The sequence below is a fragment of the Caulobacter sp. SSI4214 genome (assembly GCF_012184455.1).
In the GTDB taxonomy this organism is placed as follows: domain Bacteria; phylum Pseudomonadota; class Alphaproteobacteria; order Caulobacterales; family Caulobacteraceae; genus Caulobacter; species Caulobacter vibrioides_E.
Map to the genome: position 1 here is coordinate 1 of NZ_SZWJ01000005.1, position 57,671 is coordinate 57,671.

The 57,671-nt window shown below is 67.5% G+C and carries 46 protein-coding genes and 1 riboswitch (1 of these 47 running past the window's edge); of the genes, 25 read left to right on the top strand and 21 right to left on the bottom strand.

Going from position 1 to position 57,671, the window contains the following annotated elements; genetic code table 11:
• Together FCU40_RS02450 and FCU40_RS02455 are read left to right on the top strand one after the other, a co-directional pair.
• Positions 1-1,926 (top strand): polar localization protein TipN (locus FCU40_RS02450; RefSeq protein ID WP_168072661.1); only part of this gene is annotated, 1,926 nt, incomplete at its 5' end.
• A gap of 15 nt (positions 1,927-1,941) precedes the next feature.
• On the top strand, positions 1,942-2,502 hold the full coding sequence (locus tag FCU40_RS02455; protein ID WP_168072662.1) for a sugar transferase: 561 nt from the start codon (positions 1,942-1,944) through the stop codon (positions 2,500-2,502).
• 16 nt (positions 2,503-2,518) lie between these two features.
• Here FCU40_RS02455 and FCU40_RS02460 read toward each other — a convergent pair whose 3' ends face one another.
• Both FCU40_RS02460 and FCU40_RS02465 read right to left on the bottom strand, forming a co-directional pair.
• Positions 2,519-3,964 (bottom strand): mannitol dehydrogenase family protein, encoded by a 1,446-nt coding sequence (locus FCU40_RS02460; protein ID WP_168072663.1) that lies wholly within the window; start codon positions 3,962-3,964, stop codon positions 2,519-2,521.
• Positions 3,965-4,046: 82 nt separating this feature from the next.
• A complete protein-coding gene (locus FCU40_RS02465; RefSeq protein ID WP_168072664.1) occupies positions 4,047-5,555 on the bottom strand; it encodes an altronate dehydratase family protein in 1,509 nt (502 codons plus the stop codon).
• A 160-nt stretch (positions 5,556-5,715) separates the two neighbouring features.
• On the opposite strand from FCU40_RS02465, the gene FCU40_RS02470 reads away from it, so the two are divergent.
• From FCU40_RS02470 to FCU40_RS02510, 9 genes are all read left to right on the top strand, one after another.
• A complete protein-coding gene (locus tag FCU40_RS02470) occupies positions 5,716-6,792 on the top strand; it encodes a LacI family DNA-binding transcriptional regulator (RefSeq protein WP_168072665.1) in 1,077 nt (358 codons plus the stop codon).
• Positions 6,793-6,909: 117 nt separating this feature from the next.
• Positions 6,910-8,373, top strand: a complete 1,464-nt coding sequence (gene uxaC, locus FCU40_RS02475) for a glucuronate isomerase (protein WP_168072666.1) — start codon at positions 6,910-6,912, stop codon at positions 8,371-8,373.
• Between the two features lie 24 nt (positions 8,374-8,397).
• Positions 8,398-9,237: a 5-dehydro-4-deoxy-D-glucuronate isomerase gene (gene kduI, locus FCU40_RS02480; protein WP_062099878.1), complete on the top strand. Its 840-nt coding sequence runs from the start codon at positions 8,398-8,400 to the stop codon at positions 9,235-9,237.
• 149 nt (positions 9,238-9,386) lie between these two features.
• The gene (gene kduD / locus FCU40_RS02485) at positions 9,387-10,154 is read left to right on the top strand and encodes a 2-dehydro-3-deoxy-D-gluconate 5-dehydrogenase KduD (protein ID WP_168072667.1); all 768 of its coding nucleotides are present in this window, start codon (positions 9,387-9,389) and stop codon (positions 10,152-10,154) included.
• A 174-nt stretch (positions 10,155-10,328) separates the two neighbouring features.
• The gene (gene ppc / locus FCU40_RS02490; RefSeq protein ID WP_168072668.1) at positions 10,329-13,058 is read left to right on the top strand and encodes a phosphoenolpyruvate carboxylase; all 2,730 of its coding nucleotides are present in this window, start codon (positions 10,329-10,331) and stop codon (positions 13,056-13,058) included.
• 662 nt (positions 13,059-13,720) lie between these two features.
• Complete coding sequence (locus FCU40_RS02495) at positions 13,721-14,395, top strand: bifunctional 4-hydroxy-2-oxoglutarate aldolase/2-dehydro-3-deoxy-phosphogluconate aldolase (RefSeq protein WP_168072669.1); 675 nt, start codon at positions 13,721-13,723, stop codon at positions 14,393-14,395.
• Between the two features lie 8 nt (positions 14,396-14,403).
• Positions 14,404-15,510, top strand: a complete 1,107-nt coding sequence (locus FCU40_RS02500) for a sugar kinase (RefSeq protein WP_004616829.1) — start codon at positions 14,404-14,406, stop codon at positions 15,508-15,510.
• Between the two features lie 164 nt (positions 15,511-15,674).
• Positions 15,675-16,400: a hypothetical protein gene (locus FCU40_RS02505; protein WP_168072671.1), complete on the top strand. Its 726-nt coding sequence runs from the start codon at positions 15,675-15,677 to the stop codon at positions 16,398-16,400.
• Between the two features lie 234 nt (positions 16,401-16,634).
• Positions 16,635-17,999: a cation:proton antiporter gene (locus FCU40_RS02510; RefSeq protein WP_168072672.1), complete on the top strand. Its 1,365-nt coding sequence runs from the start codon at positions 16,635-16,637 to the stop codon at positions 17,997-17,999.
• On the opposite strand, the gene FCU40_RS02515 is transcribed toward FCU40_RS02510, so the two are convergent.
• The 3 genes from FCU40_RS02515 to FCU40_RS02525 all read right to left on the bottom strand — a co-directional run bounded on the left by FCU40_RS02515 (position 17,908) and on the right by FCU40_RS02525 (position 20,893).
• The gene (locus FCU40_RS02515) at positions 17,908-18,516 is read right to left on the bottom strand and encodes an RpiB/LacA/LacB family sugar-phosphate isomerase (RefSeq protein WP_206677290.1); all 609 of its coding nucleotides are present in this window, start codon (positions 18,514-18,516) and stop codon (positions 17,908-17,910) included. The genes FCU40_RS02510 and FCU40_RS02515 overlap by 92 nt on opposite strands.
• Before the next feature lie 187 nt (positions 18,517-18,703).
• The gene (locus tag FCU40_RS02520; RefSeq protein ID WP_035016998.1) at positions 18,704-20,008 is read right to left on the bottom strand and encodes an MFS transporter; all 1,305 of its coding nucleotides are present in this window, start codon (positions 20,006-20,008) and stop codon (positions 18,704-18,706) included.
• Positions 20,009-20,071: 63 nt separating this feature from the next.
• On the bottom strand, positions 20,072-20,893 hold the full coding sequence (locus FCU40_RS02525) for a fumarylacetoacetate hydrolase family protein (RefSeq protein WP_168072673.1): 822 nt from the start codon (positions 20,891-20,893) through the stop codon (positions 20,072-20,074).
• A 228-nt stretch (positions 20,894-21,121) separates the two neighbouring features.
• Between FCU40_RS02525 and FCU40_RS02530 the strand changes: the two genes are divergently transcribed.
• A complete protein-coding gene (locus FCU40_RS02530; RefSeq protein ID WP_168072674.1) occupies positions 21,122-21,490 on the top strand; it encodes a BlaI/MecI/CopY family transcriptional regulator in 369 nt (122 codons plus the stop codon).
• 20 nt (positions 21,491-21,510) lie between these two features.
• On the opposite strand, the gene otsA is transcribed toward FCU40_RS02530, so the two are convergent.
• From otsA to FCU40_RS02550, 4 genes are all read right to left on the bottom strand, one after another.
• Entirely contained in the window at positions 21,511-23,004 is a 1,494-nt protein-coding gene (otsA, locus tag FCU40_RS02535) for an alpha,alpha-trehalose-phosphate synthase (UDP-forming) (RefSeq protein ID WP_168072675.1), read from the bottom strand.
• Entirely contained in the window at positions 23,001-23,786 is a 786-nt protein-coding gene (gene otsB, locus FCU40_RS02540) for a trehalose-phosphatase (protein WP_168072676.1), read from the bottom strand. Before otsB ends, otsA begins: the two co-directional genes overlap by 4 nt.
• A 119-nt stretch (positions 23,787-23,905) precedes the next feature.
• Complete coding sequence (locus tag FCU40_RS02545; RefSeq protein ID WP_241693532.1) at positions 23,906-26,794, bottom strand: TonB-dependent receptor; 2,889 nt, start codon at positions 26,792-26,794, stop codon at positions 23,906-23,908.
• A 145-nt stretch (positions 26,795-26,939) separates the two neighbouring features.
• Positions 26,940-28,748 carry a glycoside hydrolase family 15 protein gene (locus FCU40_RS02550; RefSeq protein WP_168072678.1) on the bottom strand — a complete coding sequence of 603 codons (1,809 nt, stop codon included), beginning with the start codon at positions 28,746-28,748 and terminating at the stop codon, positions 26,940-26,942.
• Between the two features lie 206 nt (positions 28,749-28,954).
• Here FCU40_RS02550 and FCU40_RS02555 point away from each other — a divergent pair, with 206 nt between their 5' ends.
• From FCU40_RS02555 to FCU40_RS02565, 3 genes are read left to right on the top strand one after another with little or no spacing between them, the layout of a single operon-like run.
• Entirely contained in the window at positions 28,955-30,499 is a 1,545-nt protein-coding gene (locus tag FCU40_RS02555; RefSeq protein WP_168072679.1) for a L,D-transpeptidase family protein, read from the top strand.
• A 59-nt stretch (positions 30,500-30,558) separates the two neighbouring features.
• A complete protein-coding gene (locus FCU40_RS02560; RefSeq protein ID WP_168072680.1) occupies positions 30,559-31,197 on the top strand; it encodes a DUF882 domain-containing protein in 639 nt (212 codons plus the stop codon).
• A gap of 17 nt (positions 31,198-31,214) precedes the next feature.
• The gene (locus tag FCU40_RS02565; protein ID WP_004616816.1) at positions 31,215-31,556 is read left to right on the top strand and encodes a hypothetical protein; all 342 of its coding nucleotides are present in this window, start codon (positions 31,215-31,217) and stop codon (positions 31,554-31,556) included.
• Here the strand turns inward: FCU40_RS02565 and FCU40_RS02570 are convergent, their stop codons facing one another.
• On the bottom strand, positions 31,557-32,129 hold the full coding sequence (locus FCU40_RS02570) for a DUF4337 domain-containing protein (protein WP_168072682.1): 573 nt from the start codon (positions 32,127-32,129) through the stop codon (positions 31,557-31,559).
• Between the two features lie 126 nt (positions 32,130-32,255).
• Between FCU40_RS02570 and FCU40_RS02575 the strand changes: the two genes are divergently transcribed.
• Positions 32,256-32,624: a GFA family protein gene (locus tag FCU40_RS02575; RefSeq protein WP_168072684.1), complete on the top strand. Its 369-nt coding sequence runs from the start codon at positions 32,256-32,258 to the stop codon at positions 32,622-32,624.
• Between the two features lie 12 nt (positions 32,625-32,636).
• On the opposite strand, the gene FCU40_RS02580 is transcribed toward FCU40_RS02575, so the two are convergent.
• The gene (locus FCU40_RS02580) at positions 32,637-32,984 is read right to left on the bottom strand and encodes an arsenate reductase family protein (RefSeq protein ID WP_241693533.1); all 348 of its coding nucleotides are present in this window, start codon (positions 32,982-32,984) and stop codon (positions 32,637-32,639) included.
• Positions 32,985-33,160: 176 nt separating this feature from the next.
• Here FCU40_RS02580 and FCU40_RS02585 point away from each other — a divergent pair, with 176 nt between their 5' ends.
• The 4 genes from FCU40_RS02585 (at position 33,161) to FCU40_RS02600 (ending at position 37,412) form a co-directional block, all read left to right on the top strand.
• Positions 33,161-34,447 carry an Nramp family divalent metal transporter gene (locus tag FCU40_RS02585; RefSeq protein WP_168072687.1) on the top strand — a complete coding sequence of 429 codons (1,287 nt, stop codon included), beginning with the start codon at positions 33,161-33,163 and terminating at the stop codon, positions 34,445-34,447.
• Between the two features lie 179 nt (positions 34,448-34,626).
• A complete protein-coding gene (locus tag FCU40_RS02590; RefSeq protein ID WP_168072694.1) occupies positions 34,627-36,138 on the top strand; it encodes an esterase-like activity of phytase family protein in 1,512 nt (503 codons plus the stop codon).
• 30 nt (positions 36,139-36,168) lie between these two features.
• A riboswitch (cobalamin riboswitch) is annotated at positions 36,169-36,354 on the top strand.
• A gap of 30 nt (positions 36,355-36,384) precedes the next feature.
• Entirely contained in the window at positions 36,385-37,011 is a 627-nt protein-coding gene (gene cobO / locus FCU40_RS02595) for a cob(I)yrinic acid a,c-diamide adenosyltransferase (RefSeq protein ID WP_168072696.1), read from the top strand.
• Positions 37,008-37,412, top strand: coding sequence for a DUF1636 domain-containing protein (locus FCU40_RS02600; RefSeq protein WP_168072698.1), 405 nt, complete (start codon positions 37,008-37,010; stop codon positions 37,410-37,412). Before cobO ends, FCU40_RS02600 begins: the two co-directional genes overlap by 4 nt.
• On the opposite strand, the gene FCU40_RS02605 is transcribed toward FCU40_RS02600, so the two are convergent.
• On the bottom strand, positions 37,409-37,873 hold the full coding sequence (locus tag FCU40_RS02605) for a PaaI family thioesterase (RefSeq protein ID WP_168072700.1): 465 nt from the start codon (positions 37,871-37,873) through the stop codon (positions 37,409-37,411). The genes FCU40_RS02600 and FCU40_RS02605 overlap by 4 nt on opposite strands.
• 85 nt (positions 37,874-37,958) lie before the next feature.
• On the opposite strand from FCU40_RS02605, the gene FCU40_RS02610 reads away from it, so the two are divergent.
• Positions 37,959-38,546, top strand: a complete 588-nt coding sequence (locus FCU40_RS02610) for a TetR/AcrR family transcriptional regulator (RefSeq protein ID WP_168072701.1) — start codon at positions 37,959-37,961, stop codon at positions 38,544-38,546.
• 72 nt (positions 38,547-38,618) lie between these two features.
• On the opposite strand, the gene FCU40_RS02615 is transcribed toward FCU40_RS02610, so the two are convergent.
• Entirely contained in the window at positions 38,619-40,895 is a 2,277-nt protein-coding gene (locus FCU40_RS02615; protein ID WP_168072703.1) for a transglycosylase domain-containing protein, read from the bottom strand.
• Between the two features lie 697 nt (positions 40,896-41,592).
• Between FCU40_RS02615 and FCU40_RS02620 the strand changes: the two genes are divergently transcribed.
• Positions 41,593-43,659, top strand: a complete 2,067-nt coding sequence (locus FCU40_RS02620; RefSeq protein WP_168072705.1) for a multicopper oxidase domain-containing protein — start codon at positions 41,593-41,595, stop codon at positions 43,657-43,659.
• 124 nt (positions 43,660-43,783) lie between these two features.
• Positions 43,784-45,247, top strand: coding sequence for a lipase family protein (locus tag FCU40_RS02625; RefSeq protein ID WP_168072707.1), 1,464 nt, complete (start codon positions 43,784-43,786; stop codon positions 45,245-45,247).
• On the opposite strand, the gene FCU40_RS02630 is transcribed toward FCU40_RS02625, so the two are convergent.
• The 7 genes from FCU40_RS02630 to FCU40_RS02660 all read right to left on the bottom strand — a co-directional run bounded on the left by FCU40_RS02630 (position 45,244) and on the right by FCU40_RS02660 (position 54,862).
• Entirely contained in the window at positions 45,244-46,665 is a 1,422-nt protein-coding gene (locus tag FCU40_RS02630) for an efflux transporter outer membrane subunit (RefSeq protein WP_168072709.1), read from the bottom strand. The two genes, FCU40_RS02625 and FCU40_RS02630, sit on opposite strands and share 4 nt — an antisense overlap.
• Positions 46,652-47,833, bottom strand: coding sequence for an efflux RND transporter periplasmic adaptor subunit (locus FCU40_RS02635; RefSeq protein ID WP_168072711.1), 1,182 nt, complete (start codon positions 47,831-47,833; stop codon positions 46,652-46,654). Before FCU40_RS02635 ends, FCU40_RS02630 begins: the two co-directional genes overlap by 14 nt.
• Complete coding sequence (locus FCU40_RS02640; RefSeq protein ID WP_168072713.1) at positions 47,826-51,050, bottom strand: efflux RND transporter permease subunit; 3,225 nt, start codon at positions 51,048-51,050, stop codon at positions 47,826-47,828. The genes FCU40_RS02635 and FCU40_RS02640 overlap by 8 nt, the downstream gene beginning before the upstream one ends.
• 166 nt (positions 51,051-51,216) lie before the next feature.
• Positions 51,217-51,885, bottom strand: coding sequence for a response regulator transcription factor (locus FCU40_RS02645; protein ID WP_168072715.1), 669 nt, complete (start codon positions 51,883-51,885; stop codon positions 51,217-51,219).
• A gap of 3 nt (positions 51,886-51,888) precedes the next feature.
• Positions 51,889-53,250, bottom strand: a complete 1,362-nt coding sequence (locus FCU40_RS02650) for a HAMP domain-containing sensor histidine kinase (protein WP_168072717.1) — start codon at positions 53,248-53,250, stop codon at positions 51,889-51,891.
• On the bottom strand, positions 53,241-53,933 hold the full coding sequence (locus FCU40_RS02655; protein ID WP_004616790.1) for a response regulator transcription factor: 693 nt from the start codon (positions 53,931-53,933) through the stop codon (positions 53,241-53,243). Before FCU40_RS02655 ends, FCU40_RS02650 begins: the two co-directional genes overlap by 10 nt.
• Positions 53,934-53,938: 5 nt before the next feature.
• Positions 53,939-54,862: a LysR family transcriptional regulator gene (locus FCU40_RS02660; protein WP_168072719.1), complete on the bottom strand. Its 924-nt coding sequence runs from the start codon at positions 54,860-54,862 to the stop codon at positions 53,939-53,941.
• Between the two features lie 96 nt (positions 54,863-54,958).
• Here FCU40_RS02660 and ilvD point away from each other — a divergent pair, with 96 nt between their 5' ends.
• On the top strand, positions 54,959-56,812 hold the full coding sequence (gene ilvD / locus FCU40_RS02665; RefSeq protein ID WP_168072720.1) for a dihydroxy-acid dehydratase: 1,854 nt from the start codon (positions 54,959-54,961) through the stop codon (positions 56,810-56,812).
• Between the two features lie 7 nt (positions 56,813-56,819).
• On the opposite strand, the gene FCU40_RS02670 is transcribed toward ilvD, so the two are convergent.
• The gene (locus FCU40_RS02670) at positions 56,820-57,125 is read right to left on the bottom strand and encodes a DUF1244 domain-containing protein (protein WP_168072777.1); all 306 of its coding nucleotides are present in this window, start codon (positions 57,123-57,125) and stop codon (positions 56,820-56,822) included.
• Positions 57,126-57,226: 101 nt separating this feature from the next.
• Between FCU40_RS02670 and pip the strand changes: the two genes are divergently transcribed.
• A protein-coding gene (gene pip / locus FCU40_RS02675) for a prolyl aminopeptidase (RefSeq protein WP_168072722.1) crosses the window boundary here: on the top strand, positions 57,227-57,671 show its 5' portion. It continues 644 nt past the right edge of the window; only the first 445 of its 1,089 coding nucleotides appear in the window; its start codon is at positions 57,227-57,229; its stop codon lies beyond the right edge, outside the window.

The following is a 57,671-nucleotide window of genomic DNA, read 5'->3' on the forward strand; positions in this document are numbered from 1 at the left end:
CGGGCCGCCTCGTCGTACGCCGCCGCCGCCCAGCGCGCCCGCGAGCATATCGTCTCGCTGCGCCAGGCCCTCGCCGAGGAAACCGCGCGTCTGGCCGAGGCGGCCAACGAGTCCGTGAAGATGGCCAACCAGTTGGCCCAAGGCCTGGGCCACGAGCGTTCGGCCATGGAAACCTTGTCGCAGTCGCTGGACGCCCGCTCCACAGCGGTGGTCGATGCGATCGGAAGCCAGGCCCGCATGGTGGCCGAGGCCTCCGACCTCGCCGAGACCCAGCTTCGCGAAGCCGAGGCCGCCCTAGCCGCCCGCGCCGCCGATCTCGCCGCCGCCGCCGCCGAGGCGTCCGACGCGGCGCGCGTCGGGGCCGAGGACCTAGCGCGGCAGATCGCTCGGCTGGAGACCGCCGGCCATGGCGTCGGCGACCAGATCGTCTCCGTCGAGAAGAGCCTCGCCGCCCAGCGGGCAGCCCTGGTCGAGGCCAGCCAAGCCCTGCGCTCGGAACAGGAAGACTTCGCCGCCGAGGCCGAGACCCGCACCGCGCAGCTCACCGAGTTCGTCGCCTACACGCGGGTGGGCGCCACCGAGCTGTCCGACACCGCCGCCATGGGCGCCGAGATCCTGCGGGGCCTGATCGGCGCGGCCGCCGACCAGTTCCGCGAGATGGTCGAGGGCGCGCGCGCCCAGCGCGAGGGCCTGGCCGACGAGGTCAAGAAGACGCTCGAAACCATTGGCGACGTGGCCGAGAACCAACGCACGCTGCTCGAGGAAGAGCTGAAGGCCGCCATGGAGGCCATGGCCAAGGCCGCTTTGGAAGCCGGCGCGGGCGTCGAGGCCCGCGTCGAAGCCGCGCGCGGTCGCGTGGACCAGCTGAACGAAATCGCCTTCGCCGCCGGTCAGAAGGCGGACGCGGTGTTCGAAGCTCGCATGGAAGAGGCCCGCGACATTATCGAGCACTCGGCTCAGATGGTCGAGCAGGCCGGGGCGCGCACGTCGCAGAAGCTGCAGGAGTCGGTCAACGCCGCGCGCGGGACGCTGGACGAGCTCGAGGCCATGCTGGCCGAGATCGGCAAGCGCACCGCCGACCTTCCGGCCGAGGCCTTGCGCAAGGCCGCCGAGGTCCGGATCTCGATCGAGCAGGGCGTCGAGCAGCTGATGAACACCGTTCGCCGCACGGCCGAGGAAACCGCGGCGATCGATCAGGCCTTCCAGGAACGCGTGCGCCGCAACTACGAGATGCTCAGCGAAGCCGCCGGCGCGGTCACCGCCGCTGGCGTTTCGACGGTCAGCGCCCGCGCGACCCCGGCGACCGCCCCGCCCGCGCGGTCGCGCCCGACGGCTCCGCCTACGCCGCCGCAGAATCTGCCCCTGGCCCAGTTCGACGATGAGGACGAGCCGCCGCCGACCGACCGTCGCCGCCTGCGCCTGACCCCGACCGCCACCGACGAGGAGTTCCGTTCGGTATTCGAGCAGGCCAGCGGCCAACGCGGTCAGCCCGCGCCCGAGCCGGACGGCCAAGGGGGCTGGAGCTGGCGCAACCTTCTGTCGGGCATCGAAAGCAGCACGCCTGGCGACGCTGGTCTGGGCGAGAAGCTGGCGGCCGAGATCTCGGCCATGGGCATCGACCCGCACGCGCTGCTGCCGCGCGGTCGCATCGACGAGATCGCCGCGGCCTTGCAGACGCGCGACGCCGTTGGCGCTCGCGAGGTCGTCAAGCGCCTTGCGCCCGCCGCCATCCGCCGTCTCGTTCGGCGCCTGTTCTCGGACGCTCCGCTGAAGAGCAACACCGAACGGTTTCTGAAGCGCTACGCGTCGATGATCGAGGAGGCCGCTGGCCAGGACCGCGAGGGTTTCCTCCTGGCGGCGTTGCTGTCTTCGGAAGCGGGCCGGGCCTATCTGTTGCTCGACGCGGCCAGCGGCGATCTGGGCTAGCGCCGAAGAGGCCCCGTGAAGCGCGCTTTCGACTTTATGGCGGCGACCATCGGCTTGGTCGTGCTGGCTGTTCCGCTGGCCGTGCTGTGGCTGCTGGTGCGCCTCACCTCGCCAGGACCTGGCCTTTACTGGTCCCAGAGGGTGGGGCGTGGCTCCGCGCTGTTTCCAATGCCTAAGTTCCGCACCATGCGGATCGACACGCCCGAGGTCGCCACGCATTTGCTGGCAGATCCGGACCGCTGGCTGACGCCTATCGGACCGCTCATGCGCAAGCTCAGCCTCGACGAGCTGCCCCAGCTGTGGAGCGTGCTGATCGGCCATATGAGCCTGGTCGGGCCGCGCCCGGCGCTGTTCAATCAGGACGACCTCATCGCCGCGCGCCAGGCCGCCGGCGTCGATGCGCTGCGGCCGGGCGTCACCGGCTGGGCGCAGATCAATGGCCGCGACGAGCTGGCCATCCCGGATAAAGTCGCTCTGGACGTCGAGTATCTGCGGCGCCGCTCGTTCCTGTTCGACTTGAGGATCCTGGTCAGCACCGTCGTGCCGGTGCTGACCGCGAAGGGGGTCACGCGGTAGCGCGCCCTTGCGCGCTTCAAGCGAGCTCCACGTAGGCTTTTTCGACCGCTTCGACGAATGTCGGATCGCGGGCCAGTGCCGGTGGGAACACGCTGTCCAGCGCCAGGAAGGCGGCGACGTCGGTATGAGCATCCCCCGTCGCGCCGCTGCCGATCTCCGACAGCGCGTCATGCAGAGGATCGGTGATGGCCTCGCCGGTCTTGGCGCGGAGGGCCACGAACCGCATCCAGGCCGCCAGGGGCAGGGCCAGGCGCTCGATGGAGCGGCCGGCTTCCAAGGTCTCGGTCAGGGTGCCCAGGATGCGGAAGGGCAATTTCTGCGAACCGTCCCAGGCGATCTGCGACAGGAGGTGACGGATCTCGGGGTTGCGGAAGCGGGCCAGGATGGCCTCGGCGTACTGGACCAGGTCGAGGCCCCTCGGCGCGGTCAGGGTCGGGATGATGTCCTTGACCATCAGGTCGCGCGCCAGGGCTTCCAGCACCGGATCGCTGATCGCCTCGAACACCGTCTCGTGGCCGCGCAAGATGCCGGCATAGGCCAGGGTCGAGTGAACCCCGTTCAGCAGACGCAGCTTGGCGCGCTCGAAGCCCCGTACATCGTCGGTCAGGATGACGCCGACGCTGGCCAGGTCCGGCGCATCGCCCGGCAGCACGTCCTCCACGACCCACTGGGTAAAGGCCTCGCGCTGGATGGGCCAGGCGTCCTCCAGGCCTGTCGCGGCCTGGACGCGCGCGCGCAGGGCGTCGTCGGTGGCGGGCGTGATGCTGTCGACCATCGTGCGAGGGAAGCGCGCTTCCCGCTCGATCCAGGCGGCGAGCTCGGCGTCGATCTTGGCCGCGAAGGCCACCACGGCGGCCTTGAGGCGCCAGCCGTTGTCGGCGAGGTTGTCGCAGGCCACGACGGCGTAGGGCGCGAGGCCCGCGCTGAAACGGCGGCGCAGGCCCTCGACCACATAGCCGACAGCGCTGCGCGGCTCGCGCGGATTGGCCAGGTCATGGATGATGTCCGGATGGGTCTCGTCCAGCCCACCCTCAGCTGAAAGAGTGTAGCCCTTTTCGGTCACGGTCAGGGTGACGATGCGGGTCGTCGGCGCGGCCAGCCGCGCGAACACCGACGGCGGATCCTCGGGCGCGACCAGCACCTCGCGGATCGATCCGATCACGCGAAAAGTGGTCTCGGCGTCCAGTTGGGCGAGGACATAGAGCCCGTCCTGCGGCTGCAGCGCGTCGCGCACGCCAGGGCTCTTCAGCGAGACGGCGCAGATCCCCCAGCGCGGATCCTTGGCCAGCAACTGGTCGAAATAGAAAGCCTGGTGGGCGCGGTGAAAGGCCCCAGGACCAAAGTGGACGACGCCGATCTCGACCTTGTCGCGGTCGTAGGCGGGAAGGGCGGTCCCCGGGATCGCGGCGGGATAGCTGGTCGCGTTCAGACGCAGGGCGGGGGAGGTCTCTGAAGCGGTCAAGGAAGCACGCCTGGGGTTTCGTAGCGGAAGGTGTGGGCGTCTACATGCTGTAGTCCGTCCAAGGTGGCAATCGGCTTGGCCGTTAAAGGGTGACGCCGGACTTCCAGATGGCGATCTCGCGCTCGCCGTTCAGCTCGGCCTTGGTCAGCGCCCCCGAGGCGGTGTCGATCACCAGATCCATCAGCCGGCCGGCTGCGTCGTCCATCGGAACCCCGTCGAGCACCTGGCCGGCGTCGAAATCGATCCAGCCCGGCTTTCGCTGGGCCAGGCCTGAATTGGAGGCGATCTTCAGCGTCGGGGCCGGGAAGCCCAGCGGCGTGCCGCGGCCGGTGGTGAATAGAATCACCGTCGCCCCGGCGGCGGTCAGGGCTGTCGACGAGACCGCGTCGTTGCCCGGCGCCTCCAACAAGGTCAGCCCGCGCGGGCCTACGCGCTGTCCGTAGCGCAGCACCTCGACCAGCGGCGCGCGACCGCCTTTCTGCACCGCGCCCAGGGACTTTTCCTCAAGCGTGGTGATGCCGCCGGCGATGTTGCCCGGCGAAGGGTTCTCGTAGATGGGCTGGTCGTTGTCGATGAAGTAGCGCTTGAAGTCGTCGATCACCGCGACGGCGCGGTCGAAAACATCGCGGCTGGCCGCTCTCCGCAGCAGAACGTTTTCCGCGCCGAAGACCTCGGGGATCTCCGTCAGCACCGGGGTCCCGCCCGTCTCGGCGACCTTGTCGGCGATGCGGCCGACGAGCGGATTGGCCGTCACGCCCGAGAAACCGTCCGAGCCGCCGCATTTGAGGCCCACGACCAGTTCCGATATCGGGACCGGCTCGCGCCTGTCCTGTTCGGCGATCGCGACTAGGGACTCGATGGCGGCCAGGCCGTCCTCCAGCTCATCCTCGACCATCTGGGTCGTGAAGCTCCGGAGCCGATCGCGATCGATTTCCGGCGCGCTGTCCAGCAAAGCCTTCAGCTGGTTGTTCTCGCAGCCCAGCCCCAGGATCAGCACGCCGCCGGCGTTGGGGTGGGCGGCCAGGGCCGCGATAAGCGCTCGGGTGTGAGCGAGGTCGTCGCCCAGTTGAGAGCAGCCGAACGGATGGGGGAAGGCGTGAACGCCATCCACGCGGCCCGCAAAGCGGGCGCTGGCCTTCTCTGCGATGCGGCGGGCGGTGTTGGCGACACAGCCGACGGTGCACAGCACCCAGATCTCGTTGCGCGTGCCGACCCGGCCATTCTTGCGTCGATAACCCGCGAAGACGCGATCGGAGGACCGGACTTCAAGCTCCGGAGTCGATGGGGCGAACGCATAGCCTTCCAGGCCCTCGAGCCGCGTGGCGACATTGTGGACGTGCACGTGGTCGCCGACCGCGATGTCGGTCGTGGCTCGGCCGATCGGCCAACCATATTTCAGCACGTCCTCGCCGGCCTTGGCCGCGCGGATAGCGATCTTGTGGCCCCTGGGGATGTCGACGGCGATGGTGATCGTCTGTTGGGGCAGGTCGATCCGCTCGCCGCCGGCCAGGTCGCGCAGCGCGGTCGCCACGTGGTCGCGCGGGTCCACCGGATGAATCGATTCGCGAGGCGTCAGCGTGGTTTGTGTCATCGATCTTCGTTGCCGCGGAGTTTGGTGTCGCCAATTGTGGGGGCGTGACGCATGGTAACCGGTGTCACGGCTCTCGCAAGGCCAGTTTCAGCTCCAGTTGGCGATGCTCGCCGGGCTGGAGTATGACAAAAGAAAACGCTCAGAGCTGCTTGGAAACGCCGTGGACTCTTCGAAGACGCCTTCCTCGGATCCGGAAGACAGTGAACTCGGCGTCGAGGGCGGCCGCAAGCGCGCCACGATCAACGACATCGCTCGACTGGCGGGCGTTTCGAAGAAGACGGTGTCGCGGGTCATCAATCAGTCCCCGTTCGTTCGCGACGAAACCCGCGAGCGCATTGAAGCGGTGATCGCCGAGTGGGGCTACGCGCCCGATCCTCAGGCTCGGGGCTTGGCCTTCCGGCGCTCGTTCCTGATCGGCATGGTCTACGACAATCCCAACCCACAGTATGTCGTGAACATGCAGCTTGGGCTGCTGGATGGGCTGCGAGGCTCCGGTTTCGAGTTGGTGGTCCACCCGTGCAATCGCGCCAGCCCCACCTTCTTGAACGATATCCGCGCCTTCGTGGAGCGGCAGAAGCTGTTTGGCGTCGTGCTGCCGCCGTCGGTTTCCGAGGACGAGAGCGTCGCTCGACTGCTCAGCGAGATCGGCTGCGCCTATATCCGCATCGCGTCGGTCGAGCTGGACAAGCCCGAGCATATGATCGTCGGCCGCGACCGTCTGGGCGGCGAGGTCATGGGCCAGCATCTCGTCGACCTGGGCCATACCCGCATCGGCTTCGTCACCGGCCTGCCCAACTTCCGCTCCTCGCACGAGCGCCTGGGCGGCTTCGAGGACGCGCTGAGGAAGGCCGGATTGGCGCTGGATCCCGATTACGTGGCGCAGGGGGCCTACACCTTCGAGTCGGGCGTCGCCGCGGGCGAGGCGCTGTTGGCTAGAACGCCACGTCCGACCGCCATCTTCTGCGCCAACGACGAAATGGCCGCCGGGGCTTTGCAAGCCGCGCGCCGCGCCGGTCTGAACGTGCCCGAGGACGTGACCATCGTCGGGTTCGACGACTTCCAGATCGCCCAGTCTGTCTGGCCGCCGCTCACTACGATTCACATCCCCACGCGCGAGGTGGGCCGCTTGGCCGCGGAAAAGCTGATCGGGAAGGAGACGCGCGACGCGCGCGATCCGGCTCCGACCGCGCCCTATCTGGTTTTGCGGGAGTCTTCGGCGCCGCCGCCGAAGTCCTGAGAACAACTCGTCACAATGCCCGTCTAGTTTCTTGCAACGGGTCGTGACACCGGTTACCAACGGCCCGCGACGGCCGGTCTCGAAGCTGTCCACACGGTTGGAATGAGGGAACGCGATATGGCCAGGCCGCTCAATTTCCATGACGATCGGCTGTTCCCCGCCGATCCGGCGACGCGCTCCTACGCGCGCGGCCTCTACGGTCTGGTCAAGGACCTGCCGATCATCAGCCCGCATGGCCATACCGATCCCAGCTGGTTTTCGACCAACGCGCCTTTCCAGGACGCCACCGACCTGCTGTTGGCGCCGGACCACTATCTGTTCCGGATGCTCTACAGCCAGGGCATCTCGCTCGACGCGCTGAAGGTGCGCTCCAAGGCTGGCGTTCCCAACACCGATCCGCGCGAGGCGTGGCGCCTGTTCGCGTCGAATTTCCACCTGTTCCGGGGCACGCCGTCGTGGGTGTGGCTGAACCACGTGTTCAGCCAGGTCTTCGACTTCACCGAATTCTTGGACGCCTCCACCGCCGACGACTATTTCGACCGTATCAACGCGGCCCTGGCCACCGAGGCCTTCCGGCCGCGCGCTCTGTTCGACCGCTTCAACATCGAGACCCTGGCCACCACCGAGGGGCCGCACGAGAGCCTGGATCATCACAAGGCGATCCGCGAGAGCGGCTGGGGCGGCCATGTGATCACCGCCTATCGTCCCGACGCGGTCATCGACTTCGAGGACGAGCGCGGCCCGCGCGCCTTCGAGCGCTTCGCCGAGGCGTCCGGCCAGGACGTCTACAGCTGGAAGTCCTATCTCGAAGCGCACCGCCTGCGCCGCCAGGCCTTTATCGAGGCCGGCGCCACCTCGTCCGACCACGGCCACCCGACCGCCGCCACGGCCGACCTGAGCGACGCCGAGGCCGAGGCCCTCTTCGCTGATCTGGTGAAGGGCAACGTGACGCCTGAAAAGGCCGAGCTCTTCCGCGCCCAGATGCTGACCGAGATGGCCAAGATGAGCCTGGACGACGGGCTGGTCATGCAGATCCACCCCGGCTCGCACCGCAACCACAATGTCGGCCTGCTGAAGACCCACGGCCGCGACAAGGGCGCGGATATTCCGATGCGCACCGAGTACGTGGATGCGCTCAAGCCCCTGCTGACCCGCCTTGGCAACGACCCGCGCCTGTCGGTGATCCTGTTCACGCTGGACGAGACGGTCTACAGCCGCGAACTCGCCCCGCTGGCCGGCCACTATCCGGTGCTGAAGCTGGGTCCGTCCTGGTGGTTCCACGACAGCCCGGAAGGCATGATGCGCTTCCGCGAGCAGGTCACCGAGACCGCCGGCTTCTACAATACCGTCGGCTTCAACGACGACACCCGCGCCTTCCTCTCGATTCCGGCCCGTCACGATGTCGCGCGTCGCGTCGACAGCGCCTTCCTCGCTCGGATGGTCGCCGAACACCGGATGGACCTGGTCGAGGCCGAGGAGCTGATCGTCGACCTGACCTACAACCTGCCCAAGAAGGCCTACAAGCTGGACCGGCGTCCGGACTGGGCTCGTCCCGCCGCGCTGCGCGCCGCCGCCGAATAGAACACCCTTTCCGGAGACTTCCCGATGTTCGCCAAGACCTATCACGCCACCCATCCGGACATGATGTTCGCGGTCAGCAATGACGACCTGCGCGACCGCTACCTGATGCAAGGTCTGTTTCAGGACGGCCAGATCGTCCTGACCTACAATCACGCCGAACGCTTCGTCGTCGGCGGTGTCGTCGCCACCAGCCCGATCAAGCTGCCCGACCAGACCGAGCCGGCCTCGGCCGCCGGTCATCCGTTCCTGGAGCGCCGAGAACTGGGCCTGATCAACGTCGGCGAGACGACCGGCAAGGTCACCGTCGACGGCGTCGTCTACGAGATCGTGCCGCGTGACGGCCTTTACGTCACCATGGGCGCCAAGGACGTGACCTTCGAAGGCGTCGACGGCGCCGCGCGCTTCTACCTGGTCAGCCTGCCGGCCCATGCCGCGTTCGAGACCAAGAAGCTGGCCTTCGCCGACGCGATCCCGCTGGAGCGCGGCGCGCTGGAAACCTCCAACGAGCGCACGATCTACCAGTACATCGTGCCGACCACCTGCAAGTCGGCTCAACTGCTCCTGGGCATGACGGTGCTGAAGCCGGGCAGCGTCTGGAACACCATGCCGCCCCACCTGCACGATCGCCGCTCGGAAGCCTATTTCTACTTTGGTCTCGGCGAGAACGACCGGGTCTTCCACTACATGGGCGAGCCGGACGAGATGCGTCACATCGTGATCGCCAACGAGGAAGCCGTGATGAGCCCGCCGTGGTCGATCCACATGGGCTCGGGCACCGCCAACTACACCTTCATCTGGGCGATGGGCGGCGAGAACCTCGACTATACCGACATGAACGTGCTGGACATCTGCCAGCTGAAGTAAGGCTTCGGCCGTCGCGCTCCGCGTCATCCCGGCCGGAGCGCGACTTGTAGCCGGGACCCCCGTTGCGGGCGCCCTGACTGGCGGCCCTGGGTCTCGTAGCGACCGCCTGGTTTATCCGGGAGCGCGCCTATTTTGGACAGGAACTCGACATGACCAATCCGTTCAGCCTCGAAGGCAAGGTCGCGCTCGTCACCGGCGCCAATACCGGGATCGGGCAGGGGATCGCCATCGCCCTGGCGGCCGCTGGCGCGGACATCGCCGCGGCGGGTCGCAGCGAGCCGACGGAAACCCAGAAGGCCGTCGAGGGCTTGGGCCGCAAGTTCCTGTCGATCAAGGCCGACTTCGGCTCGACCGAACCGGTCCAGCGCGTGGTCGACGAGACCGTCGCCGCGTTTGGCAAGGTCGACATCCTGGTCAACAACGCCGGCATCATCCGCCGCGCGGACTCGATCGAGTTCTCGGAGGCCGATTGGGACGCGGTGATGGACACCAACCTGAAGGTCGTCTTCTTCCTGACCCAGGCCTTCGCCAAGCAGGCCTTGAAGCAGGGCGTCGACGGCGGGCAGGCTAAGGTGATCAACATCGCCAGTCTGCTCTCGTTCCAGGGCGGCATCCGCGTGCCGTCCTACACGGCCGCCAAGTCGGGCCTTGCGGGGCTGACCAAGATCCTCGCCAACGAGTGGGCGACCAAGGGGATCAACGTCAACGCCATCGCGCCCGGCTATTTCGACACGAACAACACCGAGGCGCTGCGCAATGACGCCGACCGCAACGCGGCGATCCTGGCGCGCATCCCGGCGGGGCGCTGGGGGCGTCCGGAGGACATCGGCGGCGCCGCCGTGTTCCTGGCCTCGCCGGCCTCGGACTATGTGCAGGGCATTACTCTGCCCGTCGATGGCGGCTGGCTGGCGCGTTGACGAAATAAAAACGCGCAAATCCACAATGGTAGCGCAACCATTGTGCGGCCTGGGTTTTCCGTTCCGGTGAAGCGCGCTAGAGGGCGCCGTAACGTCAGCACCTGCCGCGCCGACGCCTTCTCTAGACACTTTCCAGTTCGGGGTCGTCCGTCCGGCGGTCCCAGGAGCCCGCCCATGCGCAACCCGGCCCTGTCGATCAACGTTGACCGCCCCACCAGCCGTCACGTCCGTCAGAACGCCAATCTGCTGAGCGAGCTGCTGTCCGAGGCGATCGCTTATCTGGACGGGCAGGAGGCCGCCGACCTGGTGGCCAAGGCGCGTAAGGCCGCCTCGCGCGAGGAGGAGGCCACGGGCGAAGCGCCGGTTCTCGATCACCTGTTCGCCGACCTGACCACCGACCAGGCCGTGTTCCTGGCGCGGGCTTTCGCCAGCCATTCGCTGCTGGCCAATATCGGCGAGGACGTCGCCGGCCGTCGCCGCCACGCCGAGGCCGAAGCTCAGCCCGGAGACGCGCGCCCGCGCACCCTGATCGACGCCGTTCGGGCGCTGAAGGCCCAAGGCATGAGCGGCGAGGCCCTGGCGAGAACGTTCGCCGCCATGAACGTCGTGCCGGTGCTGACCGCCCACCCGACCGAGGTTCGCCGCCGCAGCATGGTCGATCGCGAGACCGAGATCTCGCGCCTGATGGCCCTGCGCCGCCACCACCTGCCGCCGGACCTGGACGCGGAGATCCGCGAGAGCCTGTTCCGCGAGATCGCGCTGATGTGGCGGACCCGTCTCTATCGCCCCGAGCGGATCACCGTGAAGGACGAGATCCGCAACGCCCTGTCGATCGTCCGCACCTCGATCCTGCCCGCGATCATCGACCTCTACGGCGACTGGACGGCCAAGATCGGCTCGCACGGCCATCTCGCGCCGCTGCTGAAGATGGGGTCCTGGCTGGGCGGGGACCGTGACGGCCATCCCGGCGTCAACGGCGAGACCTTGAAGCTGGCCTTCGCCTCGCAGTCCCGCGTGATCCTCGACTGGTACGCCGGCGAGGTGCGCAAGCTGTGGTCCAATCTGGCGGTCTCCACCGCCTATACGCCGGTGTCCGAGGAGCTCCTGGCCCTGGCGGCCCAGACCCGCGACCCGTCGGTCCACCGGCTGGACGAGCCTTATCGCCTGGCGCTGGAATTGATCTTCGACCGCCTGACCGCCGTGTCGCAGAAGCTGACGGGCCAGCCTGTCGCCTTCGCCACGGGGACGACCGAGGTCGAGCCCTACGGCCACCCGGACGCCTTCGTCGCCGACCTGACCGTGATCATCGACAGTCTGGAGCGCAACGGCGGTGAACGCCTGGTGGGCTCGGCGCTGCGCACCCTGGTCGAGGTGGCCAAGGCCTGCGGCTTCCACTTGATGAGCCTGGACCTGCGTCAGAACGCCGATGTCCACGAGCGGACCCTCGACGAGCTGTTCCAGCGCGCCGGCACGGGCGTCGCTTATCTGAAGCTCGACGAGGCGGCGCGCTGTAAGGTGCTGATCGAGGAGCTGTCGCATCAGCGGCCGCTGGTCTCGCCGTTCACCGCCTATGGCGAGGAGACGACCAAGGAGCTGGCCACGATGGAGGCCGCCGCCCAGGCCGTGCGCGACTACGGCCACGGCTGTATCGGCGCTTACATCATCTCTAAGTCCGCGACCCTGTCGGACATTCTTGAGCCGCTGGTGCTGCTCAAGCAGGTCGGGCTGGTGTGGGGCGGGGCGGCGCCGCGCGCCTCGGTCAAGGTCGCGCCGCTGTTCGAAACCATCGGCGACTTGGAGAACGGCCCCGCCGTACTGCGCCAGTGGCTGGAGCTTCCGTTGTCGCGGACCATCCTCGGCGACCGGCCGGTGCAGGAGATCATGCTGGGCTACTCCGACAGCAACAAGGATGGCGGCTATGTCGCGTCCCGGCGCGGGGTGGCGAAGGGGGCTTCGGCCCTCGCGTTCGAGGCCGACCGGATGGGCGTGGGCTTGCAGCTTTTCCATGGCCGGGGCGGCAGCGTCGGCCGAGGCGGTGGTCCCGCCGCCGAGGCCGTGCTGGCGCAGCCGGCCGGCACGGTCCAGGGCCGCATCCGCATGACCGAGCAGGGCGAGATGATCGCCCGCCGTTTCGGCGACCAGCCCACGGCCCGCCGCAACCTCGACGGCTTGGCCGCCGCGGTTCTGATGGCCAGCGAGCGTCCGATCCACCAGCCCGATCCCAAGGTCGAGTCCGCCATGACGGCCCTGGCCGAGGCCTCTTTCCATGGCTTCCGCGCCCTAGTTTACGACGACCCCGCCTTCGAGGACTTCTTCTGGTCGGTGACGCCGATCAGCGAGATCGTCGGCCTCAATATCGGCAGTCGTCCCGCCTCGCGGACCGCCAGCCGCAAGATCGAGGATCTGCGGGCCATCCCCTGGGTGTTCAGCTGGTCGCAGGCCCGCTTCATGCTGCCGGGCTGGTACGGCTTCGCTTCGGGCGTCGAGCGGGCTGGGCTGTCGGTCGACCAACTGCGCGACCTGGCGAGGAGTTTCGATTTCTTCGCGTCGCTTCTGTCGAACATGGAGCTGGCCCTGGCTCAGAGCCACATGGGCATCGCGGCGCGCTACGTGACGCTGTCTCCGGACCAGGCCAACGCCGAACGGATCTTCGCGACCATCCAGCGCGAGCATGACGCCGCCAGCCGCCTGGCGCTGGATATCCGCGGCGGCTCGGCCCTGCTGGACAACCAGCCAGACCTCGCCGAGTCGGTGGCCTTGGCGGGCCGCTCCGTCGACCCGCTGAATCACCTGCAGCTGGAGCTGCTTTCGCGCCGTCGGGGAGGGGACACCGACGAGGACCTGCGCCTGGCCATCCAGTTGACCGTGGCGGGCATCGCGGCGGGCCTGAGAAATACCGGCTGATCGGCCAGCGCGCGGACCTCCGATTTCCCCACGAAGGCTTGGCCAATCGGCGGATAGGGAGCTTCCCCGCCCATTGGCCCTCGAGCCCGTGACCCTCACGGTTGCTCGCAAGTCTCGGTCTTCGCGGGGCGCTCTGGATATCAGGCGATCCCCGTTCTTCGGGCTGTCGTAAACATTCGCGTTTTCAAGTCGTTGACATTATCGAGGACCGACTTTTCTCCCCGCTTGCGCTCATCGTCGGTTTCTGTTTATCTGCGAATGACACCGGTGGCTAAGTGGCCTGGCCAATTCCTCCGAGGTCATACGTTTCGGTCCGGCGTTTGGGTTGGTCCGTCTCGTTCGCGGCTCTTTGAGCTCGCTCCTGCGCAAACTTAACGGGGCGTCGGCGTGATCCGACGCCCTCGTTTTTGCGCTTCGAGCGGGGCGGGCGTCGTCTGAGAGGCTATGGGGAAGGAAGCACGGGAGAGACACGGCGTTCCGGCTCGTCGAGCCTATCGAGCGCGCCAGCGATCCAAAATTGACGTTGCGGCAGCCCCGGATGTGGCGCTCATACGCGACGCGGTCTAAGGGATCGCACTCAGCCAGTTCCGGCGAAATCTTGCCCGCGCGGCGACCCAGGAAAGTCTTCCGCGCAAGATCGATCCTTCGGGAAGGAGTTTACGATGGTGAAAGACCGTATGGCGGTGCTGACCGCCCTGATGGAGCAGGGCGTGATCCCGGTTTTCTATCACCCCGACGTCGAGGTCTGTAAAAACGTGATCCAGGCCTGCGCCGACGGCGGCGCGCCCTGCATCGAGTTCACCAACCGCGGCGATTTCGCCAGCCATGTTTTCTACGAAGTCACCAAGTACTTCGATAAGGCCGATCCGCGCGTGATCATGGGCGTGGGCTCGATCGTCGACGCCCCGACCGCCGGCATCTATATCGCCAATGGCGCCAAGTTCGTCGTCGGCCCGATCCTAAACGCCGACGTCGCCAAGGTCTGCAACCGCCGCAAGATCCCGTATTCGCCGGGCTGTGGCTCGGCCTCGGAGATCTCCTACGCCGAAGAGCTGGGCTGCGAGATCGTCAAGGTGTTCCCGGGTTCGTCGGTCGGCGGTCCCGACTTCGTCAAGGCGGTGCTGGGCCCGATGCCCTGGACCCGCATCATGCCGACGGGCGGCGTCGATCCGGACGAGGCCTCGGTCAAGAAGTGGTTCGGCGCGGGCATCGTCGCCGCCGGCATGGGCTCCAAGCTCATCACGCAGGAGCTGTTGGACGCCAAGGACTACGCGGGCATCTCCAAGAAGGTCCGCGAGACGGTAGACCTGATCAAGAAGGTTCGTGGGAAGGCCTAGAGACACCAATGACCGACAATATCCTCAACATTCGCCCGGCTTCGGAAACGAAGTGGGATTGCGCCAGCTTCGGCGAGGTGATGCTGCGCTTCGATCCGGGCTTCGGCCGGGTTCGCAACGCGCGTCAGTTTCAGGTCTGGGAAGGCGGCGGCGAATACAACGTCGCCCGCGCTTTCCGGAAGTGCTGGGGCAAGCGCTCGACCGCGGTCACCGCCCTGCCGGTGAACGACCTGGGCTGGCTTGTCGAGGATCTGATGATGCAGGGCGGGGTCGACACCTCGCACATCATCTGGCGCGAGTTCGACGGCCTGGGCCGTAACACGCGCGTCGGTCTGAACTTCACCGAAAAGGGCTTCGGCGTCCGTCCGGCGCTCGGCTGCAGCGACCGGGGCCACTCGGCCGCCTCGCAGATCCGTCCCGGCGAAGTGAACTGGGAAAAGCTGTTCGGCGAGGAAGGCGTGCGCTGGTTCCACACCGGCGGCATCTTCGCGGCCCTGGCCAGCAACACGGCCGAGGCGGTTATCGAGGCCGTGGAGGTCGCCCGCAAGTACGGCACCGTGATCTCCTACGACCTGAACTACCGCGCCAGCCTGTGGAAGTCGCAGGGCGGCAAGGAAGGCGCCCAGAAGGTCAACCGTCACATCGCCCAGTATGTCGACGTGATGATCGGCAACGAAGAAGACTTCACCGCCTGCCTGGGCTTCGAAGTCGAAGGCCTGGACGAGCACATCTCGTCGATCGACCCGGCCAACTTCAAGAAGATGATCCAGACGGCGGTGAAGGAGTTCCCCAACTTCAAGGTCGCCGCGACCACACTGCGCAACGCTAAGACCGCCTCGGTCAACGACTGGTCGGCGATCCTGTACGCCGGCGGCGAGTTCTACGCCTCGATGATGCGCGAGAACCTTGAGATCTATGACCGTGTCGGCGGCGGCGATGGCTTCGCCTCGGGCCTGGCGTTCGGCTTCATGGAAGGCAAGGGTCCGCAGGCCGCCGTCGAGTATGGCGCGGCCCACGGCGCCCTGGCCATGACCACGCCGGGAGACACCTCGATGGTGCGCCAGGCGGAGGTTGAGGCCGTGATGAAGGGCAAGGGCGCGCGGGTCATCCGCTAAGCCCTCCGTCTCTCGGATAAGAACGAGCCCCCGGTCGAAAGATCGGGGGCTTTTTCTTGAGCGGCCGCGGCTCGTCCTCAATCCGCCACGATCGCGCGCATCGGGAACGACGGAGCCGTTTCCCGGGTTGATTGGCCGCAAGTTCAATCGCGCGAGGGCTGGAGATGAGGTCGCGATCTTTCCAAGGGACAGGTTCGTCGGTCGCCCGATGCGGCGCGGCGGTGCTAGCCCTGTGCCTGGGCATGGCGGCGGCCGAGGCGAGGGCGGGCCAGCAAAGCAAGGTTCCCCAGACCTCGGACCAGGCCAGCAGCGACAGCCTGGGTTCGGCCATGGTCTCGCCGCTGCGCGATATCAACGTCGTGCGCTCGCAAATTCCGGACCTGTTGAAGAAGGCCGCGACCGATCCCTATGCGCCGCCGTCGCCGGGATGCGAGCCCTTGCAGGCCGAGATCGACCAACTCGACGCGGTGCTGGGCGAGGACTACGACGAGCCCAAGGACAAGAAGCGCGATGAGGGCGGTCTATCCAAGCCGGTGCTGGGCGCGGTGGCCAGCGTGGTCTCCGATGTAATTCCGATGCGCGGCTGGGTGCGGCGATTGACCGGCGCCGAGGCGCACGACGAGCAGGTCCGTCAGGCGATCAAGGCGGGCATGGTGCGGCGCGGCTATCTGAAGGGCCTCTACAACGCCGGGACCTGTAAGGGAAACCGCCTGATCTATGTCGCCGCCAAGCCCGCGCCCTCGCCGCCGCTGATCTCCGCGGAACCGGCGCCGGTCCAAGTCGCGGCGGCGAAGGCCGAGATCGCGCCGACCGCCGCAGCCGCGCCCTCGTCGGCGGGCTCGCCTTTCAGCATGACGATCCGCGTCGCGACGACGGCGGGCGTTCCCTAAGCGCATGGGCATCGCTTGAACGCCATCGCGGCGGCGTCTCGCACCAAATTGACAAGGCTGTCTTTTGGGTGTGTTACTACCGAGCGTCGTTATGACGTTGGAAATTTTTCCAATAAAAACAACTGTATGAAGCTCGCGGCAGGAATGCCCGCGCCCGATAGCGCCGTGGCCCAGTCCTTTGCGCGACCCGAGGCTGGCGGAAAGGCGATCCGATCGCGTTAGGGGACTTGCACGGTGTCGGACTTGATCGCGCGCACGATCGCCACGGCGGCGGACATTCTGAGCGCGCACGGACCCGCGGCCGCTGGCGCGCCGCACGGCTTCACACCCGGCGACTTCTCGGTTCATTTTTTCCTTCAGTTGGCGGTTATCGTCCTGACGTGCCGCGTGGTGGGTTGGCTGGGCCAGAAGCTGCTGCGTCAGCCCCAGGTGGTCGGGGAGATGATCGCCGGCGTGGTGCTGGGACCGTCGCTGCTGGGGCTGCTGTTCCCCGGCTTTCAAGCCGCGCTTTTCCCCAAGGAGACGAAGAACGTCCTCTATGTCGGCGCCCAACTGGGCGTGGGCCTTTACATGTTCATGGTCGGCGCGACGTTTGACGCCGGGCACTTCAAGGCCAAGGCCAAGAGCGCGATGAGCGTGTCGTTCGCCGGCATTGTCGCGCCGTTCCTGATCGCGACCCTGATCACGCCGTTCCTGCTCAAGGTCCCGGGTCTGTTCGCGGTCGGCATCAGCCGGGCCAACGCCACGCTGTTCATGGGCGCCTGCATCGCCCTGACGGCCTTTCCGATGCTGGCGCGGATCATCAACGAGCGGGGTCTGGCCAAGACCTCGCTCGGCACGCTGTCCCTGACCGCCGGCGCGTTTGACGACGCGGTGTCCTGGTGCGTGCTGGCGCTGGTGCTGGCGACGTTCGGCGGCGGTCCTGGCGTCGCGGTCCTGGCCATCGGCGGCGGCTTGGCCTGGGCGGCCTTCGTCACCTTGCTGGGACCTCGGATCCTGGCGCCGTTGGGGCGCATGGTCGAACGCGAAGGGCATATGACCAGCCACGTGCTGGCCCTGGTCATCCTGGCCTTCTGCGTCTCGGCCTTCCTGATGGACGCCGTCGGCATCCACGCCATTTTCGGTGGATTCATCCTGGGCGTGGTCATGCCGCGCGGCCTGCTGGTCGAGGAACTGAAGAAGAAGGTCGAGCCGATCGCGGTGGTGCTGCTGCTGCCGATGTTCTTCACCTATTCGGGGCTGAACACCCGCATGGACATGGTCAATTCGCCCCAGTTGCTGCTGATCGCCCTGGGCGTGCTGGCGGCCTCGGTCCTGGCCAAGTGGGGCGCTTGCTACGTCGCCGCTCGCCTGACGGGCGAGAACCATTCGACCGCCATGGGCATCGGCGCGCTGATGAACTCGCGCGGCCTGATGGAGCTGATCATCATCAATATCGGTCTGCAGAAGGGCGTGATCGGCCTGACGCTGTTCTCGATGCTGGTGCTGATGGCGATCGTGACCACGGTCATGGCCAGCCCGCTGTTCGAGGTGGTCTATGGCCGCAAAGCCCGCGCGGCCGGGGAACTGGGCGCGGCGGCGGAAGGCGCGACCGCTTAGGGGCGCTTCGTCGCTCGATCCGTTCCGACAGCTTGCGGCAAAGGGTCTTGAGCGCGGAAATATCCAGCTTGGCTAGGCGCTCGCGACGCTCGGCGTATCGGTCGCCTTCGGCGGCGGTATTCAGGAACGTCGCCAGGATGCGCTCGGCCGTTCCCGGGGGCGTGAGATCGGCTCCGAGCACCAGCATGTTGGCGTCGCCGTGCTGTCGAGCCGAAAGGGTTTCGTCTGGCGTATGAAGTAGGGTGGCCCGGATGAACGGAAAGCGGTTGGCCGTGATCGCCATCATCTGCCCGCTGCCGCAGATCCCGATCGCGAAGTCGCAACGACCGGCCTGGATCTCGGCCGCCAGCGCGACCGCGTAGTCCATCGCGTCGACGCGTTCAGCGCTCTGGTTGGTTCCGTGGTCCGTCACCGTGTAGCCATTGGCGGCGAGCCAGGTTTTCAAGTGCGTCTTCAAGTCCGCCCCGCGATGGTCGGCGGCGATCGCGATGGGTTTATCGGTCAGTTTGCGGATCATATCCGGCAATGTCGCCCAAGTTTGATAGAGGCGTCATAGCAGGGTTTATCGGAGTGTCGCCTGGCTGCTTGCGACCGGGCGTCGTGATCGGGCGTTGACGATAGATCAGGGCGTCCGACTTCTGGCGGGGATGCGAGCGCTGATGGCCGAACGGTTGGATCTTTAGATCCAACCGTCCAGACGCCGGTCAGCCCTTGCCGAATTCCACCGGTTCCATCTTCGGCGACAGCAGGTGGACGACCAGCAGCGCGACCAGATACGCCGAGCCGGCGACCAGGAAGATCGGCGCATAGGTGCCGATGCCATCCAGCACCTTGCCGATATATTTGGAGAAGGCCATGCCGCCGAACGCGCCCAGCATGCCGCCGATGCCGACGACCGATCCGACCGCGCCGCGTGGGAAGACGTCCGAGGGGAGGGTGTAGAGGTTGGCCGAGAAGCCCTGGTGAGCGGCGGTCGCGACGCCGATGATCAGCACGGCAAGCCACACATTGCTGGCGTTGGCGGCGAACATCACCGGCACGGCGAGGAGGGCGCAGACCAGCATGGTCAGCTTGCGGGCCTTGTTGATGCTGGCCCCGTTCTTCATCAGCGTGGAGGACATCCAGCCGCCGGCCACCGAGCCGACGTCGCTCATGAGGTAGATGGCGATCAGCGGCGGTCCGAAGGTCTTGAGGTCCAGGTGATAGGTCTTGCCCAGGAAGTCGGGCAGCCAGAACAGGAACATCCACCAGATCGGGTCGATCAGGAACTTGCCGAGAGCGAAGGCCCAGGTTTCCTTCTTGGTCAGCAGCTTGGCCCAGCCGATCTTCTCGACGGGGTCGGCGGGGTCCTGCTCGATATAGGCCAGTTCGGCGGCCGACAGGCGCTTCTGCTCGCGCGGGCGGCGATAGACCAGCAGCCAGATGGGCAGCCAGATCAGGCCGGCGACGCCCGTGACGATGAAGGCCATCTGCCACCCGAAGGCCAGCACGACGCCCGGAACGACCAGCGGCGTGACGATGGCGCCGATATTGGTGCCGGCGTTGAACAGGCCGGTGGCGTAGGCGCGCTCCTTCTTGGGGAACCACTCGGCCACGGCCTTGATGCCGCCCGGGAAGCCGCCGGCCTCGCCGATGCCCAACCCCATGCGGGCGACCATGAAGCCGGTGAAGCCGCGCGCGCCGGCGTGGGCGATGTGGGCGACTTGCCAGATCAGGAAGGCGACGCCGAAGCCCCAGCGAGCCCCGATCTTGTCCATCACCTTGCCCCAGCCGAGATAGGCCACGGCATAGGCCAGCTGGAAGTAGAAGACGAGGTCGGCATAATGGGTTTCGTCCCAGCCGAACTCCTTGGAAAGATTGGCCTTCAGCAGGCCGATCGTCTGACGATCCACATAGTTGATGACCATCGCCGCGAACAGCAGCGTGACGATCACCCACCGATAGCGCCCGATCTTTTCGGAGGGCGCGGGCGGCTTGATAGCGTCCATGGACCGATCTTCCTTCCCAATGTCAGGAGCGCGGCGGCCGCCGGACTTGCTGCCCGTGTTCGGTCGTCGCGCCCGCGTCTCGTTCTAGTTCGCCGGAACGGCGACGCAGTCCACGCTGCCGAAGGGGCCGAAGCTCACGTGGGCCACGTCACCGGCGACCACGTCGTGGATGCCCGTGGTCGCGCCGGTAGTGACGATCATGCCCTTCTTCAACGGCCTGCCGCGCGCCGCGACGGTTCCCAGCAGGAACGCCAGGGCCGCCAGGGGCGAGCCCGGAATGGTCGCGGCGGTGGCCACGCCGACCGACTGGCCGTTGATGAAGGTCTCGACCGGCATATCTTCCCAGGCGATGTCGCGCCAGTTCAAAATGGCCTGACCAATGATCTGACCATCGTTATTGCCAAAGTCAGACATGACCACGGTCGGACCCAGGGCGTTGATCGTGGCCAGCGGGCTTCCGGCGATCTCGACGCCGACCAATAGCTCGCCCACATAGTCGGCGGCCTCCTCGGCGGTCCATTGAGTCTTGTCAGCCGGGGCGTCCTTGCCGACGCGGACGATGAATTCGGCCTCGACGGCGCAGAAGCCGCCGGCGATGGCGCGGAACGCGTTCGGCTCGCCGCTCTTGGCGCCCTGGACCTTGGACTTGAAGATGCAGCCCGCCAGACGGTCGACGCCCAGGCGTTCGCGGTGCTGCGGCGGCACGAGGCCAACCTTCCAGCCAACCAGTTCGTCGGGCCAAAGACCGATGGCGATGTCCTGAACGGCATAACCTTCCGCGACCGTCGCGGGAATCACGCCGCCCGGATAGCCGGGGACGCTGACGCCATCCTGGCGGGCCTTGACGAATTGGGGAGCGATGACCGCGGGGGCGAAAACCTCGCTGTCGGCCTCAGAAACGGTCACGCCGCGGTTCCTCCCTCGAATAAGGCGCACATCCCCGCTTGGCGGGTTTGTGATGTCTCTAGTGGAAACCGGTGTCATTGACAATGACGGCCTAAGACGACGGTCGCCGCCGCGGCCCGTCGCGCCGGACGGCGATTTCGGTGACGCCCTCGGCCCCGCGACCGTCCCGCGTGCTTGACACGCGTGGCGGCGCGCCTATCGTCGGCGAGAATTACGGATGTAAGCGTCATGCACATCACCGCCGCCGAAGCCCATGTCATGGAAGCGCTGTGGCGCCGCGCGCCGCTATCGGCCGACGAGCTGGTCGCCGAGGTCGGCGCGTCGCAGCAATGGGGCGAGGCCACCGTCAAGACCTTGATCAATCGGCTTCTGAAGAAAAAGGCGATCAAGTCCGAACGCGCGGACGGCAAGCACGGCTATCGCCCGCTGATCGACCGCAGCGCCTATGTTTTGTCAGAGAGCCAAGGCCTTCTGGACCGCCTGTTCGAAGGTCAGCTCGCGCCTCTGATCAGCCACTTCGCCCAGCACCGTCCGCTGAAGGCCGAGGAAGTGGCCAAGCTGAAGAAGCTGATCGAGGGTATGGAAGAAGGGCGCTAGTCCGGGGACTGCCCGACGGGCTACCCGCGCATCGCTCGGGCTTCGGCCGCTCGCTCGCGCAGCGCCTTCGCCGCGACATCCAGGCTTCGCACCGGCGTCTTCTCCTGGGGCTCTGGCTTATCCGCGTCCGGTTCCGGATCGGCCCGCAGCGCCGCCACGAAGTCGTCGCGCCAGGCTGTGACGTCCTCGCGGTTGACGTTATCGAAGAGAGCTTCCCAGCGTCGCTTGCGCTCGGCGAGGTCCATCGAAAGCGCCCGCTCCAGAGCGTCGGAGATTTCCTCCGGGCTGTTGGGGTTCACGATGAGGGCCTCTTTCATCTGCCGTGCGGCTCCGGCGAAGCGCGACAGGATCAGGACGCCTGGGTCCTCGGGAGCCTGGGCGGCCACGTACTCCTTGGCCACCAGGTTCATGCCGTCCCGCAAGGGCGTGACCAGGGCCGCCTTGCTGGCGCGATAGACACCCGCCAGCTCGTCGCGCCGGTACGAGCGATTGACATAGCGGATGGGGGTGGAATCCATCTCCGCATAGGCCCCGTTGATCCGTCCGATCAGGCCGTCCAGCCGGGTCCGCAGATCTTGATAGGCCTCGACCTCGTCGCGCGAGAGTGGCGCGATCTGCAAAAGCATCACCTCGCGGCGCAGGTCCGGATGGTCGTGCAGGAACCGCTCGAAGCCGATCAGCCGTTCCTCCAGCCCCTTGGAATAGTCAAGCCGGTCGACGCCGACGACCATCTTGCGAAACACGCTGTGGGCCATCATTCGGTCGTAGACCTTGCGGGCCGTCTCGCCTTGAACGATCTGGGCGAAGTCCTTGGCGTCGACCCCGATCGGAAAGGCTTGAGCCTTCAGTCCGCGGCCGAAGGCCTCGAGCTCGCCGCGCTCGGTCTTGCGGCCCTGCACCTCGGAGAACACGTAGCCCTCGAAGGCCTGTAGCGACTCCTCGGTCTGGAAGCCGATCAGGTCGTAGTCGAACAGGGCCTCCACCAGCGCCCGGTGGCGCGGCAGGGTGACCACCAGTTGGTGCGCCGGCCAGGGGATGTGCAGGAAGAAGCCGATCCGATTGGTTACGCCCATGCGCCGCAGCTCGCGGGCCAGTGGGATCAGGTGATAGTCGTGAACCCAGACGATGTCGTCCGGCTCGATCAACGGCAGCAGAGTCTCGGCGAAGCGCTTGTTGACCCGGTCGTAGCCCTCGCCGAACGAGCGGTCATAGGCGGTCAGGTCGACGCGATAATGGAACAGCGGCCATAGCGTCTTGTTGGCGTAGCCGTTGTAATATTCCTGATAGTCCGTCTCCTCGAGGTCTACCGTGGCGACGGTCACGCCCTCGATCCGCTGCATGTTCAGCTGTCCGGTGAACTCCGGGATGGTCTTGCCGCTCCAGCCGAACCAGATGCCGGAATATTCGCGCAAGGCCGCCGCCAGGGCCATGGCCAGGCCCCCGACGCTGCCTTCGCCGCCCTCGGCCGGGTTCGGCGGGTTCACACGGTTGGATACGACGATCAGCCGGCTCATGCGCTGGCCTCCATCGGGATCCGCAGTCCGTCCAGCCAGCGAAACACGGCCTCGTGGTCGCTGAGCCGGTAACGCGCCGCCGTCGGCCGGGCCGGGCCGACCAGCACGCCAAAGCCGCCCAGACGGTCGGCGGCCGTAAAGCCGTCCTCGTCGGTCAGGTCATCGCCGACAAAGATCGGCGTGGCGTTAGTGAAAGGCGTCTCGCGTAGGAAGGCCCGCACGGCCGCGCCCTTGTCCGCGCCGGGCGTGCGCAACTCGGCGACCATGTCGCCCTGCTGAAGCACCAAGCCGGTGGCCTGGGACAGGCGCTCGGCCGCCTCGTTGACGGCCTCGGCGCAGGCCGGAGCGTTGCGGTAGTGCAGGGCGATGCTTAGGCCCTTGTCCTCGAACAGCAGCCCGCGTTCGCAATCGGCCAGCTCGCCGAGGATGCGCCGAGCCTCTTCCAACCCCGGGTGAGGCTCGCGGTCGACCAACTGTCCGTCGGCGGTGCGGCGCACCAGCCCGTGCACGGCGGCGATCGCGCGCACGCCGCCGCCCAGAATGTGGTCGAGGTCCGGCAGCGACCGACCGCTCACCACGGCGAGGCGCCCGTCCAGCACCGCGATCAGGCGGGCCAGAAGCCGCGCGCGGCGTGGGTCGGGCCCCACGTCGTCCGGGCGCGGCATGATCGGCGCCAGGGTGCCATCGAGATCAAGGAACAGCGCCAGGCGATGCGGCGCGATCAGGGGCGGGGAGGCCGTCGCGACGGTTTCGGAACGCACGGCCGGTTGAGCCACGGTCATGGCGACTTCCCCCTCGGTTGTAAGCAACATGCCGGTGGAAACGCCGAACGGGCCGGTTCGATCCCGAGGGATATCCGCCCAGGCGCATCCGCCGACAGCTCGCGGGGATTTAGGGGGCGCTAGAAGATCAGCTTGCGAACGCTGAACTGCAGCACGCGGCCGCGCGGGTCCAGGTAGTCGGGCTGGTAGGTGATGGGTGTGGCGCCGGTGGCGTCGCGGACGGTCTGGCGCTGATCGAACAGGTTGTTAGCCGCCAGGGTCAGGCGCACGCCCCGCAGGATGGGATGGGTCTGGACCAGTTCGCGCCGAACGCTCAGGTCGGCGAAGAGCCGCAGGTTGATGGTCGCCAGGCTGGAGAAGTCCAGATCGCTGGACGCGCCGCCCAGGGTCCCGCCGCGCACGTGGGTCGCGCTTTGCCAATTGGCCGTGGCGCGAGCGCCAAGGCCGTAGTGGGTGATGCCGACCTGGGCCTCGACTTCGTTGCGCGACTGGCCGCCGCCAGAGCCTAGGACGTCGCCGTTCAGGAGATCGAGGGCCGGGAGGCCGTTGGCGATCCAGACTTTTTCGCGCAGGTGGACGGTGTAGTACAGCGATAGCTGCAGGCGCGTGGCGCGCGGGTTGCCGCCGCCTCGGCCGCCGAAGCCCCCGAAGCCGCCCCGCCCGCCGCCAAAGCCCTGACCGCCTCCGAAATTCCTGTTTCCGCCGTCCGCCTCCGAACGGGGCGCATTGCCGTCGCTTGGCGCGGTCTGGGGTTGCGGATCGCGCGACGCGACCGCGCCGTCCGCTTGCGGGGCGGAGGAGGGGTGATCGCCGCTATTGGCCCCGTTGGCGTCGCCCCCGCTTGGGCCGCCTCGCCGCAGCAGGTCCGCGCCTGGGAAGCCTTGGCCCGGCGGACGCTCGGGGCGCGGCGGCGTCTTGCCGATCTGGTGCGAGAAGTTGAAGCCCCAGCGGAACTGGTCGCTTTCGCGACGCTGGAAATTGACCGGCCGGCTGTCGATGCGCGTCAAGGCTCCGGTCGCGTCGCGAGTGAAGCGGTCCGGGAAGGCCGCCTCGACCGCCGCCGTGGCCGCCGGGAAGCCCGCCACCGGATTGTCGGTTCGGATGCGCGTATAGTTGGCCGTGATCGACAGGCCGTCGATCTGGGTCGGTTTATAGGTCCCGCCCAGCTTCAGGGCGTGGCGCGTTTCGGCTCTCAGACCGGTGTTCCCGCCGCTGACGCGGGTGACATCCACCGTCTGTCCGGTGACGTAGTCAAAGACCCGCGCGTCCGGCGTCGTGACCAGAGGATTGCCCAACTGGGCCAAGCTGGGGGCGTTGTCGGTCTCGGTATAGGAAACCAGGAAGCTCACCGGCTTGACCGGCGACCAGTTCAGGCCGCCGCCCACCGAAGCCAGGGTCCCGAAATCCGACAGCTTGTGCGCGCCCATATGGACGTTCACCGAGAAGTCGCCGAGCGCCGCGCGCACGTTTCGGCGTCGGCTGGTCAGCGGCAGGTCGAAGCTGACTTGGCCGTTGAAGTCGCCACGCGACAGGCTGGTGTCGGTCGAAAGTCCCGAGCGGATCGAGGTCGACTCCTGCCTGGAACCGTCTAGCCCGAGCTTGAAGGTGGTCGACAAGTCGCCGGCCTTGAAATGGGCCAGGGCGCCGTTGGCCACGAACTGCAGATCGCCGGTGTCGCTGGTCGAGCGCGCGCGGTCGGTGGTGACGGGGAGGGTTCCGGTCAGCGGCGCGAACGGGTTGAGGGTCGGGTCGAGCGCCGCCAGGCGGGTCTGGACGCTGGTCAGATCGACGCCGCGATCGGTCTCGGTCTTGTTGACGGCGTGGTCGTAGGTTCCGGTCAGGGACAGGCGCAGGGCCTCGGTCTCCCGATTGAGCGTGAAGCCCAGGTGGCCCGAAAGATTGCGCGAGGTCTGACCCAGCGGGGAAAGCTCGCCCAGATAGCGATAGAGCGCCACGTCCTGGCTGAATGGCGAGAAGGGATCGCCGGCCGGCACGGTCAGCCGCGCTCGCGCCGGACCCAGCAGGGAGTCGTTCTGAGATGCGGTCAGACCCAGGTTCAACGTCGCCGAGACGTTGTCCAGGATGTAGCGGTTATAGACCGTGTTGATCGTGAGCTGGGCGCTTTCCGGCAGCAGGGTGCGGCTGTGGGAAAGGTCGCTGGTGTTGGCTTGGTTGGCGGTCGGCGCGAAAGCCGAGAGCGCCGGTCGACCGCTCGCGGCGGAAGCGGGCGCGCCGGCGACGGTGACGGGCGCGCCGACCAGGGCGCTAAGCGCTGGGTCGATCTCGGCGCCGAGGCGCGGCGCGGCGGGACCGACGTTGCCGACCAGATCATAGAGGCCGGTCTGGCCCATGCTGATCAGATCGCGATCGCTTTCCAGCAATTTGTCGCTGTGCTGCAGCTTGACCGCCACGTTCATGCGACCATCGCGGTTCAGCCGCAGGCGGGAATAGTTGGCCTGTTCGTTCGTCTGACCGCCTTCCGTGGGCCTGCCGACCAAGCCCTCGACGGTCTGGGCGCGGAAGCGCTGGCGCAGCACGATATTGACCACCTTCTGGTCCGCTGAATAGCCGTACTTCAACGCCACTTCTTCCGGCAGGATCTCGACCCGCTGGATGGCCTCGGTCGGAATGTCGCGGATCTCGCCCATGCCCGAGATGCGGCGGCCGTTAAGCAGCAGGATCGGATCCCCGCCAAGGCCGCTGGTGGTCTGGGGCGTCAACTCGGACAACAGGTCTTCTATCGAGCTGACCCCGAACGCGCGGACATCGGCGGCGTTGAAGGTCTCTTCCGGCGGAATGTCGCCGAGCACCGCGCCGTAGGGCTTGCCGGTCGAGGTGATGGTGATGGCGTCGACTTCGTTGTCGAGATCCTCGGGCGTCACGGACTTGGGGGGCGGCTTCTTGGTCGGAGCCTTCGGCGCGGGAGCCGCTGTCGGCGACGGAGCCGGCGCGACGGCCGGCTTGACGTCCTGAGCCTGCGCCTGCGCTTGGGCCGCGACGGGCGCCACGCACCCCAGGAAACCGACAAAAGCCAAACCTCGGCGCACCAACTTTGTCCTCCGACCTTGAAACCCCGCAGTTGAGGGCGGCGTGTGACGTCCGGATTTCAAAGTTTTCCGGCGTCGCAACATCGATTCCCGAACGCGGGGCTGTCTACCGCACGGAGGTCCACGGGCGGCTCAAAAGAACGGCGCAGTTGATCAGGCCCACCAGGGAATAGGTCTGCGGGTAATTGCCCCAGAGCTCTCCATCAGCGAAGCCGATGTCCTCGGAGAGCAGGCCCGCGCCGGTGCGGCGCGACAGCATGTCCTCGAACAGCGCCCGCGCTTCGTCCGAGCGGCCCGACAGGTGCAGGGCCTCGATCAACCAAAAGGTGCAGATATTGAACGCCGTCTGGGGCGAGCCGAAGTCGTCGGGGATGGCATAGCGCAGCAGATAGGCTCCCCGCCGCAGGCCCTCCTCCACGGCCCTGAGCGTGGCGACATTGCGCGGGTCGTCGGCGGTGTGGAAGCGCAGATCCACCAGTTGCAGTAGAGAGGCGTCCAGCTCGTCGCCTTCGAAGGTCGCGGCGAAGCGGCCCAGCTGGTCGTTCCAGGCCCGGTCCTCGATGACCTTGCGAACATGGGCCGCCCTGCCGTTCCAGAACGCGGCCTTGTCCTTCAGCCCCAGCTTTTCGGCCGCGTTGCCCAGCCGGTCGCACGCGGCCCAGCACATGGCGGACGAATAGGTGTGGACATTGGCGCGGCCGCGGAACTCCCAGAGACTGGCGTCGGGTTGGTCATGCAGCTGGAACGCCCGCTCGCCCACGGGCTCCAGCGCCTCGAAGTCCTCGACGGTGGCCGGTCGCAGCAGCCGTTCGTCGAAGAAGGCCTGGACGGTCGACAGGATGATCTGGCCGTAGACGTCGTTCTGGATGTGCTCGAAGGCCTGGTTGCCGACGCGCACGGGTCCCATTCCGCGATAGCCGGGGAGGGCGGGGGCGAAACGTTCCGTCAGCCGCTCCTCGAACCCCACGCCGAACAGCGGCTGGATATGACCGCCGTCGGCCCGGTCGACGATGTTGCGCAGATAGCCCAGGTAGTTTTCCAGGACGTCGACCGCGCCCAGGCGGTTCAGCGCCTGGACCACGTAGTAGGCGTCACGCAGCCAGCAGTAGCGATAATCCCAGTTGCGGCCGCTGTCGGCGTGTTCGGGGATCGAGGTGGTCAGGGCCGCGACGATGGCGCCGGTTTCCTCGTGCATGCAGAGCTTCAGGGTGATGGCCGCGCGGATCACCGCCGTCTGCCATTCCAGCGGCACGGCCAGGCCTCGAACCCAATGCTTCCAATAGCTGTCGGTCTCGCGCAGCATCCGCTCGCAGGTGGGGCCGATCGGCGCGTCGAAGCCTTCATCGGCGCCCAGATACATGGCGATTGGACGCTCCAGACGGAACGTGCGCTCTTCCAGGATGTGCGAGACCGGCGCGTCGGTGGAAAGGCGCAGGGTCATGTCCGAGCACAGATAGCGAATGTGGTTAGAGCCCGAGGTGTGCTCGGCCGCCCGCGCGCCCCAGTCGGCCGTGGGACGCGCGCGTAGGGTGATCCGCGCGACGCCGACCACCGGCCGGATCAGGCGCACGAAGGCCGTCGGGCGAAAGGTTCGGCCGAACTGCTGGTAGCGGGGCGCGAAATCCAGAATCTCGATCCGCGCGCCGTCCTCGTCGGCGATCTCGGTGCGCAGGATCGGCGTGTTGCGGAGATAGCCCTGGCGCACCTCGGCGCGGCGCTCGACCAGCACGTCCCACAGGCCCTGGGCCGTCGGGCCGTCCGGATCCGCGTCGTCCAGCAGGGCGCTGAAGATGGGATCGGAGTCGACGCGCGGCGCGCACGCCCAGACGAAGCGCCCGGCCGTATCGATCAGCGCGCTGACCGCGCAGTTGCCGATCGGAAAGAGGTCCAGCGTCTTCTGGGAAGGTTTGGTCATGGTCACGCCCCGGGCCGTTGCGGGTATTCCCCGTTTTCGGTGAAACCGACGGTGTGGCTTGCGGGTTCCTCTTTCGAGAAAACCGGCGTCGGGAGGGGCGCGAGGCTCGTCTTTCACGCTACTCGCGTTGACGGCGACCGCCCCGACCAGCCATTGAAACCTTAACGCGGCGCGGCCGCGTAACGCGCGGGCGGGCCTGTTCGAGAGTGATGCGAGTGATGAAAACCTTGAGCGCGGCGTCGGCGATCGCGCTCGGCCTCCTGACCGCCGCCTCCGCGCTCGCCCAGTCCCAGCGGCCGCCGCTGGCCGGCGGGCGTCCGCCGCAGCAGCAGCCCCAGAACGCGCCCGTCATTCCGGCCCAACCCAGGAGCTACGCGCCGCCAGTTGACCCTTACCAGGTCTCGCTGCGTTCGGATCAGATCGACACGTTGCTGAGAACGCTGACCGACGCGCCGCTGCATGGCTTCGCGCCGACCGATTTCGCGCCGGATCAGGCGATCGCCTTGCTCTCCTCGCGCGATCCGAACGCGCGCGCCTCGGGCCAAGCCCAACTGATCGCCAAGACCTTGTCCTATGCCCGCGCCGTCCATACGGGGCGGCTGCCGGCCAGCGGTTTCATGAATGAATGGGGCCTGCGCCCCGCCGCCTACGATCCAGCGCCCGAGTTCGTGGCGGCGATCCAGCAGGATCGCCTCGCGGATTGGCTGGCCAACCTGCCGCCGCCCTATACCGGCTATCAGACCCTGCAGAAGGGGCTTGTCACCTATCGCGACATCGCGGCCAAGGGCGGCTGGCTCCCGGTGGCCCCTGGAGCGCCGCTCAAGGAAGGCTCGACGGGCCCTCGCGTCGTGGCCCTGGAGGCGCGCCTGGCCGCCGAGGATCCGACCGTCGCCGTCGATGGCGCGCCCATCTTCGACGCGGCCCTGACCCAGGCGGTGCAGCGCGCTCAAAAACGCTTCGGCCTCAACCCGAACGGCGTGGTGGACAAGAAGACCCTGGACGCGCTGAACACGCCCGTTGAGCGGCGCATCGACCAGATCCAGGCCAATATGGAGCGCTGGCGCTGGCTGCCCCAGACCCTGCCGGCCGACCGGATCCAGGTCAATGTCGCGGCGGCCATCCTGTCGGTGTTCAGCCATGACACCCCGACCCTGACCATGCGCGCGGTCACCGGCCGCCCGGGCGACGAGACGCCGATGCTGTCGTCGATGATCCACTCGATCGTCCTGAACCCGCCATGGAACGTGCCGTCGACCATCGCCGCCAAGGAGCTGTGGCCCAAGGAGCGGGCGCATCCGGGCTATCTGGCTCGAAACGACTTCATCGTCATCCCGACCGGCGATGGCGGTTCGCGCCTGCAGCAGAAGGCTGGGCCCAAGGCGGCGCTGGGGCAGGTGAAGTTCGACTTCAACAACCCCTATGGGGTCTATCTGCACGACACGCCCAGCCGCTCGAAGTTCGACAGCTTCAGCCGCCTGGCCAGCCACGGGTGCGTGCGCTTGCAGAAACCGATCGAATTGGCCAAGGCGCTGATGGCTGGCGACCCGATCTGGACCCCCGAAAAGATCGACGAAACCCTGGCGTCCGGCGAAACCGTGCGCGCGAAGCTGCCTCAGCAGATCGCGGTCTTCCTGCTCTATTGGACGGCCTATGTGACCCCCGATGGGCAGGTCAATTTCCGAGATGATCCTTATGGCTGGGATCGCGAGCTGGTGCAGCGGATTGCCGCACTTCGTCCCGGCTCAGCTTGATCTTCGGGAACTTTTAGGGTGTCCTCCCCGGCGTTTTAGTGTCGGGTCAAGGGCGTACCATGCATCGACGGAAGCTGCTCCAGATGGGGCTCGGCGTGCTCGGCGCCGGTCTCTTGCCAGCCGCGGACGCGCGGGCGGACGACGACATCATCGGCGCGATCCTGGAGGGCAAGCAGCCGAACATCACGCCCCCGCCCTTGGCGCTTTCGCCCCCGCCGCTTGTGGCGGCCAGACCCGCCGTGACCCAGGCCCGTTGGGTCCATCTGCACAATGTCCATACGGGCGAGAAGCTGGAAGCCGCGTATTGGGAGAACGGCGGCTATGTTCCAGACGCGGTTCAGGCCCTGAACAAGGTGTTGCGCGACTATCGCAACGATCAGGTTCACCCGATGAATCCGGGCCTCTACGACATTCTCGACCAGATCCGGGCCAAGACCGAGAGCAAGAGCCCGTTCCAGGTCATTTCCGGCTATCGCTCGCCCGCAACCAACAAGCTGCTGCGCGAGCGCAGCGGCGAGGTCGCCAAGCACAGCTTGCACATGGACGGCAAGGCCATGGACATCTATCTGGAGGATGTCGCGCTGGAGCACATCAGGGCCGCGGCCCTGGATCTCGGACGTGGCGGCGTGGGTTATTATCCAGAGAGCAATTTCGTGCACGTCGACGTCGGTCCGGTCCGGCAATGGAAGGGCACGTAACCAAGGACAGGGACTAGATGAGCGAGCGTCGCGGCAATCCGTTCGGTTGGGTCGTTCTGGGCTTTATCGTCGGCGTGCTGACCACGTTCGGAACCATCCTGTTCCTCAGCGCCGGTGACGGCGGCTATGAGGACGGGCCCTCGGAGACCCGCACGGCGGCGGATGACGCGGCCACGGCGGCCATGTCCGCCAAGTCACCATCCGCCCCCGCCCATAGACTTGAGGCCGCCGCGCCGGTCACGACCACGACGCCGGTTCCTCCCGTTCAGCCCGAGCGACCGGCCGGACAGCCGCAACCGCTGGATCCGCAGGTCGCCGACGACGCGGCCGCCGCCGGCATGACCTCGCGGACGCGCTAACTAGCTCAGCAGCTTGCTGATGAAGTCCGGGTGGATGGCCCAGCCGAAGAAGCCCGACAGGCCCATCAGCACGCCAAGGGCGCCGAACGTCCAGCTGACGTAGAGCACGACCGCGCTTTCGGTCAGGGCCGCGACGGCCGCCGTCGAGACGGCGATCGAGACCAGAGCGTCGCACATGTCGAACTGGTCGTCGTGATAGTTCAAGTCGTCATACAGCTTCTCGAAGCTCTTGGCCTTGGCCGCCAGCAGCGGTCCTTCGGCCTTGTACTTGGCGATCTGGGCCTTCAGCTCGGCGAGGCGCTTGTCGAAGTCGGCGGCATCGCTGGGACGCAGCGCGTTTCGCAGCAGGGTCGCTTCGTCCAGGGACGCTTCGGTGATGTGCAGCTTGGTCCGGGTCGCCTGATACTCGCCCCAGGTGTCGACGGCGTCGGCCTTGGCCTGCTGCATGGCCTGGACGAGGTTGTCGTCCTTGATCTTCATAATGCCCAGAAACACCGACAGCACCACGACGGTGATGGCCACCATGCGGTTCAAGGCCTTGCCCTTGGCCTCGGCCGAGACTTCGATTTCCATCTGACTTTCCCCTTCGACGCGCAGGGACATGATCGGTTCGCGCGCCGGATTCAAGGCGCGTGTTGCTGACAGCCGGCCGGCAGCAGGGGCAGGCCACAATGCTCCCGTCGATCCGGGAGACGCGCATTGATCATAAAGGGCAGTTGTTGCTGCGGGAGCGTCCGCTTCGAGCTGTTCGAGCCGCCGGCTCTGATTGGGACGTGCCACTGCTCGCGCTGCCGCAAGGCTGGATCCAGCACCTACGTCTTCGTGCGGGCCGAGGCGTTTTCCTGGACGGCGGGGCGGGACCTGGTGACGCGCTACCACCCCAGGCCGCCATTCCGCTTCGTGCGGGCCTTCTGCCGTCGCTGCGGATCAGCGCTGGGCGATCCGGGGAATGGACGGGTTTTCGCCATCGCCGCCAACTGTCTCGACGACGACCCCGGGATCCGGACGGGCTTCCACGAATACACGCCGGACAAGCCGCCATGGCGCGAAGGCCCTGATGATCCGTAATCGGATTATAGGTCAGACGACCGTCAACGCCTTCTCGATCGGCCGGGCCAGGACGACGCCCTTGGGGCCGTCGACGATCGGGCGGTTCACCAGGATGGGATGCTCCAGCATGGCGGACAGGATCGCCTCGTCGGAGACATCGGCCTTCAGAAGGCCCAGTTCCTCGGCCGGCGTGCCACGTTCGCGCAGAAGGCCCTTCAGGTCGGTGTCGGAGCGTCGAACCAGGTCCAGCAGCTGTTCGCGGTTCCAGCCGGTCTTCAAGTACTCGACCACCTTGGGCGCGTGGCCCGCGTCGCGCAGGAGCGCCACCACCTTGGTCGAGGTGCTGCATTTGGGGTTGTGATAGACGGTGACGGTCAAGGGACGAACTCCTGGAAACGCCATTGATCTAGAGGCTTGGCCCGGACGCGTCCACGGCGTGGCGGCCAGGGCGCGGCCTCGGCCGACCATGCCCCGTAGCGTTTCGAGGAACGTCCGAGGGCCTCCGCGTGTTGCTCCGTCACGTCTTCCAACGCCGGAACCGAGCGGAGTCGTTCATGGTCTCTCTACGTCGCCGCATCCGGTCGATCGCCCTATTCGAGCAACTGGGTCCGGGCCTTGTCACCGGGGCGGCGGACGATGATCCCAGCGGCATCGCCACCTATTCGCAGACCGGCGCGAAGTTCGGCTACGGACTGCTCTGGACCCTGATCCTGACCTATCCGCTGATGAGCGCGATCCAGCTGGTCAGCGCTCGGATCGGCCGGGTGACCGGTAAGGGGCTGGCGCAAAACATGGGCGCGGTGATCCCGCGTGGCGCCGTCACCGGCCTCGTCATCCTGCTGTTCGTCGCCAACACCATCAATATCGGCGCGGACCTGGCGGCGATGGGCGCGTCGGCGGAACTGCTGGCGGGACGGGGCGCGCATCTGTTCACGATCGCGTTCGCGGTGATCTCCCTGCTGTTGCAGATGTTCGTTCCCTATAAGAAGTACGTCCGCATCCTGAAATGGCTGACCCTGGTGCTGCTGGCCTATGTGGCGGTGGTCCTGGTGGTGAAGCTGGACTGGGCCGCCGTCGGTCGGGGCCTGGTCCTTCCCGACCCGGCGATGCTGAAGTCCAAGGACGCGCTTACCACGGTGGTCGCGGTCTTCGGCACCACGATCAGCCCCTATCTCTTCTTCTGGCAGACCGCCCAGGAGGTCGAGGAGGTCGAGCACGACGACGCGGCCAAGCCGCTGAAGGAAGCTCCGCACCAGGCGCGGCCGCAACTGCGACGCCTGCGGTTCGACACCTTCTTCGGCATGGCGGTCTCGAACCTGATCGCCTTGGCCATCATGATCGCCACGGCCGCCACCCTGCACGCGAGCGGTCATCGCGAGATTGGCACGGCCGCGGACGCCGCCAAGGCCCTTGAGCCGGCGGCGGGCAAGTTCGCCTTCCTCCTCTTCGCCTTGGGGATTATCGGCACCGGCCTGTTGTCGGTGCCCGTGCTGGCCGGCTCGGCGGCCTACGCGGTGGGCGAGACGCGCGGGTGGACCTGCGGCCTGGACAACAAGCCCTGGGAAGCCGTCGGATTCTACGCCGTGATCGGCGCGGCGACGTTGTTGGGCGTCGGCATCGATTTGCTGCGCATCGATCCGATCCAGGCGTTGTTCTGGAGCGCGGTGATCAATGGCGTCATCGCCGTGCCGATGATGGTTGTGATGATGGTGGTCGTCTCCCGACGGGATCAGATGGGCCGGTTCATCGCCGGTCCCGCCTTGAAGAGCTTCGGCTGGCTGGCCACGGCCGTCATGGCCGCCGCGACCCTGGCCATGTTCGCGGCCATGGCCACGGGGTGAGCGCGCCGTCCTCGACCGTCGAGCGTCACAAAACATACGCGGGAAGGCCTTAACAGCGAAGCGCCGTGGCGCGGCCTTGACGTCCAGGTCCGGGCGCGGAACTTGTCGGGGAAGGCCTAAGGGCAACCCGCGCACCGTGGGCGCCACGGTTCGCTATCGCTTCCAGTAGGGAATATCCGATGTCGCGCGCTCGTCTGGCTGGAATCGTCGCGGGCGCGCTCGCCCTGGGCCTCTGCGCGCCGCTGGCGACCGGGGCGGCTCTCGCCCAGGCACCAAGCTATCTGACGCCGCATCGGGACATGAGCCCGGGCGACGTCACGGTTACGTTTGGCGGCAAGACCTATGTCAACCACGGGCTGGTGGCCGTCGGCCGCGTTCCCGCCGCGACGCGGGACTTCAACGGCGACACGCTAGGCTCTTTTTCCAGCATGGCGCTGGATGTCAAGCAGTGGAAGAAGAACGCCGACGGTTCCTATTCGGGCGTCATCCAGACCCTGCCGGACCGCGGCCCCAACGACGTCGGCTCGGTCAAGGGCACGACGGACTACGCCAACCGCGTCCACATCCACGACGTCACCCTGTATGAAGGCAAGGGCTTGGTCATCGTCCCGACCGGCGGCTTCCTGCTGAAGGACCAGACTGGCCAGCCGTTCACCGGCAAGGACCCCGGCGACAACGTCATCGTCCGCGACGGTATACACTATCCGTCGCCCGCCAGCGGCGAGGGTGCGGGCAAGATCAGCCTCGACAGCGAGGGCATGGCCTATCTGCCGGACGGGAGTTTCTACGTCTCGGACGAGTACGCCGCGGGCCTTTATCTGTTCGACAAGACCGGCCTGCAGATCGGCGCGATCGAGACGGTTCCGGCGCTGAAGCCGATCACCAACGGCGTGCTGAACTTCAACGCCGAAAAGCCGCCGACCACCGGTCGCCGCAACAACCAAGGCCTGGAGGCGGTGGCGGTCAGCCCCGACGGGACGCGCCTGATCACCATCCTGCAGAGCGCCACGATCCAGGACTCCGGCGAAGGCAAGGCCACGCGCAACAACACGCGGATCCTGGTCTACGATATCTCGAAGACCCGCACGCCCAAGACGCCGATCGGCGACTACGTGCTGCAACTGCCCGTCGTCCGTGAGAATGGCGATGGCGGGCCGGCTAATGGCACGGCGGCGCAGTCCGAGATGCTGGCCCTGAGCGGCGATCGCTTCCTGGTGCTGTCGCGCGACAGCAATGGTCGAGGCCGCGAGGACGGACGAGGGACGGTGTTCAAGTCGATCCTGCTGGTGGATGTGTCGGCCGCGACCAACCTGGCGGGCGCGCCCTATGACCAGGACGTCAAGCCGGTGGCCAAGGACGGCGTCCTGAACGCCAATATCAAGCCGGCCGCCCAGGCCGAGCTGGTCAACATCCTCAACCCAGTGCAACTCGCCCGGTTCGGCCAGAACCTGGACACCAAGCCTTCGACCCCGACCAGCCTGCCCGAAAAGCTGGAGGCCATGGCCCTGGCGCCGGCGTTGGATCCGGCCGCGCCGCGAGACGTCTTCCTGTTCGTCGGCAGCGACAACGACTTCCAGACCGCGAAAGGCCGCGTCAACGGCGTCGACTTCGACGCGTCGCTGAAGGGCGAAGGCGGGGTCGGCGACAACGACAGCCTGATCCTCGTCTACCGCCTGACGCTGCCCAACTGACGCACGACGCTTGACCCTCCCGCCAGGCGCGCCTACGCGGGAGGGGAAGGCATGGAGGCCGCAAGGCCTCCGGGAACGCGGTGACAATCCGCGGCTGCCCCCGCAACTGTGATCGTCCGTCGATCGTCGCGGCACACGCCACTGGGAGAGATCCTGGGAAGGCGCCGCGACAGGAGGGCGTAAGCCAGGAGACCGGCCTTCGTCACATCAACGCTTGCCGGCGGGGTGTCCGGCGAAGGACGGACGATGAACGAAGCACCGCTGGACGAGGCTGAAAAGAACGCGCGTCATAACGCCAGGATGAAGGCCATCCAGGCGGCTCGGGCCAAGCTGATGGCCGAGAAGAACATCGAGAAGGGATTGCTCATCGTCCACACCGGGGCGGGCAAGGGCAAGACGACGGCGGCCTTGGGCATGGCCTGCCGCGCCATCGGGCACGGCCATCGGGTCAGCATCATCCAGTTCATCAAGGGCGCGATGACCACCGGCGAAAAGGTGGTGTTCGACGCCTTCGCCGATCAGGTCGAGTTTCGGCCGATGGGCGAGGGCTTCACCTGGGACACCCAGGACCGCGCCCGCGACATCGCCGTGGCCCGCGAGGCCTGGGAGGTTATCAAGGCCCGCATCCTCGATCCCGACGACTGGGACATGGTCATCGCCGACGAACTGAACATCATCCTGCGCTACGACTACCTGCCGCTGGCCGAGGTGCTGGAGGTCGTGACCGCGCGGCCAGAGGGCAAGCACGTGGTGATCACCGGCCGCAACGCGCCGGACGCGCTGATCGAGGCCGCCGACCTCGTCACCGAGATGGCCCAGGTCAAGCACCCGTTCCGCGCCGGCGTGAAGGCTCAGGCGGGGATCGAGTTTTGAGCGTCCTGCGCGAGGCCGAGGACGGCCCGGCGGTGGTGGTCTGCAACACCTGCCGCGTCTCCGCCGAGGCGCGCGAGACGCCCGATGGCGCGCGAGGCGGGGCGCTGCTCGCCGCCGCCCTGCGCGAGGCGGCGGCGGGTACGGGCGTGGCGGTGCAGGAGATGCCGTGCCTGTTCAACTGCGGCCAGCACTGCTCGATCCATCTGCGAGCGCCGGGCAAGATCGGCTATGTCCTGGGCCGGTTCGAACCGACGGCGGAGGCCGCGCGGGCGATCATCGACTACGCCGTGGCCTATGCCGCCAGCGACGAGGGCGTGGTGCCCTACCGTCAGTGGCCAGAGGGCGTGAAGGGCCACTTCATCGTCCGCGTGCCGCCGGCGGGGAAGCTCGTGGCGGATTAGGTCAGTCCCTCCACGGCCGCCCGCTCGACCGGCCATTGATCGAAGGGCGTCACGATCTGCTGGGCCGTTGCTTCGGCGATCAGCATTCCATCCTTGCGGCGGAATTCAGCTCGCGCGGTGATCAGCCGCCGCGTCTGGGCCACCACCCGGGCCTCTATGGCCAGCGGACCGTCACGCCCGACCTTCAGGAAGTTCATCTGCAGGTTCACTGTCCGATACAGCTGGTCGCCGGGCACGACGGTCATGGCCGCGAAGGCAAGGATCTGATCCGCCAGCGCCGCCAGATAGCCGCCGAAAAGCGAGCCATCCGCCGTGGCCAGTTCCGGGACGGGTCGCCACGTCTTTCGCACCCAGCCTTCTCCCCAATCGTCGATCAGGCCCAGTCGAAGGGTCTCGACGATCGGGGGCGGGTTCGCCGTTCCCGCCTTCAGCGCGTCGAGCCGGTCGGTCGCCCAGGTCATGCCATGCCTCCATGAAGTCGCCGGGGAAGGCTAGGGGAGACGCCCGCGCTCTGTTACTCGACTTTCCTAGGGACGGAGGGCCGCGATGAGCGCCGTTGAAAACATGCGGAAAATGCCGCGTCAAAGCCGCGCGCGGGACACCGTCGAGGTCGTGCTGGAGGCGGCGGCTCAGGTTCTGGAGATGTCCGGCGAGGCTGGGTTCAACACCAACGCCGTCGCCGAGCGGGCAGGGGTCAGCATCGGCGCCCTCTATCGCTATTTCCCCGACAAGGCCGCCATCCTGCGCGCTCTGGCCCTACGCGAGACCGAGGCGCATCGCGATGCTGTCTTGGCGGTGGTCGAAGGCGAGCGGGGCGAGGTCGCCAGGGATCGCGCCATCATCAGGACCTTCGTCGGCGCCTTCGCTGGGCGGACGAGAGCCCGGCGGATCGCCGTCTCGGCGCTGTTGGCGCGGGCTGACCACGCCGAACTGGCTGAGCGCTTCGCGGCGGCGGAGGCGGGCCTGACCGACGCCCAGGGACGTTCTCTGACCCGCGTCCAGGCTTTCGTTCTCTCGCGCGCGGTGCATGGCGCCATGCGAGCCGCCGTGCTGGAGGGCGTCGATTTCCTCGAGAGCCAGGCGCTCGAGGACGAACTGGTGCGGCTCAGCCGCGCCTACCTCGCCGCGCTCTAATCCAAGGGCTCTAAATCAAATACCTAGAGCGTGACTCGCGCCGAAACCGGTTCCCACTTTCGGCGTCACGCTCTAGGGGCGCGGCGCGGTCGGGCTAGCGGGCGCGGATGGAGCCGGCGGGGGCTGGGGAACGCCGCTGTTTGGCGCGGCGTCCGGCGTCGGCGGCGTCGGGATCGCCGCGCCGCCTGGAAGCTCGCCGTCCTCGGGGCCAAGGCCCAGGTCCGCCAGAGGGTCCTCGACCGGCGCGACGGGAGCCGGGCGATTCAGGGCGGCCAGCATGAAGGCCTTCCAGATCTTGGCCGGTTCGCCGCCGCCGACCACGCCGTTCATAGGGCTGTTGTCGTCGTTGCCGACCCAGACGCCGACCACCAGGTCGTCGACGTAACCGACGAACAGGGCGTCGTGATAGTTCTGGGTGGTGCCCGTCTTGCCGAACGCGCCGTCGATGGCGGCTTCCAGACCGGTGCCGCGGTGGGTGGCCGAGCGCAACAGGTCGCGCATTCCGGTCAGCACCTTGGGGTCATAGGCCGTGGTCTTCGGCGCCTTGAAGGTGTCCAGGGCGTGCGGGACGATCGGATACTGGCCCGCGGCGATCGAGGCGTAGGCGGCCGTCAGGCGCGTCAGGCTCATCGGACCGGTGCCCAGCGCCATGGTCAGGTCGGTCGGGATCTCCTCGGTCACGCCCAGGGCGCGGGCGACCTTGATCACCTTGGCGGGACCAAGGTCGTGGGCCAGGCGGACGGCGGCCACGTTCGACGAGGCGGCGAAGGCGGTGATCAGCGGCACTTCGCGGCCGTGATACTTGCCCTCGTGGTTCTTGGGCATGTAGCCGCTGACCTCGACCGGGGTGTCCAAGATCGGGCTGGTCGTGGTCATGCCCGACTGCAGGGCGGCTAGATAGACGAACAGCTTGAAGGACGAACCCGGCTGGCGCGCGCCGTCGGCGCGGTTGAACTGGCTCTTGCCGTAGTCGCGACCGCCGACCATCGCCACGACGCGCCCGTCCTTGCGCATCGCCACCAGGGCGCCCTGGGTGATGTTCAGCACCTTGCCGTCGCGCTGGATGAAGTCGTTCAGGATCCGCTCGGCCTTTTCCTGCATCTTCGGGTCGAGGGTGGTCTTGACGATGGTCTCGCCGTAGCGGGCGCCGATCGCGGCGCGGGCCTGGGGCAAGGCCCAGTCGGCGAAGTAGGAACCGGTGGGCAGCTTGTCGTCTTCCGAGATCGGCGAGACATCGTCAACGGCGGCGGCCTGGGCCTGGGTGATGGTTCCGGTCTCGACCATGGCGGCCAGCACCACGCGCATCCGCTCGCGCGCGCCCTCCAGGTTGGCGGTCGGGGCCAGGCGGGAGGGCGCCTTGACCAAGCCGGCCAGCATGGCGGCCTCGCCGATCGAGAGCTGTTCTGGAGGCTTGCCGAAATAGTGGCGGGCCGCGGCGCGCAGGCCAAAGGCGCCGTCGCCGAAATAGACCGATGACAGATAGCGAGACAGGATCTCGGTCTTGCTGAGGCGGGCCTCCAGATAGACCGCGATCAGGGCCTCCTGGGCTTTGCGGCGCAGGTTGCGGTCGCTGGACAGGAAGGCGTTCTTGGCTAGCTGCTGGGTGATGGTCGAGCCGCCTTCCGACACGCCGCCAGCCTTGGCGTTTTTGCCGAGCGCGCGGGCGATGGCCTTCGGGTCGACGCCCATGTGGCTGTAGAAGCGGCGGTCCTCGATGGCGATGAAGGCGCCGGGCACGTAGGCCGGCAGCTTCGTAGCGTCGATCGGGGCGTCCTTCAGCGCGCCGCGCTTGGCGATCGGCGAGCCGTCCTCGGCCACCAGCACGATGGCCGAATTGTTCAGCGGCTCCAGCGCCCGGCTCAGCGGCAACGACCAGAACAGCGAGGCGATCAGCACGACGACCAGCGCTATGGCGACGGCAGGCGCGATTAGCCAGGCGGGCTGTTTCCAGAACGGCTTCTTGGCAGGCTTGGCGGTCTCGGTCGGTTCGGCCGGCGAGAGCGCGGCTTCGGGGACCGTCTCGACCGCTTCGGGGAGCTCGACCTCGGCTTCGACGGGCGGCGCGTCTTGGACCAGCGCCTCGGGCTCGGGCGCGTCGGACGCTGGGGGCGAGACCGCTTCGACCTCGGCGTCTGGCGCGTCGGCGGGAGCGGGGACGACGGTCGGCTTGGCGGCGCGCGGCTTGCGCGGGCGCTTGGGCGCGGGTGTTTCGGCTGCCTTGGCGTCTGGGGCGGGCTCGGCGCCCTCCGCAACGGGCGGAGCGACCTTGGGCTTTCGGGGCTTGCGAGGCTTGGGCGCCGGCTCCGGCGCTTCAGGTTGGCCGTCGTTGGGATCGTTCGGATCGGACATGGGCGGGCGCTCACTTCGGGCGCAGGCCCTACTGACCGTTGGGCTCATACCACAAGGCTTTGGCAAGCCAAGGGCGCGGAGCGGGAAGTTTTTCCGCGCGCGCCCCTTGAACGGCGTTATGTCGACCCCAAGTGGACAGGCGTGAGGCCAGGGGCCTCTGCCCCTCCCGGGGGCGTTTCCTCCCCAACTTGCTCAGCCCGGCCGATCGCCGGGCTTTTTCTTTGCCCGATACGCCGCAAGACGAGTCTGGGGTTTAACGGTGACTTTCAATCGCATGACGGCAAGGCGCTCCCATCGAACGCTCGCGACCGGGGGCGGCTGGATGGCGGCCCGCGTCGGCTCAGTCCGCGTGTTCACCGAATGGGTGCCGTCCGCCGTGCTTGGGCAAGCCAATCGGCCGTCATCGTCAGGGCATCGAACACTCCAAGGGCGCGGTGATCGCCGGTGCGGCTGATCATTGGCCTTCCGCCGCGGCGGCGTTCATCACGTCTCACGCTGAAAAATGTCATCGCGGTAGCGCGTGATCGCAAGGAGCGACTTTCCAAACAGCGTTCGATAAGCGATGTTCGCCCTTAGGGGGAAGGATTGATATATTCAATCCACGGATGTCTCTGTTCCGCGCCGGCCGCGCTGGACGGCGGCCCAATGAGTGTCGTTCGCGTCCCGTATTTCGTCCGATCCGGAAAGGCCAAACGCCATGAACCGACGTCATGCCTATGTCCTGGGCGTCGCCGCGATCGCCCTGCTGGCCGCGGCCTCCGCCCAGGCCGCCGAGAAGAAGGCCGAGGCGTCGCCCAAACCCGATCCGGCCGCCGTCAACCGCAGCTTCGCCAACCCGTTGGCCGCGCGGCCCGAGGTCGAGAAACAGAACCCTCCGCGTCTGAGCGTCATGGCGCAGCCCACCCTGGTGGAAAGCGCTTTGCAGGCCGGCGATAGCTATGTCGATCCCCGCGACACGATCCGATATCGCTTTTCGATCGAGTTCACCGACGGCCAGATCTACAACCCCTGGACCCTTTCCAACGACAAGGTGCGCCTGCGCTCCTATCGCGGAAGCCAGATCGATCCCAACACGCCGTTCCTGGCCCCGACCATCACCATGCGGCCTGGCCAGACGGTGCGCATCAGCCTGAAGAACAACCTTTATGACGTTGGCCCGGATGGCAAAAAGCTGCCCCCGGGGCCGTGCAAGCATGACGAGGTCAATGTCCCGCACTGCTTCAACGAGACCAATCTACACTCGCACGGCTTGTGGGTCTCCCCGACCGGTAACAGCGACAATGTGCTGATCTCGATCAATCCGGGCGTGACGTTCGACTACGAGTACAACGTCCCGGCCGATCACCCGGCGGGCACCTTCTGGTACCACCCGCACAAGCACGGCTCGACCGCGCTGCAGGTGTCCAGCGGCATGGACGGGGCGCTGATCATCAAGGACGATCGCGTGCCGACCGCCACGACGCCGGGCGATCTCGACATCCTGCTGACCGACGAGGCCAACCGCGCTATCGCCGACAAGGTGCTGCTGTTCCAGCAGGTTCAGTATGCCTGCTTCGACGACAAGAGCCAGATCGAGACCAATGGCGGCAAGCAGCCCTGGGTGTGCAAGCCCGGTCAGGTGGGCGAGATCCGCAACTACAGCCAGCAGTTCTCGCCGCAGTCGACCTGGCAGAATTCCGGTCGGTTCACCTCGATCAATGGCGTCGTGCAGCCGGCGATCACGGGCCTGAAGGCTGGACGCTTCGAGCGCTGGCGGCTTGTCCACGGCGGCGTGCGCGAGGCGGTGTTCTTCACGATCTATCCGCAAAAGGCCGGAGCGCCTGATTTCAGAAAGGTTCCGGCCGCCGACCAGGCGGCGTGGATGAATAAGTACTGCGACGCGACCAAGCCCGTGCCGCTGTGGGAGGTGGCGCTGGACGGTCTGACCCGTTCGGACGCGCGCAAGGCCGGGATCAGCCATCTGGAGCCGGGCTATCGGGCCGATCTGGTGGTCAACTTCCCCGCGGCGGGGGCCTATTGCGTGGTGGACGCCGCGTCATCGGCCGGCAGCAGTCCCACGCAACAGGCTGAAAATGCGCGCATCCTCGCCATCGCCCAGGTGGACGACGATCCGTCGACCAAGGGCGTGGACACCGAGGCGGCTCTGAAGGCCATGATGGTCGCGGCGGCGAAGCGCAATATTCCCGCGGGGACCGTCCAGGATCAGGTGGTGGCCGACCTGAACAGTGGGCTCAAGCTCTCCAAGTTCGTCTGGCACAAGACCATCGACCAGACCGAACTGACCGCGCCGCCGCAGGAACTGGTGTTCAATATCGACGTCAACGCCAAGCCGACCAAGTTCGAGGTCAACGGTCAGCCCTATGACCCCGGCCGCATCGACCGGCCGCTGATCCTGGGGGACGTCCAGGAATGGCATCTGACCTCGGCCTTCGTCGGCCACCCGTTCCACATCCACGTCAATCCGTTCCAGATCGTCTCGGTGAAGAACAAGGCCGGTTTCGACGTCACCAATCCGATCGACAAGGCCAATTACGATCCCGACTATGACGGTGTGATCGGCCAGTGGAAGGACACGCTGTTCGTCAAGCAGGACTACCACATCGTCACCCGCACCCGTTACGAGCGCTACATCGGCGAGTTCGTCCTGCACTGCCACATCCTGGACCACGAGGATCAGGGCATGATGCAGAACGTCTTGATCGGCGTGCCGGACGGCTATGGCGGCATCGCCACGGCCCATGGTCCCGCGGAGCATCACCACTAGATGCATTTTCCGATAGGTGTGAAACGGCTATCGGATCGAAAAATTCTCTAAACTCTTGATTTGCAGACCTTTTCTCCGATCTGATTGGATCAATCGGATCGGAAGGGGCTCCAGGGAGGCGCCGGTGGCGGAGGACGCGAAGCCCGAGGCTGGAGGAGGCGCTGAAGCGGCGGCGCTACCCCCCGAGCCGCCGAAAGGCGCCCGGCAGGCCGTGGTGCTGATCCACGGCATGGGCGAGCAGATCCCGATGGAGACGCTGAAGAGCTTCGTCCAGACGATCTGGAAAACCGACGATGCAGTGGTGTTCGAGGACGCCAAGGGCCGGAAGTACGACGGCATTTGGAGCAAGCCCGACGTTCGCACCGGTTCTCTGGAGCTCCGCCGCTTCACGACCCAGAGAAGCCGCGACAGTCGGGCGTTTCCCGATGGGGTTCAGACGGACTTCTATGAGCTCTATTGGGCGGACCTGACCGCGGGATCGACTTGGGAGCAGTTCACGGGCTGGGTGCGGGGCCTGCTGTTTCGCACGTGGTCGACCACGCCAAGGGACGTGCGACTGGCCTGGCTTGGCCTGTGGGGGCTGACCATCGTCTTCCTGCTGCTGGGGGCGGTCGGTCTTGTGCCCGACGCGCGGTGGCGCGCATGGTTTCCGGATCTTCCCCAGAAATGGGCGCTGGCGGCCGCGGCGGCCATTCCGGTCGCCTTGCAGATGTTCGCGCGCAAGACCTTCGGCCGGGTGGTTCGCTATACCCGCGCCGACCCGGACAACATCGCCGCGCGGGCGGCCGTGCGGGAGCGCGGGCTCAAGCTTTTGCGGGCGCTGCACGCCAATGACGACTATGCGCGCGTGGTCGTCGTCGGGCATAGCCTGGGAACGATCCTGGCCTATGACCTCGTCGGCTATTTCTGGGCCGAGCAGGCGCGCGCTCGCCGCGTCACGGTCGGCTCCACGGCGTTCGAGGCCCTCGCGCGGGTCGAGGAAACCGGCGCGGACCTGTCGGAGCACAAGGATGATCCCGTCCGGCGAGCGGTGTTCATCGCCGCCCAGACCGATCTGAGGCGCGCGCTCGTCGCGCGAAGCGGCCCGGGCTCGGAGCCCGACGCGCGCTGGCTGATCAGCGACCTGGTCACCCTGGGCAGCCCGCTCACCCATGCCGAGTTCCTGTTGGCCAAGGGGAAGGGGGACCTGCGGCGGCGGCAGCGGGAGCGGGAGATGCCGACCTCTCCGCCCGAACGCGAGACCCTGTCCGTCTCCGCGTCCCGGAAGGCGGGGGCCGTGGGGCTGAACCGTCCGACCCACATCGTCTATCAGCCCGACCCCAGGGGCGCGCCCGACCTCTGGAGCTTGCACCACGCCGCGCCGTTCGCGGTGGTGCGCTGGACCAATGTCCATGATCCGGCCCATTGGGTGGTGATGGGGGACCAGATCAGCGGTCCGCTGCGCGAAGCGTTCGGACCGGGCGTCGTCGACATCGACCTCTCGACTAAGGGCAAGCTGGCCGGCTTTACACACACCCGCTACTGGGACGCCGACACGGGCGAGCGTCTGATCGCGGTCCGGCGCGCCGTCAATCTGCTGGACGATTAGCGCTTCAGACTCTCGGCCGAGAAACCGCCGCCGAGCGCTCGCACCAGATCGACGCTGGCTTGCAGGCGGCGGGTCTCCAGCGACAGGGCCGCGCGTTGAGCCTGAAGCGTCGCGGTCTGGGCGGTGACGACCTCCAGATAGCTGGCCGCGCCCTGGCGATAACGGGTTAGGGCCAAGGTCTCGGTGCGCTGGGCGGAGTCGACGGCGTCTGTCTGATCCTTAGCCTCCTCGGCGAGGCGATTGGAGAGGGCCAGTTGATCCTCGACGTTCTGGAACGCGCCCAGCACGACGCCGCGATAGTTGGCGGCGGCCTGGTCGAACGCGGCGCGGGCCGCGATGACGCCGGCCTTGCGACGGCCGCCGTCGAAGATCGGGCCGGCCAACTGCGGGGCGATCATCCAGTAGGTATTCGGCGAGGCGAGCAGGGCCACCTTGCCGGCCGATTGCCAGCCCGCCGCGCCGCCCAGGGTCAGGGCTGGGAAGCGGGCGGCCTGGGCCACGCCGACCTGAGCATTGGCGGCGGCCGCCCGGCGCTCGGCGGCGGCGATGTCTGGGCGGCGCTGCAGCAGGGCCGAGGGCAGGGTGACGGGTATCGTCGGCGGCTTCAGGCGTGTCGCCAGGGGCGGCAGGTTGAAACTCGAGGCGGGCTCGCCCACCAAGACGGCGATGGCGTGCTCGTAGAGCGCCCGCTGGGCCGCGACATCCGAGATCTGAGCCTTGGCGGTCGAGAGCTGGTTCTGGGCCCGGCCGACGTCCAGTCCCGAAGACGCGCCGCCGTCGTGGCGGATGGTGGTGAGTTTCAAAGCCCGATCGTAGGCGTCGGCCGTGTCGGCCAACAGCTTCGACTGCGCGTCGAGTCCTCGGAGCGCCAGATAGGCGTCGGCCAACTGGGCTTGAAGGCTCAGGCGGACATTGGCCAGGTCGGCGTCGCTGGCCTGGGCCTGGTCGCGCGCCGCCCGGGCCTGGGCGCGGACGCGGCCCCAAAGGTCCAGCTCGTAGGACGTGCTGGCCCCGAGCTGAATATTTGAATAGTCGTCCGGACCGCCCACGCGCAGCGGCGTGTTGTCCGAGCGGTGGTAGCGCGCGCCGGTCCCCGCGCCCGTGATCTCGGGCAGGAACGCGGCCCTGGCCTGGGCGGCCAGCGCGTCGGCCTGGTCGTGGGCGGCGACGGCGGCGGCCAGGGTGGCGTTGGCCTTTTCGGCGCGCGCCTCCAGGTCGTCCAGAACCGGATCGCCATAGGCGCTCCACCAGGCGCCGCGCGGTTCGGCGTCGGCGGGCGCGGCCGGAGTCCAGGGGCCGATCTCCTTGAAGGCGGCCGGCGTCTCCACCTTCGGGGGGGCGTAGGCCGGCGCGGCGGCGCAGGCGCCGAGCGTCAGGCACGCCAGGATCGCCGCGATCGCGGTCTCAGCCCTTGGCATTCGCCGCGCCTCCCTTGGCGGGCGCGCTGGTCACGCGCACCAGATCGCCGTCGGCCAGGGACTCGGGCGGGTTGTTGACCACCTTGTCGCCCGCCTGGACGCCCGCGCCGATCTCGATCTCGGTCCCGAGATCGCGCTGGATCTTTACCGGCCGCAGGTGGACGTGGCTGTCGGGGCCGACCACGGCGACCGCCGGAGTGTCGTGCAGGTACATCAGCGCGGTCGCCGGCAAGGTGGTTGCCATCGGGGCGGAGGGCAGCTTGAAGGCGACCTGGGCGTAGCCGCCGGGCTTCAGCTTGCCGTCGGGATTGTCCAGCTGCAGCTCGACCAGCATGGCGCCGTTGGCGGCCACGGCCTGGGCGTCGTTGACGACCACGGCCTTGAAGGTCTGGCCGGGATATTCCGGCAGCGACAGAGCGGCGGTCAGGCCGCGACGGATCAGCGCCGAATTGTTCTGCGGCACGCTGACATAGACGCGAAGCTTCTTCTGGTCGGCCACCGTGAACAGCGCCGTGTCGGCCGCCCCGCCGACCGAGATCAGTTGGCCGATATCGGTGTTGCGGGCCGTGACCACGCCGTCGAATGGCGCGGTGATCCGCTTGAACGACTGCTGGGCCAACAGGCGGTCAAGGTCCGCGCGCGCGGCGTTGACGGCCGAGTTGCGGGCGGCCAAGTCGCCCATTTTCTCGTCGGCTTCCTGGCGCGAGACGGCGTCCTGGGCGACCAGGCCCTCCCAGCGCTTGGCCGTGATCGACGACAGGCGCTGGTTGGCCTGGGCGGTGGCCAGGTTGGCGCGGGCTTGCAGGACCTGCTGGTCGAGGTCCGGCGTGTCGATCTCGGCCAGCAGCTGGCCCGCCTTCACCGGCGCGCCGAGATCGACGTACCAGCGCTTCAGATAGCCGCTGACGCGGGCGTGGATCGGGGCGTTGTAGAAGGCCTGCAACTGGCCGGGCAGGACGAGATCCCGCGCGCCGCCGCCCTTCACCGGGGCCAGGCCGACGGTCGGGATGGCCTGGGCTCGGTTCCAAGCCTTCAGCGACTGGTCGGCCTGGACGCGGGTGACGACGCCCGCGGCGACGACCGCGACGGCTACGCAGGCCGCGCCGGCGCCGATCAGCTTGAGACGGCGGGACGGCTTGGGAGTCGAGACGGAAGCGGTCTCAGGCATGGGACTCTCCGAGGAGCGGGCCGTCCGTGTTCGGAGCGGGCGCGCTGTGCACGGCCTTGCGCCCGTGGGCGAGGCGGAAAACGACGGGAACGAAGAACAGGGTGGCGATGGTGGCGCAGATCAGCCCGCCGATGACGGCCCGGCCCAGCGGCGCGTTCTGTTCGCCGCCTTCGCCCAGGCCCAGCGCCATGGGCGCCATGCCGATGATCATGGCCAGGGCCGTCATCAGCACTGGGCGGAAACGCGTGAACCCGGCCTCGATCGCCGCTTGCAGCGGGTCGCCGGTGGCGTCCAGCCGTTCGCGGGCGAAGCTGATCACCAGGATCGAATTGGCCGTGGCCACGCCCATGCACATGATGGCGCCGGTCAGGGCGGGCACCGATAGGGGCGTGCCGGTGGCGAACAGCATCCAGACGATGCCGGCCAGGGCGGCGGGCAGGGCGGTGATGATCACGAACGGGTCCAGCCATGATTGGAAGTTCACGACGATCAGCAGGTAGATCAGCACGATCGCCGCGATCAGGCCGAAGATCAGGCCCGAGAACGCGGTGTTCATGGTCACCATCTGGCCGCGCAGGTTCACCGTCGCGCCCTTCGGACGCTCGGCGGCCAGGTCCTTGAGCACCTTTTCGATGTCGGCGCTGACCGCGCCCAGGTCGCGGCCCTGGGTCGTGGCGTAGATGTCGAGCACCGGCTGGATGTCATAGTGGCTCACCACGGCCGGCGCGCTATCGCGTCGGATCACGCCCAGGCCGCCCAGGATCTGGGTGTCCTTGCCGGCGCCCGTGATGGGGATGTTCTCCAGGTCCGCCAGCGAGTTCATCCGGTATTCCGGCACCTGGGCGACGATCGGATAGGACACGCCGTTCTTGGGGTTCAGCCAGAAGGTCGGCGAGACCTGCGAACTGCCGGCCAGGGAGGCCACGACGCTATTGGTCACGTCGCGCTCGTTCAGGCCCAACTGCGCCATGCGCGAGCGGTCGACGTCGACGCGAAGCTGCGGCGCGCCGGCGGGCTGCTGAAGACGCAGGTCCGCCAGGCCCTGGATGCCGCGCAGGCGGCGCATGATCTTCTCGGCATAGGCGCGGTTGGCCTGGGCGTTCGGCCCCGCGATCTGGAGATCGATCGGCGCCGGGGCGCCGAAGTTCAGGATCTGGCTGATGATGTCGGCCGGCAGGAACGAGAAGGTCGTCCCGGGGAACTGGCGCGGCAGTTCCTCGCGCAGGCGCTTGACGTAGGCGGCGGTCGGGTGGTGCTCGGGCTTGAGGCTGACGAAGATGTCGCCGTCCTGCGGTCCGATCAGGCCCGAGTTGCTGTAGACCATGTTGATGGCGCTGTTCGGGATGCCGATGTTGTCGACCATCGAGTTCAGCTCGTCGGGCGGCACGACTTGGCGGATCGCGTCCTGCACGCGACCGAACAGCAGCGAGGCGTCGTCCAGGCGCGTGCCCACGGGCGCGCGGACGTGCAGGGTGATCTGGCCCGCGTCCACCGATGGGAAGAAATTGCGGCCCAGCATCGGAACCAGGGCGAACGACACCACGATGATGGCCAGGAAGCCGAGGATGAACACGCGACTGGAGCCCAGCGCCATCCGCAGCAAGTCGCGATAGCCTTCGCGCACCTGGCCGAAGCTGGTTTCGAAAGCGCGTTGGAAGCGGACCAGCGGATTACGCGACGGCGCGCCGGCGTGACCGTGCTCGGCCTCGTGCTCGTAGTCCAGGCGCTCGGGCGTATGGGGCTTGAGCAGATACATCGCCAGGGTCGGGACCAGGGTCCGCGACAGGATGAACGACGCGATCATCGCGAAGACCACAGCCTCGGCCATCGGCACGAACAGGAAGCCGGCCACGCCCTTCAGCATGAACATCGGCACGAAAACGATGCAGATGCAGAGCAGCGAGACGAAGGCGGGGACGACGATCTGCTGGGCGCCGTCCAGAATGGAAGTGCGGACGTCCTTGCCGTGCTCCAGGTGCCAGTTGATGTTCTCGATCGTCACCGTGGCGTCGTCGACCAGGATGCCGACGGCCAGGGCCAAGCCGCCCAGGGTCATGATGTTCATCGTCTGACCGATGGCGGTCAGGGCGGCGATGGCCGCCAAAATGGCCAGTGGGATCGAGACGGCGATGATCACGGTCGAGCGCCAGCTGCCCAGGAACAGCAGGATCATCAGGCTGGTCAGGGCCGCGGCGATGACGCCTTCCCGCACGACGCCCGAGATCGCGCCCTTCACGAACAGCGACTGGTCGTTCAGCGGGGTGATCTTGAATTCGTCGGGCAGGGTTTCCTTGATGCCCGGCAGGCGGTCCTTGATGCCCTGCACGATGGCCAGGGTCGAGGCCGAGCCGTTCTTCAGGATCGTCGACAGCACCGCGCGCTGCCCATCGACGTGAACGACGTTGGTCTGGGGCGGGGCGCCGTCGCGAACGGTGGCGACGTCGCGGATATAGACCGTGGCGCCGCTGGCGACCTTGATCGGCAGATTGTTGAGCTCCTCGATCGTCTGGGCCGCGTCGTTGAGTTGGACGTTGTACTGGAACGTGCCGATCTTGACCGTGCCAGCGGGCAGGATCTGGTTCTGGGCGGCGATGGCGTTGGAGACGTCCTGCGCCGAAAGGCCCTTCGACTGCAGCGCCACGGGGTCCAGGTCGATCTGGATCTGGCGCACCTTGCCGCCATAGGGATAGGGGATCGCCGCCCCCGGAACGCTGATCAGGCCGGGCCGCACGACGGTCTGCGACAGGTCGAACAGCTTCTGTTCCGACAGGCCCTTCCCCGACTGGGCCAACTGCAGGATCGGCACCGTGGCGGCGCTGTAGTTGATGATCAGCGGTGGGGTCGTGCCAGCGGGCATCTGCTTGACCGCGGTCTGGGAGATCGAGGTCACCTGGGCCGTCGCCGTGCGGATGTCGACGCCGGGCTGGAAGTAGATCTTCACGACGCCGATGCCGGGCAGCGACTGGCTTTCGATGTGGTCGATGTCGTTGACCGTCGTCGACAGCACCCGCTCATAGGGTGTGACGATGCGGCCGGCCATTTCGTTCGGCGACAGGCCGGCGTACTGCCAGGCCACCCCGATGACGGGCACCTTGATCTCGGGGAAGATGTCGGTCGGAGCGCCAAGGGCGGCCAGCACGCCGAAGATCGTGATCAGCAGCGCCATGACGATGAACGTATAGGGGCGCTGCAGGGCGATACGGACGAGAGCGTTCAAAGCGGACCGGCTCCGATTTCCGGAAAACTGCCCGCGCGACGACGCGGGGGGGGAATGGGGCGTCGTCGGCGCGGGCGACGCTTCTGGTGGGGGAAGAGGCGTCTGGCTTGGCTGATGCGCCGCTTCGCCTAAACCGGACGCGTCGGCTGGATGAAAATTCTTTTAGTCAGATTTCGAGGCGATAGCCGTGGCCGCGCACCGTGGACAGCAGGGGCGCGCCCAGGCTTTGGGAGAGCTTGCGACGAAGACGGGCGATGGCGCTACGGACTTGGTCTGGGTGCGGATCATCCTGCTCGCCCCAGACGTCGCGGAGCAGGCGTTCGGCCTCGATAATCTCGCCGGCGCGGGCGGCCATGTAGTCGAGCAGGCGATACTCGCCGCTGGTCAGGACAAGGCTCCGACCCGCCAGCCGCGCGGCGCGCAGGGCGGGGTCCAGCGCGAGTCGAGGGCGAGCGCCGCTCGCGGACGTCTCCGCGGTGGACGGGTGCGGCGTCAGGCGGACCAGCGCGGCGAGGCGGGCCTCGAACTCTCTGAAGTGAACGGGCCGGACAAAGCAGGCGTCGGCGCCCTCGCGCAGGGCGCGGGCGCGCTCGGCCGATCGCGCCTCGTCCAGCACAAGGGCAAGGGCGGCGGGCGCGGCGGCGCTCGCCAGCCGGCCTAGCGGCGCGTGGGCCAGATCCTGGGCTTCCAGCACCACGGCGTCGAACACGGCTTCGGCGCATAGCAGAAGGGCCTCGGCCTCGTCGGACGCCGTCTCGACCACATGGCCGGCTTCGACCAGCGCGCGGGCCAGGTAGTCGTCGCGCCGACGCGGGCTCAGGTGCAGCACCCGCACGCCTCAGGCCTCCAAACGGCGTGGCCAGCAGTCCAGGGACACCACCAGGCCCGGCTTGGCGTCGCTCAGGGTGAGGGTGAACTGGTGAAGGCGCGCGACCGCCGCGACGATGCTAAGGCCTAGGCCCGAACCTGGCGTATCCAGCGTGCGTCGTCCGCGATGAAAGCGGTTCAGCACCGCGTCGCGCTCCTGCGGATCAACGCCCGGACCGTCGTCGGCGACCTCCAGTCGCGGCCCCTGCGCCAGGGTGATCAGCCGCACGCGCACAGTCCCGCCGGGCGGCGTGAATTTCAGGGCGTTGTCGATCAGATTGCCGACGGCCTCGAACAGCAGGTCGGCGTCGGCTTCGACCATGGGTGCGTCGGGATCCAGCGCGATCGAGAAGGCGACGCCTCGATCCTCGGCCAGGGGTTCGTAGAGCTCGCCGGCATGGGCCAGCACTTCTTGCAGCCGCACCGGCTTGACGCCCGCCCGGCGGTCGCAGCGCTCGATTTCGCCGATGCGCAGCAAGGCGCGGAACCGCGACAGCAGGGCGTCGGTTTCGGCCAGGGCCTGTTCGATCATCGCGGCGTCGGTGGGCGCCAGCGAGGTTTCCTGGCTGACCCGGTAGAGCAGGGCGCGCAGGCGGTTCAGCGGCGTGCGCAGGTCGTGGGCGATGTTGTCGCCGACGCTCTTGACCTCCCACAGCAGCCGCTCGCTCTCGTCCATCATCGCGTTGGCCAGGTTGGCCAGCATGTCGATCTCGTCGCGCCGGGGCGAGACCGGCAGCCGCACGCCCACGGCGCCGCTCAGCGCGGCCTGGCTCGCGACGCGCAGGCTCTCGATCCGCCGCAGCGGCTGGGCGCTGAGCGCGGCGGCGGCGATCAGGCCCAGCCCCAGGATCAGCGCGCCGCTGACCAGTAGGGCCTCGACGATGATCTCGCGCAGGCCGCTCAGCACCTTGGCGTCATGGCCGACGAAGAGTTGCTCGCCCCAGGGCAGGCGCAGCACGACCGCTCGCGCGCCGGGCAGGAAGGCGGGGCCCTTCAGCACGCGCGGCTTGCCGTCCGGAATCATGCCGGCGGGCAAGGCGCGGACGTTGCCGGCGATCCAGACGCCGTCGGCCGAGAACAGGGCATAGTAGGCGATGGCCCGCTCGTCGGCCTTGACCGCCGCCTGCACACGGTCGGGCAGACCATCGGGGCCGGGCTTGGCCAGGGCGTGGGCCTCGCTCAGCACGATGGCGTCGATCTGCCGGGTCATGTAGCCGGCCGTGCGGGCGTAGATCAGGCCCAGAAGCGCCATGACCGCCACGGCGAACACCAGCCCGTGCAGCACGGTCAGTTGAAAGGGCGTCGTGCGCCAGAACCGGCTGTTCAGCGCCATGGCTGTTCGGGAGGGTTCAGCGCGTAGCCAGAGCCGCGGATCGTGTGGATCAAGGTTGGTTGGCCGGGCCGATCGACCTTGCGCCGCAGCCGGCCCATGTGCACGTCGATCAGGTTTGTTCCTGGATCGAAGTGATAGCCCCAGATGGCCTCGAAGATCATGGTCCGGGTCAGGACCTGGCCGCTGTTACGGGCCATGAACTCCAGCAGCTTGAACTCGGTCGGCATCAGCTTGATGTCGACGCCGGCCCTGCGGGCGACGCGGCCTAGCAGGTCGATCTCCAGATCCCCGACCGTCAGCTGGGTCAACGGCGGCGCCGTGGCGCGACGACGCAGCAGCACCTCCAGCCGCGCGGCCAGCTCCTCCGAGGCGAAGGGCTTGGTCAGATAGTCGTCGCCGCCGGCCCGCAGGCCCCGGACCCGCTCGTCGACGTCGCTTAGCGCGCTGACCATCAGCACGGGCGTGTCGACGCCGGTGCTCCGCATCACGGTGACGATGGCCAGGCCGTCGAGGCGCGGCAGCATTCGATCCAGGGTGATGGCGTCGAAGTCGCCACTGACGGCGCGGATGAGGCCATCGCGTCCATCGGCCACCCACTCGACCTCGAAGCCGTGCTGTTCGAGCTCGGTGACGATCTCGCGTCCGGTGGTCGGATCATCCTCGATGGCCAGGATCTTGGGCATTCGCCCTAGATAGATCCATCGGCGAGGCTTGGCGACTCCGCGTCCAGCAGGCGCAGGAAGTTGGCCAGGGTTGGCGGCGTGTCGCCGCGTCGCCAGGCCAGGCCCGTCTCCAGGCGCGGCGCCGCGCCGGCCAGGGGCGCGTAGCGCACGCCGGCCCGCGCCAGATTGCGCAGCGAGGCGGGCACCAGCGCCATCCCCAAGCCGCTGGAGACCAGGCTGATGATGGTCTGCATCTGGATCGCCTCCTGGACGATCCGCGCCGTTCCGCCCAGGGCGGCGTAGTAGCCGGTCACCAGGTCATGGAAGGCCGGCGCCACCTGCTTTGGGAACAGGATCAGCGGCGACGCCAGCACCTCGGCGCGCGTGATCCCGGCGTCGCTGGCGATCCGGCCCTCGTCGATCCAGGCGTTGGGCACGGCGGCGATCAACGCCTCGCTCAGCAGGCGGCGATAGATCAGGCTGGGCGGAAGGGCTCGGTCGGCGGGCGGGATGATGATGCCGGCGTGGCGCTCGCCCGCGACCAGGGCGGGCAGCTGCACGTCGCTGGTGGCCTCGACCAGCTGGATCTCGACCTCGGGATAGGCTTGGGAATAGCGGCGGACCAGAGAGGGCAGGACGCTGTAGTCGGCGGTGCTGACGAACGACAGCGACAGCCGTCCGGTCTGGCCGTCGCGCAGCCGCCGCGCGGTATGGGGCAGGTCATCGATGGCGGCCAGGGCCTCCAGCACGTGTGGCAGCCACTGCTCGCCCAGAGCGGTGAGGCGGACATGGCGCTTGGTGCGGACGAACAGCGGCGCGCCCAGCTCGCGCTCCAGCGCCATGATCGACTGGCTGAGCGGGGGTTGCGTCATGCCCAGCCGCTCGGCCGCCCGGCCGAAGTGCAAGGTCTCGGCCACGGCGGCGAAGTGGCGGAACTGCCTTATGTCCATTTAATATGTATAGCGACCTAATGAGGTCTAAGTAATATATTTTGATCTCGGTCTGAGCCGGCTTAAAAGACCGAAACGTCAAAAACGGAATTTCCCATGCCTCCCTATCGCTCGCGCACCTCCACCCATGGCCGCAACATGGCCGGCGCGCGCGGGCTCTGGCGCGCCACGGGCATGAAGGACGAGGATTTCGGCAAGCCGATCATCGCCGTGGCTAACAGCTTCACCCAGTTCGTGCCCGGCCACGTGCACCTGAAGGACCTGGGCCAACTGGTCGCCCGCGAGATCGAAGCGGCCGGCGGCGTGGCCAAGGAGTTCAACACCATCGCCGTCGACGACGGCATCGCCATGGGCCACGGCGGGATGCTGTATTCGCTGCCCAGCCGTGAGCTGATCGCCGACAGCGTCGAGTACATGGTCAACGCCCACTGCGCCGACGCTCTGGTCTGCATCTCGAACTGCGACAAGATCACGCCTGGGATGCTGATGGCGGCGATGCGGCTCAACATCCCGGTGGTGTTCGTCTCCGGCGGACCGATGGAGGCCGGAAAAGTGCAGGTCAAGGGCGCGATCCGCGCGCTGGACCTGGTCGACGCCATGGTCGTGGCCGCGGACGACAAGTATTCCGACGAGGAAGTGGCCGCGATCGAGAAGGCCGCTTGTCCGACCTGCGGTTCCTGCTCGGGCATGTTCACCGCCAATTCGATGAACTGCCTGACCGAAGCCCTGGGCCTGTCGCTGCCCGGCAACGGCTCGGTCCTGGCCACCCACGCCGACCGCGAGGCCCTGTTCAAGGAAGCCGGCCGACTGGTCGTCGACCTCTGTCAGCGCTGGTACGAGCAGGAGGACGTCACGGCCCTGCCGCGCGGGATCGCCACGCGGGCGGCGTTCGAGAACGCCATGAGCCTGGACATCGCCATGGGCGGCTCGACCAACACCGTGCTGCACCTGCTGGCCGCCGCCAGCGAGGGCGGGGTCGACTTCGGCATGGCCGACATCGACCGGCTATCGCGCCGGGTGCCCTGCCTCTGCAAGGTGGCGCCGGCCAAGAGCGACGTGCACATGGAGGACGTCCACCGCGCTGGCGGCGTCATGTCGATCCTGGGCGAACTGGAGCGCGGCGGCCTGATCGACATCGGCCAGCCGACCGTCCACGCCGCGACCCTGGGGGAGGCCCTGGCTCGCTGGGATATCGGGCGCGCCAATAACGCCACGGCCCAGACGTTCTTCCGCGCCGCGCCGGGCGGCAAGCCGACCCAGGTCGCCTTCAGCCAGGCCGCCCGCTGGGAAGAGCTGGACCTGGATCGCGAGAAGGGCGTCATCCGCTCGGTCGCGCACCCGTTCTCCAAGGACGGCGGCCTGGCCGTGCTGTTCGGCAACCTGGCCCCCGAGGGCTGCATCGTGAAGACCGCCGGGGTCGACGAGTCGATCCTGACGTTCCGGGGAACGGCCCGCGTCTTCGAGAGCCAGGAGACCGCCGTCAGCGGCATCCTGGGCGGTCAGGTCAAGGCCGGCGAGGTCGTGGTGATCCGCTATGAGGGACCCAAGGGCGGGCCGGGGATGCAGGAGATGCTGTACCCGACGACCTATCTGAAATCGAAGGGCCTGGGCGCGGCCTGCGCCCTGATCACCGACGGTCGCTTCTCGGGCGGCACCTCGGGCCTGTCGATCGGTCACGTCTCGCCGGAGGCGGGCGAGGGCGGGTTGATCGCCCTGGTCGAGACCGGCGACTCCATCCTGATCGACATCCCCAACCGGGGGATCACCCTGGAGGTCGCCGAGGACGTCCTGGCCGAACGCCGCGCCGCTCAGCTGGCCCGAGGCAAGGACGCCTGGAAGCCGAAGGATCGCAAGCGCGAGGTTTCGCCCGCCCTGCGCGCCTACGCCGCCATGACCACCAACGCCGCCCGCGGGGCGGTGCGCGACGTCAGCCAGGTCGAGCGCGGCTGACGTCGCTTCAGGCCTCGCCGCGAAGCTTGGCGTTCAAGGCGAGGCTGGCTTCCATGCGGGCCAGTTGCTCGGGCGTGGCGGGCGACTGGTGACGCGCCTTCCATTCCGCCGCGGGCATCCCGTGAACCGCCTCGCGCGCGGCCTCGCGGCTGATCGCCCCCTGCGAGGCCTCGCTGACCCAGTCGCCCAGGCAGTTGCGGCAAAAGCCGGCCAGGCCCATCAGGTCGATGTTCTGAGCGTCGGCGCGCATCCGCAGGTGCTCGACCAGGCGGCGGAAGGCGGCCGCGGCGATAGCGTCGTCGATCTCGGTCATGTCGTTCACGCGTTCACTCCCTCGGATTGGGTCCGATTTTCCTCTAGAGACTCAGGCGGCGCGGCGCGAGGCCGCTTTGTTCGACAGATAGGGTCTTGGTCATGGATTTCTCGCGGCTTCGGAAAACCAGCAAGGTCACGACCGAGTGGGCCTATCCGCAGCGGGCGCCGCTGAAGACCGGCTGGCTGCGCGTCGACACCGCGCCAGACCACGAACTCTACTGGGAGGAATATGGCAAGGCCGACGGCGAGCCGTTGATGTTCCTGCACGGCGGACCCGGCGGAGCTTGCGCGCCGGTGATGTCTCGCTTCTTCGATCCCGAGCGCTATCGGGTGATCCTGTTCGACCAGCGCGGCTGCGGCAAGAGCCGGCCGACCGTCGCGGCCAATGGTCCCGAGGTCGCCCTGGCCCACAACACCACCGACTATCTGGTCGACGACATCAACGCGCTGCGCGAGGCGCTGGGGATCACGGGCAAGATGCACGTCTTCGGCGGGAGCTGGGGCAGCACCCTGGCCTTGGTCTACGCCCTGCGCAATCCGGAGA

What these genes read in the sequence shown, in the direction of transcription:
- FCU40_RS02550 (WP_168072678.1), bottom strand. Translation starts at nt 28,748, where the DNA reads ATGACCAAACCTTCCCAGAAGACGCTGGACCTCTTTCCGATCGGCAAC.
- FCU40_RS02660 (WP_168072719.1), bottom strand. Translation starts at nt 54,862, where the DNA reads ATGGACATAAGGCAGTTCCGCCACTTCGCCGCCGTGGCCGAGACCTTG.
- FCU40_RS02610 (WP_168072701.1), top strand. Translation starts at nt 37,959, where the DNA reads ATGAGCGCCGTTGAAAACATGCGGAAAATGCCGCGTCAAAGCCGCGCG.
- FCU40_RS02590 (WP_168072694.1), top strand. Translation starts at nt 34,627, where the DNA reads ATGTCGCGCGCTCGTCTGGCTGGAATCGTCGCGGGCGCGCTCGCCCTG.
- FCU40_RS02515 (WP_206677290.1), bottom strand. Translation starts at nt 18,516, where the DNA reads ATGATCCGCAAACTGACCGATAAACCCATCGCGATCGCCGCCGACCAT.
- FCU40_RS02570 (WP_168072682.1), bottom strand. Translation starts at nt 32,129, where the DNA reads ATGGAAATCGAAGTCTCGGCCGAGGCCAAGGGCAAGGCCTTGAACCGC.
- cobO (WP_168072696.1), top strand. Translation starts at nt 36,385, where the DNA reads ATGAACGAAGCACCGCTGGACGAGGCTGAAAAGAACGCGCGTCATAAC.
- FCU40_RS02495 (WP_168072669.1), top strand. Translation starts at nt 13,721, where the DNA reads ATGGTGAAAGACCGTATGGCGGTGCTGACCGCCCTGATGGAGCAGGGC.
- FCU40_RS02620 (WP_168072705.1), top strand. Translation starts at nt 41,593, where the DNA reads ATGAACCGACGTCATGCCTATGTCCTGGGCGTCGCCGCGATCGCCCTG.
- ppc (WP_168072668.1), top strand. Translation starts at nt 10,329, where the DNA reads ATGCGCAACCCGGCCCTGTCGATCAACGTTGACCGCCCCACCAGCCGT.
- FCU40_RS02465 (WP_168072664.1), bottom strand. Translation starts at nt 5,555, where the DNA reads ATGACACAAACCACGCTGACGCCTCGCGAATCGATTCATCCGGTGGAC.
- FCU40_RS02670 (WP_168072777.1), bottom strand. Translation starts at nt 57,125, where the DNA reads ATGACCGAGATCGACGACGCTATCGCCGCGGCCGCCTTCCGCCGCCTG.
- uxaC (WP_168072666.1), top strand. Translation starts at nt 6,910, where the DNA reads ATGGCCAGGCCGCTCAATTTCCATGACGATCGGCTGTTCCCCGCCGAT.
- FCU40_RS02530 (WP_168072674.1), top strand. Translation starts at nt 21,122, where the DNA reads ATGCACATCACCGCCGCCGAAGCCCATGTCATGGAAGCGCTGTGGCGC.
- FCU40_RS02560 (WP_168072680.1), top strand. Translation starts at nt 30,559, where the DNA reads ATGCATCGACGGAAGCTGCTCCAGATGGGGCTCGGCGTGCTCGGCGCC.
- otsB (WP_168072676.1), bottom strand. Translation starts at nt 23,786, where the DNA reads ATGACCGTGGCTCAACCGGCCGTGCGTTCCGAAACCGTCGCGACGGCC.
- kduD (WP_168072667.1), top strand. Translation starts at nt 9,387, where the DNA reads ATGACCAATCCGTTCAGCCTCGAAGGCAAGGTCGCGCTCGTCACCGGC.
- FCU40_RS02500 (WP_004616829.1), top strand. Translation starts at nt 14,404, where the DNA reads ATGACCGACAATATCCTCAACATTCGCCCGGCTTCGGAAACGAAGTGG.
- FCU40_RS02635 (WP_168072711.1), bottom strand. Translation starts at nt 47,833, where the DNA reads ATGCCTGAGACCGCTTCCGTCTCGACTCCCAAGCCGTCCCGCCGTCTC.
- FCU40_RS02585 (WP_168072687.1), top strand. Translation starts at nt 33,161, where the DNA reads ATGGTCTCTCTACGTCGCCGCATCCGGTCGATCGCCCTATTCGAGCAA.
- FCU40_RS02655 (WP_004616790.1), bottom strand. Translation starts at nt 53,933, where the DNA reads ATGCCCAAGATCCTGGCCATCGAGGATGATCCGACCACCGGACGCGAG.
- FCU40_RS02565 (WP_004616816.1), top strand. Translation starts at nt 31,215, where the DNA reads ATGAGCGAGCGTCGCGGCAATCCGTTCGGTTGGGTCGTTCTGGGCTTT.
- FCU40_RS02630 (WP_168072709.1), bottom strand. Translation starts at nt 46,665, where the DNA reads ATGCCAAGGGCTGAGACCGCGATCGCGGCGATCCTGGCGTGCCTGACG.
- FCU40_RS02615 (WP_168072703.1), bottom strand. Translation starts at nt 40,895, where the DNA reads ATGTCCGATCCGAACGATCCCAACGACGGCCAACCTGAAGCGCCGGAG.
- FCU40_RS02505 (WP_168072671.1), top strand. Translation starts at nt 15,675, where the DNA reads ATGAGGTCGCGATCTTTCCAAGGGACAGGTTCGTCGGTCGCCCGATGC.
- kduI (WP_062099878.1), top strand. Translation starts at nt 8,398, where the DNA reads ATGTTCGCCAAGACCTATCACGCCACCCATCCGGACATGATGTTCGCG.
- FCU40_RS02650 (WP_168072717.1), bottom strand. Translation starts at nt 53,250, where the DNA reads ATGGCGCTGAACAGCCGGTTCTGGCGCACGACGCCCTTTCAACTGACC.
- ilvD (WP_168072720.1), top strand. Translation starts at nt 54,959, where the DNA reads ATGCCTCCCTATCGCTCGCGCACCTCCACCCATGGCCGCAACATGGCC.
- otsA (WP_168072675.1), bottom strand. Translation starts at nt 23,004, where the DNA reads ATGAGCCGGCTGATCGTCGTATCCAACCGTGTGAACCCGCCGAACCCG.
- FCU40_RS02605 (WP_168072700.1), bottom strand. Translation starts at nt 37,873, where the DNA reads ATGACCTGGGCGACCGACCGGCTCGACGCGCTGAAGGCGGGAACGGCG.